Source organism: Pseudomonas sp. GD03875 (genome assembly GCF_029840585.1).
GTDB classification, from domain to species: Bacteria; Pseudomonadota; Gammaproteobacteria; order Pseudomonadales; family Pseudomonadaceae; genus Aquipseudomonas; species Aquipseudomonas paralcaligenes.
In genome coordinates, this window is sequence record NZ_JAOCCV010000004.1 from 1 (window position 1) to 54,467 (window position 54,467).

A 54,467-nucleotide genomic window follows, 5' to 3' on the forward strand; every position below is an offset into this window, starting at 1 on the left:
ACCAGGGTGCTTCATAGTCTTGCCCCTCCGCCGCCCCCATTCGTAGCTCCGCCAGCGGCTGTGCCATTAATATGCGCGAAACGCATAAGGGAGCGACGCTGTGAACCCATTCGGACGTGCGAGCCTGCTGGCGCTGTTGGCGGGCGGCCTGGCCTGGTCTTTCTGGAGCAGCGCCGGCTGGTTGCAGCTGTGCGCCGGCTTGGCCCTGTTCTTGTTCGGCATGCAGTGCCTGGAGGAGGGCCTGCGCCAGCTGGCGGGCGGCAAGCTGGAACAGCTGCTCGGTCGCAGCACGGCCACCTCGGGCAAGGCCATGCTGTTCGGCGTCGGCGGCACCATGCTGCTGCAGTCGAGCACCCTGGTATCGCTGCTGACCATCGCCTTCATCAGTACCGGCCTGATCCAGCTGGCCGGCGGCATCGCCATCCTGTTCGGCGCCAACCTCGGCGCCACCAGCGGCATCTGGCTGCTGGCGCTGGCCGGGCAGGACCTCAGCCTCAGCCCGCTGGCTCTGCCGCTGCTGGTGTTCGGCGTGCTGGCCGGTTTCAACGGGGCGAAGAGCAAGGCGGCCGGGCGCATCGTGCTGGGCATCGCCTTCATCTTCCTCGGCATCGACCAGATCAAGGACGGCTTCTCCAGCTTCGGCGGCGACATGGACCTGGCCATCTACCGGGCGGAGGGGCTGTCCGGGCAACTGCTGTTCACCCTGATCGGCCTGGTGGCGACGGTGGTGCTGCAGTCCAGCCATGCCACGCTGATGCTGACCCTGGCGGCGCTGGCCAGCGGCCAGCTGGAACTGGGCCAGAGCCTGGCCATCGCCATCGGCTCCAACGTCGGCAGTAGCGTCAGCACTGCGATCGTCGGCTCCCTCGGCGGCAACCGTAGCGGCCAGCGCCTGGCGCTGGCCCATGTGCTGTTCAACGTGGTCACCGCGCTGCTCGCCTTCCTCCTGCTCACCCCGCTCACCTGGCTGGTGCAGTGGCTCACTGGGCTGGTCGGGCTGGGCAACAACAGCCTGATCCAGCTGGCCCTGTTCCACAGCCTGTTCAACGCCTTCGGTGTGCTGTTGTTCTGGCCCTGGCAGGGGCAGCTCGCCCGCCTGCTGCTGCGCTGGCTGCCGGAGAAGGCCGAGCCGCAGGTGCTGATCACCGAACTGGCCACCCCGGGCCCGCAGGAATTCCCGCGCACCCGCGCGCGCTACCTAAACGACCAGGCGCTGGACTCGGTGGATGCCGCCGCCAGCGCGGTGATGCGCGAGCTACGTCACCTCAGCCGGCTCAGCCTGGAGGTGATCTGCCATGCCCTGTACCTGCCGGTGGACCAGCTGGCCCGGGTGCGCGGCGACGAGGCGCTGCTGCGCGCCGCGCCCGACTCCCACGCGCTGGAGGCCGAGGCGCTGTACCAGCGGCACATCAAGGGCGTGTACGGCGACCTGCTGAGCTTCATGGGGCGCCTGGAGCTGCCGCTGGACGAGGCGCACCGGCAGTTCTGGATGGCCGGCCAGCTCGCCGCGCTGCAGCTGGTGGATGCGGTCAAGGACGCCAAGCACCTGCAGAAGAACCTGGGCCTGTACCTGCGCCAGGAACCGTCCACCGTGCGCTCGGCGTACGTCGAGCTGCGCGGCCACCTGCTGGCGCTGCTGCACGAACTCTACGAGCTGTCCCGCCTGGATGTCAGCGACGAGGCCTGGAGCGCCCGCCTGCGCATGCTGGACGACGAGGCGGCGGAGTTCGACCGGGTCTATCGCGAGCGGCTGTTCGCCCTGGTCCGCCAGGGCCAGCTGGACGGCCTGCAGACCAGTTCGCTGATGAACGACCTGGGCTACGTCGGGCGCATCTTCCAGAGCCTGCGCAACGTCCTGTTGCTGGCCGAGGAGCAGGGGCCGCTGCACGGCCTGCGCCAGGTCGAGCCGGAGAGCGGCCCGCTGATCGTCCTCGAATAGCTCAGTCCGCCTGCTTCAGCAGCGCGGCGCGGCCCACGCCCCGTGGGTCGCTGGCCGCTTCCACCTGGCCGCTGCGCTTGTGCCACAGCAGCACCTGCTGGTTGCCGAAGCCGCGCTCGACCCGCTTGAGACGATGGCCGCGCATCTCCAGACCGCTCAACTGGCCGGGGCCGAAGGCGTCCGGCTCGTACTCGATCACGTCCGGCAGGTACTGGTGGTGGTAGCGCGGGGTGGCCGTCCACTGTTGCACTGGCTTGCCGTCCAGGTAGTCGAGCACCGCCAGCAGCACCATGCTGGGGATGCGGCTGCCGCCTGGCGTGCCGAACGAGGCCAGTTCCTGCTCGCTCTCGATGAAGGTCGGGCTCATGCTCGACAGCGGCCGCTTGCCCGGGGCGACGGCGTTGGCCTGGCTACCGGCCAGGCCGTAGACGTTGCTGCCCTTGGGGTCGGCGGCGAAGTCGTCCATCTCGTTGTTCAGCACCACGCCGGTGCCGGGCGCGGTGAAGGCGGCGCCGAACGGCAGGTTGATCGACAGGGTGGCGGCCACCGCGTTGCCCTCGCCGTCGAGCACGGTGAAATGGGTGGTGTGGTCGCCCTCGCGCCAGGCCGGCGCTGGCGGCAGGCTGGCACTGGGTGTGGCGTGCTGCAGGGCGATGCCCTTGGCCAGGCTCTTCAGGTAGTCGGGGGCGAGCAGCTGCGGCAGCGGGTTGCGCACGTGGTCCGGGTCGCCCAGCAGGCTGCGGTCGCGGTAGGCGCGGCGCAGGGTCTCGACCACGTAGTGGCTGCGCTGCACGGCGCCGGCCTTCTGCCAGGGCAGCTGCTGCAGCATCAGCAGGCTCTGGGCCAGGGCCACGCCGCCGGCCGAGGGCGGCGGTGCACCGATCAGTTCGCGCCCACCGTCCAGGCCGATGCGCAGCGGCTGGCGCTCGACCACCCGGTAGTCGCGCAGGTCGCGGGCGCTCCACACGCCGCCGCCGGCCGTCACGCCCTCCAGCAGCAGGCGCGCCGTCTCGCCCTGGTAGAAGCCGGCGTGCCCGTCCCGGGCCAGGCGCTCCAGGGTGCGCGCCAGCGCCGGTTGGCGCAGCAGGCCGTGCAGCGGCGGCACGCGGTTCTGGTCGAGGAAGATGGCGGCGCTGGTCGGGTCCTGCTGCAGGGCCTGCAGGCGCCATTCGGCGCGCTCGCGGTAGATGCGGTCGATGCCGACGCCATCGCGGGCCAGGCGGATGGCGGGCGTCAGCGAGTCGCTCAGCGGCAGCGTGCCGTAGTGCCGGGCCAGGTGGTCCAGCGCCGCCGGCAGGCCGGGAATGGCGGCGGCCAGCGGGCCGTTCAGCGACAGCTCGCGCTGCACCGTACCGTTGCGCCGGTAGAGGTCGGGGCCGGCCGCCGCCGGGGCGCGCTCGCGGGCGTCGATGAAGCGGTAGGTCGGCGGCTCTCCAGCCTGGCGCAGCAGGAAGAAACCACCACCGCCGAGGCCCGAGCCATAGGGTTCGGCCACCGCCAGGGCAGCGGCGATGGCGATTGCGGCGTCGAAGGCGTTGCCGCCGTGGGCCAGGGTTTCCAGGCCGGCCACCGTGGCGGCGGGGTGGGCACTGGCGACGGCGGCCTGCTCGGGACGCGGCGCGGACTGGGCGGCGAGGGCGCCGCTCAGCAGCAGGCAGGCGAGAAGGGGTTTGAACGGCATGGGATCGATCCGGGCTTGGCAGGCTTGAAGCCTAGCGGAGATCGACCCGCGATGGGGCGTGGGGGTGTTTCAGGCCTTGCCGGTGATGCGCTTGTACTTGTCCATCAGCTGCTCCTTGCTCTCGACGTTGGCGTCGTCGAGGGGGATGCAGTCCACCGGGCAGACCTGTTGGCACTGCGGCTCGTCGTAGTGGCCCACGCATTCGGTGCACAGGTTGGGGTCGATCACGTAGATCTCTTCCCCCTGGGAGATGGCGGCGTTCGGGCACTCGGGTTCGCAGACGTCGCAGTTGATGCAGTCGTCGGTGATCTTCAGGGACATCGGGGCAACTCCTGCCAGGCCCGACGGGCATGGCACTTTCAGGCATTCAGTGGGCGAATTGTGCCGGATCGGCCGGCTTCGCGCCATGCGCGGGCGACGGAGCCGCCCGCTCGCAGCCCGGGGATTACCGTTTGAAGCGCTCGGCCAGGGCGTCGGCCACCGCCGGATGGACGAACTTGCTGATGTCGCCGCCCAGCGCGGCGATCTCGCGCACCAGGGTGGAGGAGATGAAGGAATACTTCTCCGACGGGGTGAGGAACATGCTCTCCACGTCCGGTGCCAGCTGGCGGTTCATGTTGGCCAGCTGGAACTCGTACTCGAAGTCCGATACCGCTCGCAGGCCACGGAGGAACACGTTGGCCTGCTGCTCCTTGACGAAGTGCGCCAGCAGGGTGGAGAAACCCACCACCTCGACGTTGGGCAGGTGCTTGGTGACTTCCCTGGCCAGTTCGACCCGTTGCTCAAGCGGGAACAGCGGGTTCTTCTTCGGGCTGGCGGCTACCGCGATGATCACCGTGTCGAACAGGCGCGAGGCACGCTCGATAAGGTCGCCGTGGCCCTTGGTGATGGGGTCGAAGGTGCCTGGGTACAACACTCGATTCATCGCATCGTCCTGTTCGGAAGGCGGGAAGAGTCGCGGATGGTAGCGCAGCGCTTCGCTCGGGGCCAAGCATGGCGCGCAGTGGCGGGGTGATCGGGGGATGGGGCTGTGTGGACGAGGCGGTAGATTCCGTCATTCCCGCGCAGGCGGGAATCCAGGCGCAGGCCGGGATAGCACGTCGCTGGGTCCCCGCCTGCGCGGGGACGACGGGGTGTGCAGCTGCAGTTCCGCCCACGTGCCTAGGTGGCGCAGGGAGGGCAAGCGGGTGGAGCCTTGGATGGACAAGGTAGAACACTCCGTCATTCCCGCGAAGGCGGGAATCCAGGTGGGGGCCGGGATGGCGCGTCTCTGGGTCCCCGCCTTCGCGGGGACGACGGGGGCGCAGCACCGCTCCACCGATCATCCCGCACTCAGGCCTTCAGGCGCTCGGCCAGCAGGGTCGAGAGCTTGGCGGTGAGGCCGTAGATCGACAGCTGCGGGTTGGCGCCGATGCTGGTGGGGAACAGCGAGCCGTCGTGGATCGACAGGTTCTCCAGCTGGTGGTGGCGTCCCAGGCTGTCGGTGACCGCCTGCCTCGGGTCCTCGCCCATGGCGCAGCCGCCCATCACGTGGGCGCTGCCCAGGCGGGTCTGGTAAAGGCGCAGGTCGAGGCGGTCGATCAGCGCCCGGGCCTCGGCCAGGGTCTTCGCGTAGTCGGCCTGGGCGTGCACCGGCAGCACCGCCTTGGCACCGGCGGCGAACTGGATCTCGGCCATGCTGTGGAAGGCCCGGCGGATACCGTCCCAGGTGTAGTCGGTCATGCGGTAGTCGAGCACCGGCGTGCCGTCGCCGCGCAGCTCCACGGTGCCCTCGGCGCTGTCCGGGTGGAAGCCGTCGCGCATCAGCGCCAGCATCACGTTGGTGTGCGGCAGCTGTTCCATGCGCAGGGCGTTGTCGACGCCGAAGCGGCCGAGCAGGGTGGCCGCCAGGGCCGGGTGCAGCGGCGGCACCTCCAGCTTGTAGGACATCTGCCCGGTGGTGCCGTCGTTCCACTGGAAGTGGTCGGAATAGACCGACTGCGGCGCGCCGTAGAAGGGGGCGATCATCTGCTCGAACTGCGCCGCGGAGAAGTTCACCACGTGCAGGAAGGTGCGCTTGCCGGCCCGCTCATGCGGGTCCGGCGCCTGGGAGCGCAGCAGCAGCGCCGGCGAGTTGATGCCGCCGCCGGCCAGCACGTAGTGGCGCGCCTTGACCATGATGCGCCGGCCGTTGGGCGCCACCGCGCGTTCGTCCATGCCCAGGCATTCCAGGCCGGTGACGTGGTCGCCGTCGTGCAGCAGGCGCTCGGCGCGGGCCAGGTAGAGCAGGGCGCCGCCCTGGTCGAGGGCGGCGGGGATGGTGGTGACCAGCATCGACTGCTTGGCGTTGACCGGGCAGCCCATGCCGCAGTAGCCCAGGTTCCAGCAGCCGCGCACGTTGCGCGGGATGATGTGCCAGGCGTAGCCGAGCTTCTCGCAGCCGGCGCTGATCACCGCGTTGTTCGGGTTCGGCGGGATGGCCCAGGGCGCCACGCCCAGGCGCTGTTCCATCTTCTCGAACCAGGGCGCCATCTCGGCGGCGCCGTGGCCCTGCACGCCGTGGGCCTCGGCCCAGTGCGCCAGGGTCGGCTCCGGGGTGCGGAAGCTGGAGGTCCAGTTGACCAGGGTGGTGCCGCCCACGGCGCGGCCCTGCATGATGGTGATGGCGCCGTCCTTGCTCATCCGGCCGATGCCTTCCTGGTACAGCTGCGGGTAGGCGTCGGCCTCCTGCATCTTGAAGTCGCTGCTGGTCTTCAGCGGGCCTTCCTCGATCAGCAGCACCTTGAGCCCGGCGGCGCTGAGGATTTCCGCCGTGGTGCCGCCGCCGGCGCCGCTGCCGATGATGGCGACGTCGGCCTCCAGCAGCAGGTCCTTGTCCAGGTGCGAGCCGTCGTAGGTGGTCCAGCCGCGGGCGATGCCTTCGCGGAAGCTATCGGGTACAGGCATTTCAGGCTCTCTTTCTTGTTCTTGTCATGCTCGGAGTCGAGGCCGAGCGAGCTAGAGTCAGGCTAGGCGCAAGTGCGCGAGGACGGGGAGTTTACGAGTTGTAAATGACCTGTCCGAGTGCACTTGCAACGACGCCTGGCCGACGCGCAGCCGGCCGTCAGAACCTCGGCGGGCCGGGGTAGCCGCAATGGGCCCACGACTGCGGCCGCGCATACCAGGCCATCAGTACCAGCTGCAGCAGCGAGGCGTGGCCCATGCGCAGCAGGTCCAGCGAGCTGTGTTCCCAGCGGTCGAGGAAGCGGCGCACGTCCTCCGCGCTGGCGTTTTCCCAGCTGCCCCAGATGCCGGTCAGCGGGCCGCGGGTGACGGCCATGGCCAGCACGTCCAGCAACTGCCGGGTGAGCTTGAGCAGTTCGGGCGAGAGGTAGCCCAGGTTGCGGTCGATGCCCTGCACGGTGGCGTCCACCGCCGCCTGCATGGCGCCTGGTTCGACCGCGCCCTCCAGCATCACCGGGACGATGGCGCGCAGGCTGGGCAGGTCGCTGGTGCGCAGCACCGAGAAGCCGGCGGCCGCGCCATCACTGGAGCAGCCGCTGAGGCTGGCGGTGACCCCGGCGGTGGCGAGGAAAGCGCCGCCGAGCAGGCCGACCTTGAGCAGGCCGCGGCGCGACAGCGGCGGCGCGGCGGTGGAGAGATCGGTCATGGCGGGCCTCAGCGGATGAACAGCTTGTGGATCAGCTTCTGGATCGCGGTGCCGTACGGCGGGTAGATGAAGCGCGCGGCGTTGAAGCGCTGCTTGATCAGCACGCCCTTGGCCTTGCTGAAGGTCAGGAAGCCCTCGTGGCCATGGTAGTGGCCCATGCCGGAGGGGCCGATGCCGCCGAACGGCATGTCGTCCTGGGGCACGTGCAGCAGGGTGTCGTTGATGCAGGCGCCGCCGGAGTGGGTCTCGTGCAGCACGCGCTGCTGCTCGCCCTTGTCGTAGCCGAAGTAGTACAGCGCCAGCGGGCGCGGGCGGTCGTTGATGTAGGCGAAGGCGTCTTCCAGGCGCTTGTACGGCACCACGGGCAGCAGCGGGCCGAAGATTTCATCCTGCATCAGCTTCATTTCGTCGGAGACGTTGAGCACCAGGCTGTGGGCCAGGCGGCGGCCCTGGTCGCCGGGGAACAGCGGCACCAGCTGCGCGCCCTTGGCCTCGGCGTCGGCGATGTAGCCCTTGAGGCGCGACAGCTGGCGCTCGTTGATGATGGCGGTGTAGTCCGGGTTGTTTTCCAACTTCGGATAGAAGCGCTGCACGGTGGCGCGGTAGGCGGCGACGAAGCCCTCGACGCGCTCCTCCGGCACCAGCACGTAGTCCGGCGCCACGCAGGTCTGCCCGGCGTTCATGGTCTTGCCGAAGGCGATGCGCTCGGCGGCGTCTTCCAGCGGTACGTCGGCGGAGACGATGGCCGGCGACTTGCCGCCCAGCTCCAGGGTGACCGGCACCAGGTTCTCGGCGGCGGCGCGCATCACGTGCTTGCCGATGCTGGTGGCGCCGGTGAACAGCAGGTGATCGAGGGGCAGGCGCGAGAACGCCTGGCCGACCTCGGCCTCGCCCAGCACCACGGCCACGTGGTCCTCGGGGAAGATGCGCGCGAGCAGGTCCTTGACCAGTTGCGAGGTGGCTGGGGTCGACTCGCTCATCTTGATCATCACCCGGTTGCCGGCGCCCAGGGCGCCGATCAGCGGGCCGAAGGCCAGGTACAGCGGGTAGTTCCACGGCACGATCACGCCGACCACGCCGAGCGGCTGGTACACCACCCGCGCCGAGGCCGGCTGGAAGGCCGCGCCGACGCTGCGCCGCGACGGCTTCATCCACTTGCCCAGGCGCTTGCTGGTGTAGTCGATGCCGTGCAGGCTGGGCATGATCTCGGCCAGCAGGGTCTCGTTGGCGGCGCGGTTGCTGAAATCGCGGGACACCGCCTCGACCAGCGCCTGCTGCTCGCTCAGGATCAGCTCGCGCAGGGCCTTGAGCCAGGCGCGGCGCTGCTCGGCCGACGGCATCGGGTTGGCGCGGTAGGCGGCTCGCTGGGCGGCCAGCAGCGGCTCCAGGGCGTCTATCTGTTGTTGGTTTTGTTGGAGATAGGCAACGTCGGCGACCATGGCGGAGCGTCCTCTCGAAGGAACGGCGGATTGGTGAAGTCGATTTTTAGAGTAATTGCTCTAAACTGTCAATCACGGACCGCGCCGGTCGTCAGATCGGCCGCTTCCCTGTACTTTTGTCCCTTTTCTCGCGCCGAGCCGAACCATGGCCCCGAAGAACAAGACCCGCGACCGCATCGTCGAAGCCAGCCTGGAGCTGTTCAACGCCCAGGGCGAGCGCAGCGTCACCACCAATCACATCGCCGCGCACCTGGGCATCTCGCCGGGCAACCTGTACTACCACTTCCGCAACAAGCAGGCGATCATCGCCGAGCTGTTCGCCGAGTACGAAAGCCGGGTCGACACCTTCCTGCGCCTGCCCGAGGGCCGCGCGCTGACGGTGGAGGACAAGACCTTCTACCTGGAGGCGCTGCTGGCGGCCATGTGGCACTACCGCTTCCTGCACCGCGACCTGGAGCACCTGCTGGAAAGCGACCTGGAGCTGGCCGAGCGCTACCGCGCCTTCGCCCACCGCTGCCTGCGGGCGGCCTCGGACATCTACCAGGGCTTCGTCGCCGCCGACATCCTGGCCATGGACGAGCAGCAGATCGAGGCGCTGACCCTCAACAGCTGGATCATCCTGACCTCCTGGGTGCGCTTCCTGTGCACCATCCGCAGCAACCCCGGCGACCTCAGCGAAGAGCTGATGCGTCGCGGCATCTACCAGATCCTGGCGCTGGAGAGCGGCCACGTCACCGAGTCGGCGCGCGACGCCGTGCAGGCGCTGCTGGCGCGCCTGCACGTGCCGATGGCGGCGGTGCTGTCGGGGTGAGGTGCTAGGCGGCTAGTGCCGCCGTCTTTCTTCCAGACGCTTGCGCAGCCGCGCCTGGTGCTGCTCCAGGCGCGCCTTGGCGACCGGGTCATGCACCCGCTCGATGAGCGCCGACAGCGCTTCCAGGGTGCGTCGGGAAAGATCGCGTATACGCGCGTTCCTCTCACTCGTTTCCTTGTCCATGTGCGTCTTCCTCCTGTGCCGCCGAGCCCGGAACTTGGTTCGGCGAAAGCCTTCAGTAAAACTGAACCAACTATTTAATAGAAGATTAAATTGAAAGTTAAGTTCGTCGTGAAAGCGAATTTAGTTTTGCTTCCATGAACGAGAAAGCCGAATTCGCCGAACGCCTGCGCAATGCCATGACCGCTGCGGGCTATCCCGCGCGCCCCGCCGTGCTGGAACGCGAGTTCAACTCCCGCTACCGGGGCCGTTCGGTCACCTTCCAGGCGGTGTCGCGCTGGCTGCGCGGACAATCCATTCCCTCTCAGGAAAAGCTGCTGGTGCTGGCCGAATGGCTGCGGATCGAGCCGCAGGCCCTGCGCTACGGCGACAAGGCGGTCCGCCACATCCGCGAACAGCGGGCGCGCTGGGAAGACGCCGGTCTGTATCAGGAGCGCGCCACCTTCGAGGCCTACCTGTCGCTGCCACCGGCGCAGCGCAAGATCGTCCGCGAAGTGATCATGGCCTTCGCCCAGGCCGTGCGCAGCGAGACGCCCAAGGGCGACTAGACCTTCGCGCCCGCCAGCCAGGCGGGGATGCGCCTTTCCAGATAGAACTGCGGCCGGCGGGGCGTACCGCCGATGAAACCGACGTGGCCGCCGTGGGCGTGCAGCTCCAGGCGGGTGCTGCGGGACAGTTCGTGGGCGCGCGGCACGCTGTGGGGGAAGACGAAGGGGTCGTCGCCGGCCTGGATCAGCAGGGTGCGGGTGCGGATGTCCCCCAGGTAGTAGCCGCTGGAGGCGCGCCGGTAGTAGTCGGCGGCGTCCGCGTAGCCGTGCAGCGGCGCGGTGAAGCGGCCGTCGAAGTCCCAGAAGGTGCGCATGCCGTCCAGCGTGCCCAGTTCGCGCAGCGCCGCCAGCCGCTCGTGGTGGCCCTCGTCGGTGAAGCGCTGCTGCTTGTCACGCACGTAGGCCACCAGGGCGCGCATGAAGTGCGCCTGGTAGACCTTGGAGAAGCCACGGTCGATGCGCTCGGCGCAGTGGTCCAGGCGGAACGGCACGGACACCGCCACCGCTGCCTGCAGGCCGGAGTCCGCGCCGGTCTCGCCCAGGTACTTGAGCAGCACGTTGCCGCCCAGCGAGTAGCCCACCGCGTGCAGCGGCGCCAGCGGCCGCCGGGCCTGCAGGTGGCGGACCACGCTGAGCACGTCCTCGCTGACCCCGGAGTGGTAGCCGCGCGGCAGCAGGTTGGGCTCGCCGGAGCAGCCGCGCCAGTTCAGCGCCACGCTGGACCAGCCCTGGGCCGCCAATTGCTGCTGCAGGCCGAGCACGTAGTGCGAGCTGGAGGAGCCGGTCAGCCCGTGCAGCACCAGCACCAGTGGCGCCGTGGCTTCGTGGGGTCCGTGCCAGTCGAGGTCGAGGAAGTCGCCATCCTCCAGCCACAGCCGTTCGCGCTGCCGGTCGAGGCGCGGCGGCGTGCGGCACAGCGAGCCCCAGAGGGTCTGCAGGTGCGGGCCGGGCAGCCACCAGGCGGGTTGGAAGGTGTCGTTCATGGGCAGGTGGTTCGGGCGCAAAGCGTCAGGCTAGAGCGCGACGGCGCAAAGCGGAAGCACCATCGGCCGGCTGAATGACAGCCGTGGGGTGTGTCCACACGCTGTTGTGGGAGCGGCCTTGGCCGCGAATTGCTGAGTAAAAGCTTCGCGGCCAAGGCCGCTCCCACAGGCGTTTCGGTAGGGCGGGTGGAACCCGCGAAAAGGGGGGCGCGCACACGCGGGTTTCACCCGCCCTGCGTGCGTTCCCACAGCGAGTAGTACACCTGGCCGGCCTTCTTCTCGCGGTGCAGGCGCCAGTTGCCGGGCAGGCCGAGGGCGGACGGGGCGGTCTCGCTCTCGCAGTAGACCCAGGCGCGCGGCGCCAGCCAGCCGCGCTCTTCGAGCAGGGCGCAGGCCGGGGCCAGCAGGTTCTGGTGGAAGGGCGGGTCGAGGAACACCAGGTCGAACGGCGTCGCTGGCTGGCTTTCCAGGTGGCGCAGGGCATCGACCTGCTGCACTTGACCGGTTGTGCAGTCCAGAGTCGTCAGGTGGCCGCGCAGGGCCGCCACCGACTGCGGGTTGAGGTCCAGGCCGAGGGCGCTGGCGGCGCCCCGGGACAGGGACTCCAGCAGCATCGCCCCGCTGCCGGCGAAGCAGTCGAGCACGCGGGCGCCCTCGATGTGCGGCGCCAGCCAGTTGAACAGCGTCTCGCGCACCCGGTCCGGGGTCGGCCGCAGGCCCGGTCCGTCGGGGAAGGCGAAGCGCCGCGAGCGCCACTGGCCGGCGATGATGCGCAGTTGGCCGCCACCGCCGTGGGTGGGTGGTTTGCCGGAGGACTTGCGCATCAGTGCTCCGGCGGGCCGGCCGGCCGTTCGGCGGGCTTGTCGGTGGGTGGTGGCAGCGGCTTCTGCTCGACCGTCGGCCCGGCGCTGACGATGACCAGCTTGTCCACGGCCAGGTGCCTGGCCATGGCGGCCTTTACCTGTTCCACGGTCAGGCCCTGCACTTCGCTCATGAAGTCGTCGAGGTAGGTCAGCGGCAGGTCGTAGAAGCCCATGGCGCCGAGCTGGCCGACGATGTCGGCGTTGCTCGCGGTGGTCAGCGGGAAGCTGCCGACCATCTCGCGCTTGGCGTCGTCCAGTTCCTTCTGGGTCGGGCCGTTGGCCAGGTAGTCGGCGAGGATGTCCTGCACCAGCTTGAGGGTGCCTTCGCTCTGGTCGGCGCGGGTCTGCAGGTTGATCATGAACGGGCCGCGGGCCTGCATGGCGCTGAAGCCGGAGTAGATGCCGTAGGTCAGGCCGCGCTTCTCGCGCACTTCCTCCATCAGCCGGGTGCCGAAGCCGCCGCCGCCGAGAATCTGGTTGCCCAGTGTCAGCGCGGCGTGGTCCGGGTCGCGGCGGTCGACGCCGAGCTGGGCCAGCATCAGGTGGGTCTGGTTGGACGGGAACTCGATGTGGCTGGGGCCGGCCTTGGGCTCCTCGGGCTGGGCGATGCGCGGCAGCGCCGGGCCCTGGGGCAGGGCGGCGGAGACCTGCGCGGCGATGGCCTCGGCTTCGGCGCGGGAGAGGTCGCCGACCAGGGCGATCACCACGTTGCCGGCGGCGTAGGCCTTGCGGTGGAAGGCCTGCAGCTGCGCCACCGAAATGGCGGGGATGGACTGCTCGCTGCCCTCGCTCGGGTGGGCGTAGGGGTGGTCGCCGTAGAGCCGCTCGAACAGTTGCAGGCCGGCCAGCTTGCCGGGGTTCTGCTTCTGGTACTCGAAGCCGGCCAGCAGCTGGTTCTTGATCCGCGCCAGGGCGTCGGCCGGGAAGGTCGGCTGGCCGATCACCTGCTCGAACAGGGCCAGGGCCGGCTCGCGCTGCTCGGCGGCGCTGAGGCTGCGCAGGCTGGCGATGGCCATGTCGCGGTAGGCGCCGTTGCCGAACTCGGCGCCCAGGCTCTCGAAGCCCTCGGCGATGGCGGTGACGTCCTTGCCGGGCACGCCCTCGTTGAGCATGGCGTTGGTCAGGGTGGCCAGGCCGGGCACGCCGTCGTCCTGGCTGCTGCCGGCGGCGAAGGTCAGGCGCAGGTCGAACATCGGCAGCTGGCGCGCCTCGACGAACAGCACCCGGGCGCCTTCGGCGGTCTGCCAGCGCTGGATGTCCAGGGTGCGCTTGCTCGGCGCCTTGCCTTCGAGCAGGGCCAGTGATTCCAGGGGCGCCGGCGTGTCGGGCGCGCCGGCCAGGGTGGGCGCCTGGGCCGGGCGGCTGGCGATGTACACCAGCAGGCCGGCCAGCAGGATCAGGGCGAGGCCGAGCAGGCCGTAGCGGATGCCGTTGCGCTCGCTCATGGCTGGGCTCCTTCTGTGGTGTTCTCGGGCAGGATGTGGGCGACCGACAGGCGCGACGGGGTGAAGTAGGTGCGCGCGGCCTTCTGGATGTCGGCGGGGGTGACGGCTTCGAGGGCGGCCAGGTCCTGGTCCATCAGTTGCCAGGACAGGCCGACGGTTTCCAGCGAGCCGATGGTGCTGGCCTGGCTGGTGATCGAGTCACGCTCGTAGACCAGCCCGGCGATCACCTGGGCACGTACCCGGGCCAGTTCCTCGGCGCTGGGCGGGGTCTGCTTGAGCGCGTCGAGCTGGGCCCACAGGCCCGCCTCGACCTGCGCCAGGGTCTTGCCCTTCTGCACGTTGGGCGTGGCGGAGAGCAGGAACAGGCTGTCGCCGCGCTTGAACGCGTCGTAGCTGGCCGAGGCGCCGGACACCAGTTCCTCGCCGCGCTCCAGGCGGGCCGGCAGGCGCGCGCTGTAGCCGCCGTCGAGCAGCGCGCCGATCAGGCGCAGGGCGTGGATTTCGCGGGCGTCGGCGCTGGTCGCTAGGCCGGGCACGTTGAAGCCCATCAGCAGGCTCGGCAGCTGGGTCTTCACATAGAGGGTGATGCGCCGCTCGCCGGGCTCGGCCAGTTCGCGGGGAATCTTCGCCGGCGGCACGTCGCGGCGCGGGATGGCGCCGAAGTATTTCTCGGCCAGGCCGCGCACCTCGTCCTTGGTGACGTCGCCGACCACCACCAAGGTGGCGTTGTTCGGCGCGTACCAGGCCTGGTACCAGTGGCGCAGCTCCTCGACCGTCATGCGGTCGAGGTCGGCCATCCAGCCGATGGTCGGGGTGTGGTAGCCGCTGGCCGGGTAGGCCATGGCCTTGAAGCGCTCGTAGGCCAGCGAGGTGGGCTTGTCGTCGGTGCGCAGGCGGCGCTCCTCCTTGATCACCTCGATCTCGCGGGCGAACTCGTCGGCCGGCAGCTTGAGGCTGGCCAGGCGGTCCGCCTCCAGCTCGAAGGCCACGGCCAGGCGGTCGCGCGACAGCACCTGGTAGTAGGCGGTGTAGTCGTCGCTGGTGAAGGCGTTCTCCTCGGCGCCGAGGTCGCGCAGGATGCGCGAGGCCTCGCCGGGGCCGAGCTTGCGGCTGCCCTTGAACATCATGTGTTCGAGGGCGTGGGACAGGCCGGTCTGACCGGGCGTCTCGTAGCTGGAGCCGACCTTGTACCAGAGCTGGGAGACCACCACGGGCGCGCGGTGGTCCTCGCGGACGATGACCTTGAGGCCGTTGTCCAGCTGGAATTCGTGGGTCGGTTGCGGTTCCGCGGCGATGGCCGCAAGAGGGGCGATGAGGGTGGCGAGGAGCAGGCCGGCGCAGCGGCGGGCGAGTCTTGTCATAGGGAATCTGGACCTGTCGGACAGCCCGGGCGGTCGTACCGCCGGCGGGCGAAGAGGTGCTAGGATACCGCATCCTTTTCCGGGGCGGCGCGGCGATCCGTGCGGCTCCCCTGAGATCAAGCGACCCATGTTTGGTTCCCAAGACGACAAGCCATCGCCGGAGCAGCCCGGCGAGAAGAAATCCCTGTTCGGCTGGCTGCGCAAGAAACCGCAGGACGCCCAGGAAACACCCCCGCCAGCGCAGCCCGAGCCCGCGGCCAAGCCGGCCCCGGTAGCCGAGGCCCCGCAGCCTGCACCCGAGGTCCCCGCGAGCCCGGTGCCACTGGCCGAGTCGCCTGCCGCGCCCGCGCCGGCCGAGGCGCCCGTCGAGATTCCCGCCGCTGTCGAGCCCGCTGCCGCCGTCGAGCCGCCTGCGCCCGTGCCCGAAGCCGCCGCCGAGCCGGCCCCGGTGGTGGTGCAGCCGCCGGTCGAGCACCTGCCGGTGGTCGAGGCGGTGCCGGCGGCCGAGGAGCCGCGTCCGGCCTTCTCCCGCTTCCGCATCAACGCCGGCAGCGAAGTCACCCACCCGGTGCACGAGCAGCCCGCGCCGGTCGAGGCTCCGCCGGAGCCGCAGCCGGTGGCCGAGGTTGCCCCGGTCCAGGTCGAGCAGAGCAAGCCCGGCGACAACCAGGGCGGCTGGTTCGCCCGCCTCAAGCAGAGCCTGTCGAAGACCAGCGCCAGCCTGGGCGAGGGCATGGCCAGCCTGTTCCTCGGCAAGAAGGCCATCGACGACGACCTGCTCGAAGAACTGGAAACCCGCCTGCTGATGGCCGACGTCGGCGTCGAGGCCACCGGCGCCATCATCGGCAGCCTGACCAAGCGCGTGGCGCGCAAGGAACTGGCCGACAGCGGCGCGCTGTACAAGGCCCTGCAGGAAGAGCTGGGCGCCCTGCTCAAGCCGGTCGAGCAGCCGCTGGCGATCGGCGCCGAGAAACAGCCCTACGTGATCCTGGTGGTCGGCGTGAACGGCGTCGGCAAGACCACCACCATCGGCAAGCTGGCCAAGAAGCTGCAGGGCGAGGGCAAGAAGGTCATGCTCGCCGCTGGCGACACCTTCCGTGCCGCCGCCGTCGAGCAGCTGCAGGTGTGGGGCGAGCGCAACAATATCGCGGTGATCGCCCAACACACCGGCGCCGACTCCGCCTCGGTGATCTTCGATGCGGTGCAGGCCGCCAAGGCCCGTGGCGTCGACGTGTTGATCGCCGACACCGCCGGCCGCCTGCACACCAAGGACAACCTGATGGAGGAACTGAAGAAGGTCCGTCGGGTCATTGGCAAGCTGGACGAGACCGCGCCCCACGAGGTGCTGCTGGTGCTGGACGCCGGCACCGGGCAGAACGCGATCAACCAGACCAAGCAGTTCAACCAGGCCGTGGCCCTCACCGGGCTGGCCCTGACCAAGCTGGACGGCACCGCCAAGGGCGGGGTGATCTTCGCCCTGGCCAAGCAGTTCGGCCTGCCGATCCGCTACATCGGCGTCGGCGAAGGCATCGACGATCTGCGCACCTTCGTCGCCGACGATTTCGTTCAGGCACTGTTTGCCGAGAAGGAGCGGGGATGATTCGATTCGAGCAGGTCGGCAAGCGGTATCCCAATGGCCATGTCGGGTTGCACGAACTGAGTTTCCGCGTGCGCCGGGGCGAGTTCCTCTTCGTCACTGGCCACTCCGGCGCCGGCAAGTCCACCCTGCTGCGCCTGCTGCTGGCGATGGAGCGGCCGACCACCGGCAAGCTGCTGCTGGCGGGCCAGGACCTGTCGCAGATCACCACCGCGCAGATTCCCTTCCTGCGCCGGCAGATCGGCGTGGTGTTCCAGAACCACCAGCTGCTGTTCGACCGCAGCGTGTTCGACAACGTCGCCCTGCCGCTGCAGATCCTCGGCCTGTCCAAGCCGGACATCGCCAAGCGGGTCGGCGCGGCGCTGGAGCGCGTGTCCCTGTCGGACAAGGCCGAGCAGTTCCCGGCCGACCTGTCCACCGGCCAGCAGCAGCGCGTCGGCATCGCCCGCGCCGTGGTCCACCGCCCGGCCCTGCTGCTGGCGGACGAACCCACCGGCAACCTCGACCCGCGCCTGGCCGCCGAGATCATGGGCGTGTTCGAGGACATCAACCGCCTCGGCACCACGGTGCTGATCGCCAGCCACGACCTGGCGCTGATCGCACGCATGCGCCACCGCATGCTCACCCTGCAACGCGGCCGACTGATCGGCGACGGGGAGGCCGGCTGATGAGCGACAACCAGCGCAACATCAAGGCTGCCGAGCGGGTCGGCTCGGTGCAGTCCAAGGCCGACAAGCCGATCAAGCAGGGGCCGGACTTCTCCACCCTGTTCGCCGCCTGGGTCGAGAGCCACCGCGCCAGCCTGGTGGACAGCCTCGGCCGGCTGGTGCGCCAGCCGATCAGCAGCTTCTTCACCTGCCTGGTGATGGCCGTGGCGCTGTCCCTGCCCATGGGCCTGGCCCTGCTGCTGGACAACGTCGAGCGGCTCGGCGGCTCCTGGCAGAAGGCCGCGCAGATTTCCCTCTACCTCAAGCAGGAGGCCGGCGACGACGCGGGCCTGCAGCTGCGCGACGAGATCGCGGCGATGCCCAACGTGGCCGAGGCCGAGTTCATTGGCAGCGAGGCCGGCCTGGCCGCCTTCGAGGAGCAGTCCGGCCTCGGCCAGGCGCTGCGCGAGCTGCCGGAAAACCCGCTGCCCGCCGTGGTGGTGGTGACCCCGGAAGAGATCGACAAGGCCGCCCTGGACGCACTACGCCAGCGCCTGGCCGAGTTGCCCGGCGTCGACCAGGCCCAGCTCGACCTGCAGTGGGTCGAACGGCTGACCGCCATCCTCGGCCTGGGCGACCGCTTCGTCTTCGGCCTGACCCTGCTGCTGGTGATGGCCCTGCTGCTGGTGATCGGCAACACCATCCGCCTGCACATCGAGAACCGCCGCAGCGAGATCGAGGTGATCAAGCTGGTCGGTGGCACCGACGGCTACGTGCGCCGTCCCTTCCTTTATATGGGGGCATTCTACGGCCTGGGTGCCGGCCTGCTGGCCTGGGGCCTGCTCGCCTTCGGCCTGGACTGGCTGAACGACGCGGTGGTGCGCCTGGCCGGGCTCTACGGCAGCGATTTCGCCCTGGGCGGCGTGCCGGCGGCCGATGGTCTGTCGCTGCTTCTAGGGGCGGTTCTGCTCGGCTATATTGGCGCCTGGCTGGCCGTGGCGCGGCACCTGAGCGAGCTTGCGCCACGGTAACAGTTTCGTTTTCCTATCGATCCATGGCTATCTGTATGGGAACTTTCCCGCGGGTTGCCCGTCAGAGGATCGACGGTGCTAGACTGCGCCGATCCCGTAATACCGGAGGTTTTTGATGACCAATTCCCTGCAACCTGTCCATGCCCTAGTCCCAGGCGCCAACCTGGAGGCCTACGTGCATGCGGTGAACAGCATCCCGCTGCTCTCCGTCGAGCAGGAGCGCGAGCTGGCCGAGAGTCTCTACTACCAGCAGGACCTGGAAGCCGCGCGCCAGATGGTGCTGGCCCACCTGCGCTTCGTCGTCCATATCGCCCGCAGCTACGCCGGCTACGGCCTGGCCCAGGCCGACCTGATCCAGGAAGGCAACGTCGGCCTGATGAAGGCCGTCAAGCGCTTCAACCCGGAGATGGGCGTGCGCCTGGTGTCCTTCGCCGTGCACTGGATCAAGGCGGAGATCCACGAATTCATCCTGCGCAACTGGCGCATCGTCAAGGTCGCCACCACCAAGGCCCAGCGCAAGCTGTTCTTCAACCTGCGCAGCCAGAAGAAGCGCCTGGCCTGGCTGAGCAACGATGAAGTGCACGCCGTGGCCGAGAGCCTGGGCGTGGAGCCGCGTGAAGTGCGCGAGATGGAGAGCCGCCTGTCCGGCCAGGACATGGCCTTCGACCCGGCGGCCGACGCCGATGACGACAGCGCCTACCAGTCCCCGGCCCACTATCTGGAAGACCATCGCTACGATCCGGCCCTGCAGCTCGAGGACGCCGACTGGAGCGACAGTTCCAGCGCCAGCCTGCACGAGGCGCTGGAAGGCCTGGACGAGCGCAGCCGCGACATCCTCAACCAGCGCTGGCTGGCCGAGGAGAAGGCGACCCTGCACGACCTGGCCGCCAAGTACAACGTCTCCGCCGAGCGAATCCGCCAGCTGGAGAAGAACGCGATGAACAAGTTGAAAGGCTCCATTCAGGCCTGACCGACCCGCACCCCACCGAAAGCCGCACCCAGGTGCGGCTTTTTTCTGCCCGGAGATCGCCTTGACCCGTCGTCCGCCCGCCCTGTTGTTCACCGTCGTGGCGCTGGCCAGTTGCCTGCTCGGTTACTGGCTGCTGATGCCGCGTGAGGAAAAGGCCGCGCCGCTGCCCTGGCTGGGCGCCTGGCAGGTCGAGGTGCTGCAGCCGCTGGCCGAGGATCGCCTGAACCTGGGCCAACTCGCGGCGCGCCTGCCGGAGGCCGAGTTGTGGCTGCAGCCGAGCCTGGACGGCCCGCGCCTGCTGCTGCGCGACGAGCCGGCGCTGGGCGAGGGCAACTGGATGCTGGAAGCCGAGTTGGCGCTCAGCCAGGCCCAGCGCGACAGCCTGGCCCAGGCCAGCGGCACCAAGCCCGGCGACCCGGAACAGCCCCAGTCGGAAGCCATGCGCGAGCAACTGGCCGAGCGTCCCATCGAGGCGCTCAACCTGCGCCCGCGGCAGGCCACTGCCGTCTCCGCGGAGAACCTGAGCGCCAGCCTGGGTGCGCCGCGCCTGCGCCTGCAACTGCCGGAAGGCGAGGCCTGGGTCTATCCGCAGCTGGGCCTGACCGCCCACCTCGAGAATGACCACCTGCAGCTGCTGCGCGTGGTGCCCCGGCGCCTGCTCAGCCACTGATCAGGGTTTCGGCAGCCACTCCGGCCACCACTGCGGCACTGCCATCGGCTTTTGCGCCAGCTGGTTGAGGTAGTGGCTGCCGCCCAGCTGCTGGCTCTGCCGGCGAATCCAGTTGGCCCGGCGTTGCACGTGGGTGTTGGGCCGGCTGGCGCTCCAGCCGCGCGGGTTGGGCAGCACGGCGGCCAGCAGGCTGGCCTGCTGGGCCGACAGGTAGGGCGCGCCGATCTTGAAGTGGTGGCGCGCGGCGGCCTCGGCGCCGAACACCCCGTCGCTCCATTCCACGCTGTTGAGGTAGACCTCGAGGATGCGCTGCTTCGGCCAGAGCAGCTCGATCAGCCCGGTGAACCAGGCTTCCAGCGCCTTGCGCGGCCAGCTGCGGCCGGACCAGAGGAACAGGTTCTTGGCCACCTGCTGGCTGATGGTGCTGGCGCCGCGCAGGTTGCCGCCGCCCGCGTTGTGGGCCATGGCCTGGCGGATGGCGGCGACGTCGAAGCCCCAGTGCTCGGCGAACTTCTGGTCCTCGGCGGCGATCACCGCGATCTTCAGGTCGTCCGGCAGCTCCCGCCACGGCCGCCAGCTGCGCTGCAGGTCGATCGGCTGGCCGTCGAGCCACGACTGGACCTTGCGTTCGGCCATCAGCGCCGTGCCGGGCGGGTCGATCCAGCGCAGCGCCAGTACCACCAGCAGCGAACCGGCGACGAACCACAGCAGCAGTTTGGTCAGGCGGCGAAACAGGTTGCGCAGCATGGCTTGGCCCGATCAGGGAGAGCGGGCCATTATAGCGGCCGCATCGAGTCTGTCCGGGAGTGGGATCATGTTACGAGTCTTTCTGGCGCTGGCGGCCCTGGCCGGCTTTTCCGGCGTGGCGCTGGGCGCCTTCGCCGCCCACGGCCTCAAGGGCCAGCTGAGCACGGAGTACCTGGCGGTGTTCCAGACCGGCGTGCAGTACCAACTGTTCCACGCCCTGGCCCTGTTCGGCGTGGCGCTGCTCGCCGACCGCCTCCCCGGGCGTCTGGTGACGGCCGCCGGCAGCCTGTTCGTCGCCGGCATCCTGCTGTTTTCCGGCAGCCTCTACCTGCTGACGCTCAGCGGCCTGGGCAAGCTCGGCATGATCACTCCGCTGGGCGGCGTGTGTTTCCTCGCCGGCTGGCTGTGCCTGGGGCTGGCGGCGCTGCGCTCCGGGCGGGCCTGACGGAACGGCGCAGCCCGGCGGACTTATGGACGAGGTATCAGGAAAACCCGTCATTCCCGCGCAGGCGGGAATCCATAGGACTGCCTCGCTAGGTCCCCGCCTTCGCGGGGATGGCGGGGCAGAGCGGCTGCTGGCCCGGTTGCCCGGGTATCGGACGCACATGCCTTGGTCAGTGCCGCCGATAGAGCTAGAATGCCGACCCTTTCATGATCTGACCGCCCAGCCATGCACATCCAGTTGAACGGCCAACCCTTCGAGCTGCCCGCCGGCGCCACCGTCGCCGACCTGCTCGTGCGCCTGGACGCAACCGGCAAGCGCGTGGCGGTCGAGCTCAACCTGGACATCGTGCCGCGCAGCCAGCACGGTACGACCGTCCTGCACGACGGCGACCAGCTGGAAGTCGTCCACGCCATCGGCGGCGGCTAGTCGCCCGAGGAACTGCCATGAGCGCCATCATCGACAAGCCCTTCACCCTGGCCGGCCGCACCTACGAGTCGCGCCTGCTGGTGGGCACCGGCAAGTACAAGGACCTCGAGGAGACCCGCCTGGCCATCGAGGCCAGCGGTGCCGAGATCGTCACCGTGGCCGTGCGCCGGACCAACATCGGGCAGAACCCGGGCGAGCCGAACCTGCTGGATGTGATCTCGCCGGACAAGTACACCATCCTCCCCAACACCGCCGGCTGCTTCAACGCCGAGGAAGCGGTGCGCACCTGCCGCCTGGCCCGCGAACTGCTGGACGGCCGCGCGCTGGTCAAGCTGGAAGTGCTGGCCGATCAGAAGACCCTGTTCCCCAACGTGATCGAGACCCTCAAGGCCGCCGAAGTGCTGGTCAAGGAAGGCTTCGACGTGATGGTGTACACCAGCGACGACCCGATCATCGCCCGCCAGCTGGCCGAGATGGGCTGCATCGCGGTGATGCCGCTGGCCGGCCTGATCGGCACCGGGCTGGGCATCTGTAACCCGTACAACCTGCGCATCATCCTCGAAGAGGCGACAGTGCCGGTGCTGGTCGACGCCGGCGTGGGCACCGCCTCCGACGCCACCATCGCCATGGAGCTGGGCTGCGAGGCGGTGCTGATGAACAGCGCCATCGCCCATGCCCAGGACCCGGTGCTGATGGGCGCGGCCATGAAGCACGCGATCATCGCCGGGCGCATGGCCTACCTGGCCGGACGCATGCCGAAGAAGCTCTATGCCAGCGCGTCGTCGCCGCTGGATGGCCTGATCAAGTAGGAGCCTGTTCAAACACTCGCGAGAGCTTAGGCGCAGTTGTAGGAGCGGCCTTGGCCGCGAACCGAGAGGGCACCGTAAAAGCTTCGCGGCCAAGGCCGCTCCCACGGCATGTTTTCCCGCATGCGACAGAGATTCTGAACAGGTTCCAAGAGCATTCCATGAGCGACATCATCGAGTCGGCGGGCGAAGGCGCCGCCGAACGCCCGCTGCGCGGCATCAAGAGTTTCGTCATGCGTTCCGGGCGCATGACCGAGGGCCAGCAGCGCGGTCTGGACCAGGGCTGGCCGAAGTTCGGCCTGGAGCTGGCCGACGGCCCGCGCGATTTCGACCAGGTGTTCGGCCGCAGCGCGCCGCGCACCTTCGAGATCGGCTTCGGCATGGGCCACGCCACCCTGGAGATGGCCGCCGCCGCGCCGGAGCAGGATTTCATCGGCGTGGAAGTGCACAAGCCGGGCGTCGGCGCCCTGCTCAACGGCATGCTGACTCAGGACCTGAGCAACATCCGCGTGTACAGCTGCGATGCCCTGGAAGTGCTGCGCGACTGCGTGGCCGACGCCAGCCTCGACCGCGTGCTGCTGTTCTTCCCCGACCCCTGGCACAAGGCCCGCCACCACAAGCGGCGCATCGTCCAGCCGGCCTTCGCCGAACTGGTGCGACGCAAGCTCAAGGTCGGCGGCATCCTGCACATGGCCACCGATTGGCAGGCATACGCGGAGCATATGCTGGAGGTAATGTCGCTGGCACCGGGCTACCATAATCTGGCGGGCGCTTCCGGTTACGTGGAGCGCCCCAGCGAGCGCCCGGTGACCAAGTTCGAGAAGCGTGGAGAGCGCCTCGGCCACGGAGTCTGGGATCTCAAGTTCCAGCGCTGCGAATAAGCATTCAGGGCTCCGCCGGACGCGGAGCCGATACGACCGGGACCACCCGGCGCCAGGATGGCCACCTCACCCAACGGCAATCTGCGAGCGCGACCTACACTGGTCGTACGTATAAGAGCAGCGACGCCTGAGCGCGTCGCGAGGAGAACGCTGTGCTGAGAACTATTGCAGTCCTGTCTATGGCAGTGGCTTTCGCCCTGCCGGCCCATGCGCGTGTCGATGCTGCCCAGGCCGCTCGTCTCGGGCAAGACCTGACGCCCCTGGGGGGGGAGCGCGCCGGCAACGCGGCCGGCACCATTCCGTCGTGGGAGGGCGGAGTCAAGCCGCCGGCCAGCTACCAGTCCGGCATGCACCATCCGGACCCCTTCGCCGCCGATGCCGAGCTGTATCGCGTCGACAAGAACAACCTGGCCCAGTACAAGGCGCTGCTGACGCCCGGCTACCAGAAGCTGCTGGAGCGCAGCCCCGACTACTACCTGCGGGTGTTCCCGAGCCGTCGCAGCGCCGCCGTGCCGGAGCGCATCTACGACGCTACCCGCTCCAACGCCACCAACGCCTCGCTGATCGCCGGCGGCAACGGCATCGAGGGCGCCGCGGCGGGGATTCCCTTCCCGATCCCGCAGAACGGCCAGGAAGCGATCTGGAACCACATCACCCGCTACCGCGGCGAGCAGACCCGCATGACCACCAACCATGCCGCCGTGCTGGCGAGTGGTGACTACACCCTGGTCAAGCGCGAGCGCGACCTGATGTTCGTCTATGGACGCGAGGGCATGACCCCGGCCGACCTGGACAACACCCTGTTCTACTACAAGTACGTGGTCACCGCGCCGAGCAAGCTGGCCGGCTCCGCCCTGGTGGTGCAGGAGACCCTCGACCAGGTGCTGGCGATCCGCAAGGCCTGGCGCTTCAGCCGGGGCGAGCGCCGGGTGCGCCGCCTGCCGATGCTGGCCTACGAGGCGATGCAGCCGGATACCAGCGGCATGGCCACCGCCGACGTGGTGGACGCCTACAACGGCGCGCCGGATCGCTACGACTGGACGCTGGAGGGCAAGCGCGAAATGCTGGTGCCCTACAACAGCTACGCCGTGCACCAGAAAGGCATCGCCTACGAGAAGATCCTGCAGAAGAAACACGTCAATCCCGAGCTGCTGCGCCATGAGCTGCACCGCGTGTGGGTGGTCGACGCCAAGCTGCGCAAGGGCCACAGCCATCCCTACGCCGAGCGCCGCTTCTACATCGACGAGGACAGCTGGCAGATCCTCGCCGTCGACCTGTACGACAAGAACGGCGAGCTGGTCGGTCTGCAGGAGGCGCATCCGATCAACTACTACGACGTGCCGATGTTCCTCAGCACCCTGGAGACCATCTACGACTTCAAGGGCGGTCGCTACTTCGTCGATGGCCTGGACAACAACGAGCCGATGTACAACTTCGACGTACAGTTGAAGAAGAACGACTTCAACGCCGCCGCGCTGCGTCGCGAGGGTATCTGACGTTCACTGGTCCCGCGCCCGATCAAGGCCCGCCTCGGCGGGCCTTTTCGTGTCCGGCGTTCAGGCCGTCAGCGACAGCTGGGCGCCGAGCTGGCGGTAGTCCTCGACCGCGGCGAATTCCTCGGTGTCCCGGGCCTGGCCGCGGCTGTCGGGCTGGCGCACCGCCAGCAGGTGGGCGACGCCGTAGCGTCCGGCGGCGCGCAGGATCGGCAGGCTGTCGTCGATGAACAGGCTGCGCGCCGGCTCGAAGGGGAAGTCCTGCTGCAGGGCGAACCAGAACTGTTGGTCTTCCTTGGGGAAGCCGTAGTCGTGGGAGCTGATCAGGCGGTCGAAATAGGGCGCCAGCTCGACCTTCTCCAGCTTCAGCGACAGCGAGTCGCGGTGCGCGTTGGTGATCAGCACCACGCGCTTGCCGGCGTCGCGCAGGGCGCTGAGGAACAGGTCGGCGTCCGGGCGCAGGGCGATCAGGTGGGCCACCTCGCGCTTGAGGTCGCGCACCGACAGGTTCAGCTCGCGGCTCCAGAAGTCCGTGCAGTACCAGGGCAGGGTGCCGGCGTGGCTGCGGAACAGCGGCAGCAGCTCGGCGTCGGCCGCCTCGCGGGTGATGCCGTGCAGTTCGGCGTAGCGCAGCGGCAGATGTTCCAGCCAGAAGTGGTTGTCGAAGTGCAGGTCGAGCAGGGTGCCGTCCATGTCGAGCAGGACGGTATCGATGTAGGCCCAGGGCAGCTGAGGCATGGCAAAGTCCGGAAACAGACGGAGAGCGAATATCCCGCACGGACATTCCGGGGGAGCGGGGTATGATACCCGTTCGAATCAAGGAGCGAATGATGCGTGAGAAACCCCAGGTGCTGGCCCGCGAGATCGTCGCCAGCAGCCGCCTGTTCCGCGTCGAAGAGCTGCAGCTGCGCTTCGCCAATGGCGTCGAGCGCACCTACGAGCGGCTGGTGGGCAAGGGCTCGGGCTACGGCGCGGTGATGGTGGTGGCGCTGCTCGACGCCGAGCACGCCGTGCTGGTCGAGGAGTACTGCGCCGGCACCGATGACTACCAGCTGTCGCTGCCCAAGGGGCTGATCGAGCCCGGCGAGGACGTGCTGGTGGCCGCCGACCGTGAACTCAAGGAGGAGGCCGGCTTCGGTGCCGAGCGCCTGGAGCTGCTCGCCGAGCTGAGCCTGTCGCCCGGCTACATGAGCCAGAAGATCCAGGTGGTGCTGGCCCGCGGTCTCTACGAAGAGCGCCTGCCGGGCGATGAGCCCGAGCCGATGCGGGTGGACAAGGTCAGCCTGCGTGAACTCAGCGATCTGATCCGCCATCCGCAGTTCACCGAAGGCCGCGCCCTGGCCGCCCTCTATCTGGTCCGCGACCTGCTGACCCAACGTGGAGAATTCAAGCCGTGAGCCATCCCTATCTGCCCGCGGTGATCGCCCTGGTGCAACGCGCCGGCCAGGCCACCCTGCCGCACTGGCGCAACGACGTGGCGGTGATCGAGAAGGCCGACGCCTCGCCCGTTACCGCCGCCGACCTGGCCGCCCATGAAATCCTCGCCGCCGGCCTGCGCCAGCTGGCGCCGGACGTGCCGGTGCTGTCCGAGGAGGATGCCGGCATCCCCTTCGCCGAGCGTGCCGAGTGGCAGCGCTGGTGGCTGGTGGACCCGCTGGACGGCACCAAGGAGTTCATCTCCGGCAGCGAGGAATTCACCGTCAACGTCGCCCTGATCGAACGCGGCCGCGTGGTGTTCGGCGTGGTCGGCGTGCCGGCCAATGGCCGCTGCTACTTCGGCGGCGCCGGCCTGGGTGCCTGGCGTCAGGCGCCGGACGGCGAGCCCGAGGCCATCGCCGTGCGCCTGGCGCCGGCCGAGGCCTTCACCCTGGTGGCCAGCAAGCGCCACTCCAGCCCTGCCCAGGAACGCCTGCTGGCCGGCCTGAGCGAGCGCTTCGGCGATCTGCAGCTGGCCAACATCGGCAGCTCACTGAAGTTCTGCCTGCTGGCCGAGGGCAACGCCGACTGCTATCCGCGCCTGGCGCCCACTTCGCAGTGGGACACCGCCGCGGCCCAGGGCGTGCTGGAAGGCGCCGGCGGCGAAGTGCTCGACCTCAAGGGCGAGGCGCTGACCTACGAGGCGCGCGAGAGCTACCTCAACCCGTCCTTCCTCGGCCTGCCCCAGGCCGCCGAATGGCGCGCCGAGCTGATCCAGTTGGCCCGCGCGCTGGACTGAGTCCGCGCAGGGGCTGCTGCGCGTCGGCCTGGCTGTGTTAAAAGTGGGTTCGGCAAGCAGCTTGCTGCTAACGCGCTTTAGCGCGGCCCGAAGGGTGAGCGGAGCGAGTCATGCTCATTTACTACAAGTAAACTCCGCTTCCTCACCCACTTTTGCCTCGCCAGGCTCTAGCTCGCGAGCCCCTGCACCGACTCAGAATATGAATGATGATCGCGCCTACCTGGAGCAGCTGCTGCACCAGGATATCCCGCTGACCCAGGCCCTCGGCCTGGGTGTGCTGGGCTGGCGCGAGGGCGAGCTGCGCCTGGGCCTGCCGCTGGCGGCCAACCTCAACCACAAGAGCAGCATGTTCGGTGGCAGCCTGTACTGCGGTGCGGTGCGGTGCGGTGCGGTGCGGTGCGGTGCTGGCCGGCTGGGGCTGGCTGCACCTGAGCCTGCGCGAGGCGGGGATCACCGATGGCCATATTGTCATCCAGCAGGGCCAGATCGACTATGCCGAGCCGGTCCTGAGCGATGCCGTGGCGGCCTGCGCGGCACCGCCACTGGTCGAGTGGGAGAAATTCCTGGCCTTGTACCGGCGCCGCGGCATGGCGCGGATCAGGCTGCACAGCCGCATCCTCGTCGGCGACGCCAAGGCGGTGCGTTTCAACGGGCAGTACGTGCTGCACCGCTGAGGCCGCCGCGTAGGGTGCGCCGTGCGCACCGGGGGCTCGCACGGACTTGCTGGTGCGCATGGCGCACCCTACAGCCCGCTTACAGCATGTCGCTGTAGCGCTCGTCCTTCCTGTACAGCAGCGGCTGGGCGAAGCCCGGCACCTGGATGCCCTCGGCGCTGAACCGCAGCTGCTGGTCGTCGATCAGGTCGCGGCCGAAGTTGTAGAGAATGTCGTACTGCCCGCGCAGCGCCTGCTGGTCGTACGCCTCGGCGGCGGCGCGGGTGGTTTCGCGCCTGGCCTGCCAGGCGGCGAAGGCGGCTTCGCCGTGGCGCTTGCGCAGCATGCGTTCGGCCACCTGCGGCGCCAGCACAACGCCGGTGGCGTTGTTGCCGCCGAAGCCCTTGGAGTTGACGAAGCAGACTTCCATGTCGGCCTGGCGGTCGTGGGTCTCCAGTCTCAGGTGCTCGCGGTGCACGTCGTCGGCCACCTTGTCGATGGTCTTCAGGCCCGGCAGCAGGCCGTGGCGGAAGGTGCCGAGGGCGGCGATCACCTGGTCGCCGCTGGCGGTGGCCAGGGAGTGGCCGAGGAAGGCCTTCACCGCGGTGATCGGCCATTGCTCGATGCCGAAGGCGGCGGCGACCCGGTCCAGCAGTTCGGATTCGGTGACCCGGTTGGCCGGGGTGCTGGAGCCGTGGGCGTGGACGAAGCTGCGCTGGCGCACGCCGTCCATGCCCACCAGCTGGGCGGCGCTGGCCACGGCCTTGGCCAGGGTCAGGTAGTTGCCCGGGCCGGGGGCGGAGATGGATTTCTTGAAGCCGTCGGCGTTGATGAACACGTCCGGCACCGCGCCGTGGATGTCGGCGCCCAGCTCCAGGGCCAGAGCGTCGTCCATCAGCACCAGGAACTGGCAGGACTCGGAGAGGGTGAAGCCGCAGTTGTCGCCGAACGGCCGGCTGGCGCGCTGGAAGTCGACCTCGTCCCGGCCCTCGATCCGGCGCAGGCCGTCCTCGGTGGCCAGGGCGCCCATGGCGCCGTAGCCGTCGATGATCTCGGCGGTGACCGGCGCCTCGGCGTTGCCGACCAGGGCCACCCGGGCCTGGCCGCTGGCGATCTGTTCGATGGCCTTCTGCAGGTTGTAGAGGAAGGTGGCGCAGGCGCCGGTGACGCTGCCGGTGGTGCCGACGCTGCCCAGCACGTAGGCGTTGATGAAGTCGGCCGGCATGCTGTTGAGGCCCAGCGGGCACTGCTTGGCGGTGACCCGGCCGCCCTTGAGGCGCGACTGCAGCATACCGCCGAAGCCGTATTCGTCGAGTTGGCTCATGATGCTGCCGGCGAACACCGCCACTTCGTCCGGCTGCACGTGGTCCTGGATGGTGCGCCAGTCCAGGCCGGTGGAGCGCAGGGCATCGGTGGCGCCGGTCACCGCCAGTTGCAAGCCGCGCGGGTGGAAGTGGGAGTGGTACAGCTCGCCCGGCTCGAAGCCGGAAGGCAGCTGGCCGGCGGATTTCACCGGCAGGGCGCGGTAGCTGTCGACCTTGAATTCGCAGCTCTCCGCCAGGGTCACGCGCACCTGCTGGTCGCCCACGTCTTCTACCTGCCAGCTGGCCGGCAGTGGCTCGGGCAGTTGCTTGCGCAGGGTGGTGAACTGGGCACCGGCGACGGCGAGGTTCTTCTGCCAGTGCACCGCGTCCACGTCCAGGTGGCGCTTCTCGATGCGCCGTACCAGGGTGCCGGCGAGGATTTCGGCGCCATGCCGCGCCTCGATCTCGGCCGGGGTCAGGGGCTGGCCGTCGAGGCTCTGGAAGCGGCCGTCGACCACCTGCACCCGCTTCATCATCACGGCCAGGCCGGCCAGGGTCTCCTGGCGGGTGGTGGCGTCCAGGGATTCCTGGACGATGCGGCGGAAGCCATGGTGGAACGAGCTTCTGCCCGCGGCGTTATAGCCGCCGAAGCCGACGATGACGGGAAGACGAGACATCACGCAAAACTCCTTCGATCGCCCCGGCAGGCGTTGTCGTTGGCAATGGCCGGTCCGGCCAGGCGGTGATTACCGGTGGCGACTCAAAATGAATCGGGATGTCAGGATGACGCAGGTCGTGACTGTCAGGTCACGACCTGCCTGCGCGGTGGTGGGGAAACGGGGCTGCACGCCCGTCGTTTCAGCGGTAGCTGAGGCCGGGTTCGGCGGTGCTGATGCGGGTGCCGGAGGTGCCCTGGACGATGGCTTCGATGTTGCCCAGCGAGCCGATCACCGCGACCTGCCCGGTGTTGCGGGCGAACTCGCAGGCGGCCTGCACCTTGGGCCCCATGGAGCCGGCGGCGAAGCCGAGGCGTTCCAGTTCGTCCGGGTGGGCCTGGGCGATGGCCTTCTGGGTCGGCTTGCCCCAGTCGATGTAGGCCGCGTCCACGTCGGTGGCGATCACCAGCAGGTCGCTGGACAGCTGTTCGGCCAGCAGGGCCGAGCACAGGTCCTTGTCGATCACCGCCTCCACGCCGCGCAGCTTCTGGCCGTCATACATGGTGGGGATGCCGCCGCCGCCGGCGCAGACCACTACCGTGCCTTTTTCCAGCAGCCACTTGATCGGGCGGATCTCGAAGATGCGCTGCGGCCTCGGGCTGGCCACCACGCGGCGGAACTTGTCGCCGTCCGGGGCGATGCTCCAGCCCTTCTCGGCGGCCAGGCGCTCGGCCTCTTCCTTGGCGTAGACCGGGCCGATGGGCTTGGTCGGGTTGCGGAAGGCCGGGTCGCCGCCGTCCACCTCGACCTGGGTGAGGATGGTGGCGAAGGGCACTTCGAACGGCAGCAGGTTGCCCAGCTCCTGTTCGATCATGTAGCCGATCATGCCTTCGGTCTCGGCGCCGAGCACGTCGAGCGGGTAGGGGTTGGCCGGGTCGTAGGCGTTGCCCTGCAGGGCCAGCAGGCCGACCTGGGGGCCGTTGCCGTGGGCGATCACCAGTTCGTTGCCCGGCGCCACCTTGGCGATCTGCTCGCAGGCGATGCGCACGTTCTCGCGCTGGTTGTCCGCGGTCATGGCCTCGCCACGCCGCAGCAGGGCGTTGCCGCCCAAGGCGATGACTAGTCGCATTTGCTTCTCCTTGTTCGTTTTCCCTCTCCCTCTGGGAGAGGGGACGGGGGCGAGGGACTGTTCGGCAGCACCGAGTGGCCTGCGACGCCCTCACCCTGACCCTCTCCCGGAGGGAGAGGGGATTGTCCGTGCACGCCTGTCAGATGTCGGCCAGGGTCGAGACCAGGATCGCCTTGATGGTGTGCATGCGGTTCTCCGCCTGTTCGAAGGCGATGCACCAGGGCGACTCGAACACGTCCTCGGTGACTTCGATGCCGTTCTTCAGGTTCGGGTACTGCTCGGCGATCTGCTTGCCGACCTTGGTCTCGCTGTTGTGGAACGCCGGCAGGCAGTGCATGAACTTGACCCGCGGGTTGCCGGCGGCCTTCATCAGTTCGGCGTTGACCTGGTACGGCAGCAGTTGCTGGATGCGTTCGCCCCAGGCTTCCACCGGTTCGCCCATGGACACCCAGACGTCGGTGTGGACGAAGTCGACGCCCTTGACCGCTTCCTTCGGGTCTTCGGTGAGGGTGATGCGTGCGCCGCTCTCTTCGGCGAACTTCTGGCACGCGGCGACGTGTTCGTCGGTCGGCCATAGGGCCTTGGGCGCGGCGATGCGCACGTCCATGCCGAGCTTGGCGCCGATCAGCAGCAGCGAGTTGCCCATGTTGTTGCGGGCGTCGCCCAGGTAGGCGTAGCTGATGTCGTGCAGCGGCTTGTCGCTGTGCTCGCGCATGGTCAGCACGTCGGCCAGCATCTGGGTCGGGTGGTATTCGTCGGTGAGGCCGTTGAACACCGGCACGCCGGCGTACTGGGCCAGGTCTTCGACGATCTCCTGCTTGAAGCCGCGGTACTCGATGGCGTCGTACATGCGGCCGAGCACCCGGGCGGTGTCCTTCATGCTTTCCTTGTGGCCGATCTGCGAGGAATTCGGGTCGATGTAGGTGACGTTGGCGCCCTGGTCGTAGGCGGCCACCTCGAAGGCACAGCGGGTGCGGGTGGAGGTCTTCTCGAAGATCAGCGCGATGTTCTTGCGTTGCAGGTGCTGCTGTTCGGTGCCGGTGTACTTGGCGCGCTTGAGGTCGCGGGAGAGGTCCAGCAGGTAGCGCAACTCGCGGGTGCTGTGGTGCATCAGGCTGAGCAGGTTGCGGTTGTGCATGTTGAAAGCCATGGTTCTTGCTCCTTGTGGGTGTGGGAAACCACCGCCCGGCGGCGGGTGGGCCGCCGGGTGGTTTGGCGTTTAGTAGTCGATGGGGTCGCGGACGATCGGGCAGGTCATGCAGTGGCCGCCGCCGCGGCCGCGGCCCAGTTCGCTGGCGCTGATGGTGATGACCTCGACGCCGGCCTTGCGCAGCAGGGTGTTGGTGTAGGTGTTGCGGTCGTAGCCGATGACCACGCCGGGCTCCAGGCAGACCACGTTGTTGCCGTCGTCCCACTGTTCGCGCTCGGCCTCGTAGCTGTCGCCGCCGGTCTCCACCACGCGCAGTTGCTTGAGGTTGAGGGATTCGGCGACCACGTCGAGGAACGACTTGTCCTCGCGGCGCACGTCGATGCCGCCGGGCTTGCTCTCGTCGGGGCGCAGCACGAACGGCACGATGGAGTTGGCCACTTCGGGGAAGATGGTCACCAGGTCGCGGTCGCAGAAGCTGAACACGGTGTCCAGGTGCATGGCGGCGCGCGACCTGCCGAGGCCGGCTACCACGACTCTCTCCGCGGCGCCCTTGGCGAACAGAGCCTGGGCCACCTGGCCGATGGCCTGGTGCGAGCTACGCTCGCCCATGCCGATCAGCACGGTGCCGTTGCCGATCGGCATCACGTCGCCGCCCTCCAGGGTCGCCGCGCCGTGGTCGACGTCGGGGTCGCCGTACCAGATCTGGAAGTCGGCGTTGGCGAAGTCCGGGTGGAACTTGTAGATCGCGCTGGCGAGCAGGGTCTCCTGGCGTCGCGCCGGCCAGTACATCGGGTTGAGGGTGACGCCGCCGTAGATCCAGCAGGTGGTGTCGCGGGTGAACTGGGTGTTGGGCAGCGGCGGGAAGATGAAGCTGGACTCGCCCAGGTAGGCGTTGAACATCTTCGCCACGTCCGAGCCCTTGTGCTTGGCCAGGTCGGCGCCGGACACGCCGCCGATCAGGTATTCGGCGATGCGGCGTGGCTCCAGCCCCTCGATGAAGGAGCGCACTTCGTTCTGCAGGCCGAGGCCGACGCTGTTGGGGGTGATCTTGCGGTCGAGGATCCAGGCCAGCGCGTCCTTGTTCTGGACGGTCTCCTCCAGCAGGTTGTGCATCTCCAGCACCTCGATGCCGCGTTCGCGCATCTTGGTCATGAAGTCGAAGTGGTCGCGCTTGGCCTGGCTGACCCAGATCACGTCGTCGAACAGCAGTTCGTCGCAGTTGGCGGGGGTCAGGCGCAGGTGGGCGAGGCCGGGCGAACAGACCATCACCTTGTGCAGCTTGCCGGCTTCGGAATGGACGCCGAGGGCTTTCTTGGACATATCGAACTCCTTCTCTTACAGACTGAGGAAACCGTCATAGAGGCCGTAGGCGGCGATGGCGGCACCGATCAGGACGGCGGCGAAGATCAGCTTCTCGACACCGGTGAAGATGGGTTGACCCAGCTCGCGCTTGGCCTTGGCGAAGAGGATGACGCCAGGGGCGTAGAGCAGGGCGGAGAGCAGCAGGTACTGGATGCCGGCGGCGTACACCAGCCAGACCGCGTACAGGGTGGAGATGGCGGCGATCAGCAGGTCCTTGTTGCGCTCGCCGGCGGCGTTCTCGTAGGTCTCGCCACGGAAGGCCAGGAGCACCGCGTAGGCGCTGGACCAGAAGTAGGGCACCAGGATCATCGAGGTGGCCAGGTACAGCAGGCTGAGGTAGGTGGAGCTGTTGAACAGGGTGATGACCAGGAACAGCTGGATCAGCCCGTTGGACAGCCACAGCGCGTTGGCCGGGACGTGGTTGACGTTCTCCTTGCGCAGGAACTCCGGCATGGTGTGGTCGCGGGCGCTGGCGAACAGGATCTCGGCGCAGAGCAGGGTCCAGGACAGCAGGGCCCCGGCCAGCGAGACGATCAGGCCGATGGAGATCAGCTGCGCGCCCCAGGGGCCGACCACGTGTTCCAGCACGCCGGCCATGGACGGGTTCTTCAGGCCCGACAGCTCGGCCTGGGTCAGGATGCCCTGGGACAGCACGTTGACCAGCACCAGCAGCAGGAGCACACCGACGAAGCCGATCACCGTGGCCTTGCCGACGTCGCTGCGCTTCTCGGCGCGGGCGGAGAAGATGCTGGCGCCCTCGATGCCGATGAACACCCACACGGTGACCAGCATCATGTTGCGCACCTGGTCCATCACGCTGCCCAGCTCGGTGTTGCCGTTGCCCCAGAAGTCGGTGGTGAACACGTCCATCTTGAAGGCGATGGCGGCGATCACGATGAACAGCGCCAGCGGCACCATCTTGGCGATGGTGGTGACGGTGTTGATGAAGGCCGCTTCCTTGATGCCGCGCAGCACCAGGAAGTGCAGCAGCCAGAGCAGCACCGAGGCGCAGATCACCGCCGGCAGGGTGTTGCCCTCGCCGAACACCGGGAAGAAGTAGCCGAGGGTGGAGAACAGCAGGACCATGTAGCTGACGTTGCCGATCCAGGCGCTGATCCAGTAGCCCCAGGCCGAGGAGAAGCCCATGTAGTCGCCGAAGCCCGCCTTGGCGTAGGCGTAGACCCCGCCGTCCAGCGCGGGCTTGCGGTTGGCCAGGGTCTGGAACACGAAGGCGAGGGTCAGCATGCCCACGCCGGTGATCAGCCAGCCGATCAGCGTCGCACCGGCGCTGGCGCTGGCCGCGATGTTCTGCGGCAGCGAGAAGATGCCGCCGCCGACCATCGAACCCACCACCAGGGCGATGAGCGCCCCCAATCGAAGTTTCTGCGCTGAAGAGGACATCGAACACCTCCAATCCGGAGAGAAGTTATGTCTTATTTAGCGCGCCATTGAGGGGGGTGATATTGACCTCGATCAATAGCGAGCTATCCATTTTTCCAGGCTTTCCCTGCGGGCTCCCGATTGATCCGAGTGGCCTGGCGTGGGGCGAGGAGACTCGCCGCCAAGGTGGTTCCGCTCGTCGATTAGGCGTGGTGGGGGTTTACGTTAGACGAGGTTCTGCTGGGTGCAAGTTTCGCCGCGCGAGGGAGCGGCGCCCGCTCTGCGGCGGGCTGATGGATTGACCGCGTGGTCAGCAAACGGGGTGGGCGCTTGCGCCGGGTTGTACCGTTCGTCGGATGCTTTGGACGGCTCCGTCGCGGTGCCGCCCGGTCCGGGGAAACGGTCAGTTGCGGTCGGCCAGGACGCCGATCAGGAAGAACACCAGCAGCAGGACCGGCGACAGGGTGTAGTTGTTGAAGTAGCCCAGGCCCTTGGCCAGCCAGGGGGTCAGGAAGACCATCGCCAGGCCGTAGCCGACGGCGCAGACCAGCACGAAGATCAGCGTGCGCAGGATGAAGTTGAGGCCGCCGATGGAGCGCTGCACCCAGGCGTTGATGGCCGGGCCGAACAGCACCAGCAGGGTGGCCATGATCGCCAGGGCGATCTCGTACAGGTGCCCGCGGCACCAGCGGGACAGGGTGGCGATCAGGTCGAGTAGCAGGTCCATCTGGAGTCCTCGTGTCGGTCGAAGGGGTCAGCCCTGCTGCACCTGGTTGCGCCCGGCGCGCTTGGCCCGGTACAGCGCGGCGTCGGCGCGCTGCAGCAGCTGTTCCAGGGTCTCGCCCGGCGCGGCGGTGGCGCAGCCGATGCTCAGGGTGATGCTGCGGGCCTCGCCAGCGCGGGTGAATGGTGTATCGGCGACCCGCTGGCGCAGGCGCTCGGCCACCACTATGGCCTGTTCGGCGCTGGCGTCGCGCAGCAGCAGGATGAATTCCTCGCCGCCGTAGCGGCCCAGCGGCTCGTCCGGGCGCAGGGCGGTGCCGAGGGTGGCGACGATGTGCTGCAGCACCGCGTCGCCGGTCTGGTGGCCCAGGGTGTCGTTGACGTGCTTGAAGTGGTCGACGTCGAGCAGCAGCAGGGAGACCGGGCGGCGGCCGCCGGCCAGGGCGCGCTCGGCCATCTCGATGACGATGGTGCGGGTGTAGGCGTTGGTCAGCGCGTCGTGGCTGAGCTGGTGCTCGAGCATCGCGTGCAGACGCTCGTTGAGCATCAGGATGAAGCCGACCGAGATGCAGATCGCCAGCAGGCTGTGGGTGGAGAAATACAGCACGTTGATCGGTGTGGGGGCGAAGAAGTTCTCGCTGCCGGTGTGCGGGGCGAGCACCGCGTTGACGATGCGCAGGCCGGACACCAGCACGTCGAAGAACACCGTGATCGAGGTGAACAGGTAGGGGAAGCGCGCGCTGCCGGGGTGGCGCGGGCGCCGCCGCGAGGTGTCGAGGCCGAACAGGAACAGCAAGCCGCCGGAGACCAGCGAGAAGACAACGACGCGCACCGAGAACAGGTCCTGCACATAGGTGCAGACGACCATCACCAGGCAGGCGACGACCACCGTGGCGGCCAGCAGGCCGTTGCGTGGCGCCAGGCCGAAGAAGGCGCGGCCGCCGGAGTAGATCATCGCCACCGAGGCCAGGCTGGCGGCGTTGGCCACCGTCACCGACAGCAGGTCCGGGACGATGTCGCGCAGGCCGAACAGCGCCGAGCCGCCGGCCAGCACCAGCATCGCCAGGCTCCAGTGGCGCGCGCCGCCGAGGCGCTGGCGGATCGACGTGGGCATCGCGAACAGCACCACGGCCATCAGCAGGCTGAGGGCCGCCAGGATGAAGACGATGCTGCGCGGGTCGAGCACTCGGAGCGCCTGCGGTGGTGGGCTGGGCGCATAGACTACCGGATCGGCATCGCCGCTGTCAGGGCAGGAAGTGCTGGAGCAGATCGTTGAGGAACAGCTGGCCTTCGCGGGTGGCGACCAGGCGCGCGGGATCGGCGGTCAGCAGCTTGCGTGTCTCGGCTTCGCGCCGCGCGGTGGCGAGGCTGGCCAGGGGCAGGCCGGTGCGCCGCTCGAACAGCTCGGCCGGCACGCCGTCGGTCAGGCGCAGCACGTTCATCAGGAACTCGAACGGCAGTTCCTCGGCGTCGAGCGCGCGCTCGCCAGCCTGGAAGGGCTTGGCCGGGTCGAGGTAGTCCTTGGGCAGGCGGGTCTTCCAGGTGCGCACGATGCGCCCGTCCGGCGCGCTCAGCTTGGCGTGGGCGCCGGCGCCGATGCCGAGGAAGTCGCCGAAGGTCCAGTAGTTGAGGTTGTGCCGCGCCGCGCGGCCAGCCTGAGCGTAGGCGGACACCTCGTACTGCGCGTAGCCCTCGGCGGCGAGCAGGGCCTGGCCGGCTTCCTGGATGTCCCACAGCAGGTCGTCTTCGGGCAGCTCGGGCGGCTGGCTCCAGAACACCGTGTTCGGCTCCATGGTCAGCTGGTACCAGGACAGGTGCGTGGGCGCCTGGTCGATGGCGGTGCGCAGGTCGGAGAGGGCGTCCTCGACGCTCTGCCCGGGCAGGCCGTGCATGAGGTCCAGGTTGAAGTTGTCGAAGCCGGCGGCGCGCGCCATGTCCGCCGCGCGCACGGCCTCGTCGCCGTCGTGGATGCGGCCGAGAGCCACGAGTTTGTCGCCCTGGAAGCTCTGCACGCCGATCGACAGGCGGTTGATGCCGAGCGCGCGGTAGTCCCTGAACTTGGCCTGCTCGAAGGTGCCCGGGTTGGCCTCTAGGGTAATCTCGATGTCGTCGGCGAAGCCGACGAGCCGCTCCACGCCCTCCAGCAGCCGGCCGAGGGCGCGGGCGGAGAACAGGCTAGGGGTGCCGCCACCGAAGAAGATCGAGGTCAGCCGGCGGCCGTGGACGTGCCCGGCGTCGGTGTCGAGGTCGGCCAGCAGGGCGTCGACGTAGGCCTCTTCCGGCAGCTCGGGGCCGGCGGCGTGGGAGTTGAAGTCGCAGTACGGGCATTTGCGCACGCACCACGGGATATGAATGTAGGCCGCCAGAGGCGGCAGTTCGAAGCTGCAAGCCCCAAGCTGCAAGCCGCTTTTACTTGAAGCTTGCGGCTTGTGGCTTGCAGCTTTCATAGCCCCAGGCGCTGCTTGAGCAGGGCCATGGCGCGGGCGCGGTGGCTGATGCGGTTCTTCTCGTCGCTGGCCAGCTCGGCGCTGGAGCACTCGCGCTCCGGCACCCAGAACAGCGGGTCGTAGCCGAAGCCCTCGGCGCCACGGGCCTGGTGCAGGATGCGGCCGTGCCACAGGCCCTCGCAGAGGATCGGCAGCGGGTCGTCGGCGTGTCGCACCAGGGCCAGGGCGCAGACGAACTGGGCGCCGCGCTCGGCGTCCGGCACGTCCTTCAGAACCTCCAGCAGCTTGGCGTTGTTGGCCGCGTCGCCCTGGCCATCGGCGTAGCGCGCCGAGTAGATGCCCGGCGCGCCGCCGAGGGCGTCCACCGCCAGGCCGGAGTCGTCGGCCAGCGCCGGCAGGCCGGACACGCGGGCGGCGTTGCGCGCCTTGAGGATGGCGTTCTCGACGAAGGAGAGGCCGGTTTCCTCGGGCTCGATGCTGGAGAATTCGCCCACCGAGCGCACCCGAACGTGCTCGCCCAGCATGGCCTGGAGTTCCTTGAGCTTGCCGGCGTTGTGGCTGGCCAGCACCAGTTCTGTGAAGGGCATGGTCATTCGTCCGGGAACACTTCCTGGTTGAAGGTGAGGGTGTGCGGCGCGCCGCTGCCGACCTGCACGACGATGCTGAAGGTCAGCATCTCGCGCTGGCGCAGCGGGAACTCGGCGAGGTAGTACACCGCGCCGCTTTCCAGCACCTGGCGGAACTCCAGCGCTGTGCTCTGGCCCATCAGGTTCTTCAGCGTACCGCTGACCTGGGCGGGCTGGCCCTTGCCGTCCTTCAGGGCGGCCACGTTGAGCACGCCGACGGTCTTGCTGCGGGTCAGGCCGGCGGCCGCGGCGATGTCGGGCTGCAGGAAGCTGGAGTTGAACACGCTGTAGTGCACGTCCAGTTCGCCGAAGGTCTGTTTGCGTTCGGCGACGGCCGGCAGGGCGAGAAGCAGGCAGAACAATAGGGATGCGAAACGGCGCATGAGTGGTCCTCCGAAGCGTGGCGGGTTAGACGGCTACGCGGTGATCGGCCAGGCCGGACCCGCTGACGCGATAGATGCCGATCTCACCCAACAGGTTAGGCCATAGGCGGCTGCCCAGGTTGTGCCGGTGGGCGTGGTCGACGGCCAGGCGTTCTTCCACTCTGGCGCCCTGCTCCAGGCACAGGCGCTCGAAGTCCTCGAAGGTGCAGAAGTGGATGTTCGGCGTGTTGTACCAGGTGTAGGGCAGGAACTCGGACACCGGCATGCGGCCCTTGGTGGTCAGGTACCAGCGGCAGCGCCAGTGGCCGAAGTTGGGGAAGGTGATGATGCAGGTCTTGCCGACCCGCAGCATTTCCGCCATGACCTTGTCCGGGTAGTGCAGGGCCTGCAGCGACTGGGTCATCACCACCACGTCGAAGCTGTTGTCGGCGAAGTTGCCCAGGCCCTCGTCGAGGTTCTGCTCGATCACGTTGACGCCGCCGGCGATGCACTTGGCGATCTTCTCGGGGTCGATCTCCAGGCCGTAGCCGCTGACGTTCTTGTTGGCGTACAGCCAGGCCAGCAGTTCGCCGTCGCCGCAGCCGAGGTCGAGCACCCGGCTGCCGGCCGGAATCCATTCCTGGATGATCTCCAGATCCGCGCGCATGCTCATACCTCGATCCGTTTCATGTAGGCGCCGAAGGCCTGCAGGTAGCGCGGGATCGGCATCAGGAAGGCGTCGTGGCCCTGCGGTGCGTCGATCTCCAGGTAACTGACGTTCTTCTTCGCCGCCAGCAGGGCGTCGACGATCTCCCGCGAGCGCGCCGGCGAGAAGCGCCAGTCGGTGGTGAAGGACATCACGCAGAAGTCCGCCTTGGCCGCGGCCAGGGTGGCGGCCAGGTCGCCGCCGTGGGCGGCGGCCGGGTCGAAGTAATCGAGCGCCTTGGTCATCAGCAGGTAGGTGTTGGCGTCGAAGCGCCCGGAGAACTCCTCGCCCTGGTAGCGCAGGTAGCTCTCGACCTGGAATTCGACGCTGTGGAAGTCGTAGTTGAGCTTGTCGGTCTTCAGCTCGCGGCCGAATTTCTCGCCCATGGCATCATCGGACAAGTAGGTGATGTGGCCGACCATGCGCGCCAGCATCAGGCCGCGCTTGGGCACCACGCCCTGCTCCTGGAAGTGGCCGCCGTGGAACTCCGGGTCGGTCAGGATCGCCTGACGCGCCACCTCGTTGAAGGCGATGTTCTGCGCCGAGAGCTTGGGCGCCGAGGCGATGGCCAGGCAGTGGCGGACCCGTTCCGGGTGGCTGATGGTCCACTGCAGGGCCTGCATGCCGCCGAGGCTGCCGCCGATCACCGCGGCCCACTGGCGCACGCCGAGCAGGTCGGCCAGGCGTGCCTGGCTGTGCACCCAGTCCTCCACCGTCATCACCGGGAAGTCGGCGCCATAGGGCTTGCCGCTGGCCGAGTTGAGGCTGGAGGGGCCGGTGGAGCCGTTGCAGCCGCCGAGGTTGTTCAGGCTGACGACGAAGAAGCGGTCGGTGTCGATCGGCTTGCCCGGGCCGATGCAGCTGTCCCACCAGCCCGGCTTGCGGTCTTCCACGCTGTGGAAGCCGGCGGCGTGGTGGTGGCCGGACAGCGCGTGGCAGATCAGCACGGCGTTGCTGGCCGAGGCGTTGAGGGTGCCGTAGGTCTCGTAGACCAGCTGGTAGTCGGCCAGGCTGCGGCCGCAGACCAGCGCCAGCGGTTCGCTGAAGCGGGCGACCTGCGGGGTCACCAGGCCTACGGAATCGGCGGGGAAAACGGTCGGCATCGAGCCAGCTCTCGCTGCAGGAAAGTGCAGCAGTCTAAAGAGCACGGCCCCCGGCAGCAAGCGCGGGGGCCGTGGCTAAGCCGCTGATTTGGCTGGCCTCACGCCGGGTCGGCGGCGCTCTGCTGGCGGGCGACGCCGGGCAGGGTGACGACCTTGCCCTGGCGCTGGATCGGTGCCGGCTTGCGCAGGGCGCGGAGCATCTCGCCGGCCTGGGCCAGCTGGTTCTCCAGCTGGGTGCAGTAGCCGGCCAGCTGCTGGCCGCGCTGGCGTGCCTGCTGGGTTTCCTGGGCCAGGGACTTGAGGCGCAGCATGTGGCTCTCGAGCATCTGCTTGTGTTCGAGGGTGTTCTGCATCAGCGGCATCAGGGCGTCGCTGGCCCACTGTTCCGCTTCGCTGCGCAGGCGCCGGTGCAGGCCGACGACCTCCTGCACCAGGGTGGAGAAGAAGCGCCGGGTCAGGCTGCGCTGCTCCGTCATCAGTGTCTTCAGGTGCAGGCGGAACTGGTCGGCCTTGCCGCGCAGCTGCTGCAGCTCGCGCTGGTAGCCGCGGCTGTTGAACTTCGGCGCATCGACGCCGTGCAGCGGGTTTTCCTCGTTGTGCCGGCGGTAGATGGCCGCGACCATCTTGTTGGCCATCTCGGCCTCGTGCGCCAGGTTGCCGAGGTCGTGCTCCACGTTGCGGAAGAACTCGACGATGGCCTGGTTGATGCCGAGGGTGGTCCAGCTGCCGCTCAGGCCCTGGCGGACCTGGGCCAGGTGGTCTTCCAGGCGCTCCGGGCGCACCGCGGCGCGGAGCAGGTCGCCCTGGCGGTGGAGCAGGCGCTGGTTGGTCTTCAGGCCGAGCAGGCGCTTGTGGTGCTGGCTGTGGTCTTCCTTGGTCTTGGCGGTCAGGTCGAACAGCAGCTGGCCGTTGTCGTGCTGGTGCGCCTGGAGCAACGACTGCTGCTCGCGCACCTTTTCCAGGCGCAGGTTCAGCACGTGCTGGCTGTTGTTGAGCAGGGCCAGCACCTGGTTGACCACGCGGTCCTCGAGCAGCCGCTCCTTCTGCGCGACGATGCGTTCGCACAGCAGGTTCTCCAGGTCGGCCAGCTGGCTGCGGGCGAGCAGCGGCTCGTCCTTGCGTACCTTGGCCAGCAGGGCCTGCTTGGCCGACAGCGGCAGCACGCTGGCGGTGGAGATGCCGAGCTGGCGGGCGGTGGCGTCCTGCATCTGGGCGATGGCCCTGGCGACGCTTTCCTCGCCGGCCAGGTCGTCCCACAGCACGTCGACCTTGTTGAGCACGGCGAACAGGCTGGCCTGGGCGTCGCCATCGAGCTGGCGGATGTGCTCGTTCCAGATCGCCATGTCGCTGGAGGTGACGCCGGTGTCGGCGGCCAGCAGGAACAGGATCGCCTGGGCATTGGGCAGCATCGACAGGGTCAGTTCGGGCTCGCTGCCGAGGGCGTTGAGGCCGGGCGTGTCGAGGATGCGCAGGCCCTGGCGCAGCAGCGGATGGTCGAAGTTGACCATGGCGTGGCGCCAGGCCGGCACCAGCACCTGGCCGGGCTTGCCGGTCGCCTCCAGCATGTCCGGCAGGAAGCCGAGCTGGATCGCCTGCTCCACCGGCATCGGCTTGGTCTTGGCCACCTGGGCGAAGGCCAGGGCCATGTTGTCCGGGTCGCTCGGATCGAGCGGGATGTTCACCCAGTGCCGCGGGATGCGCTTGAACTGCGACACGCTGGCGTCGGCCATGCGCGTCTCGATCGGTAGCAGGCGGATGTAGGGGCGCTCGGAGCGGGGGTCGAAGAACAGTTCGGTGGGGCACATGGTGGTGCGTCCGGCGTGGGACGGCAACATGCGCTGGCCGTACTCGGAGAAGAACAGGGCGTTGATCAGCTCGGTCTTGCCGCGGGAGAACTCGCCGACGAAGGCCAGGGTGATGTGGTCGGTGCGCAGCAGCTTGAGGGAGCGCTCCAGGCGGGCGTCCATCGCTTCCGAGCCGAGGCGGTGCTGCGCCAGCCAGCTGCGGTAGCGGGTGATCTCGCGCATCAGCTCGCGCTTCCAGGCGACGTAGGCATCTACCTGCTGGCTGAGACGTTCCATGCTCATCCCGACACTCCTCCGAGGGGTGGTTCGTGGCTCGACAAGGGCGCAACGATCCGGGACGGTTCACCGGAGATGTCCGCATTATGCGACGGCCATGGCTGCCGTCAATCGAGGCGTGACGGAACTGTGGCTGGGTGGTTGTTCAGGTGGGGCGGACGGTCAGCCCGGGCAGGTCGGGGAGGGTGCGCGGGGCGCGCACGCGCACCCGCTTCTGCCGGTTCAGCTCGCCACTCTCCAGGCTCACCTGGCTCTTGGCGACGCCGAAGGCGGCGGCCAGGAAGGCCATCAGGTGGGCGTTGGCCTTGCCCTCCACCGGCGGCGCGGTGAGGCGGATCTTCATCCGCTCGCCATGCAGCCCGGCGAATTCGTCCTTGCTCGCCCGGGGCTGCAGGTGGCAGTCGAGGATCAGGTCCTCGCCATCCCAGCGGAACCAGCTCACATCAGCAGGCCCAGCACCGACGGCATGTGGGTGGCGGCGGCGAGGTTCTTCACCACCAGCATGTCGAGCAGGTTGATCGCGATGAAGGCGAAGATCGGCGAGATGTCCAGGCCGCCGAGGCTCGGCAGCAGCTTGCGGATCGGCGCCAGCAGCGGCTCGCAGATCTGGTTCACCAGCTGGGCGCCCGGGTTGTAGCTGCCCGGGGCGACCCAGGACAGGATCACGCTGATGATCAGGGCGAAGAAGAAGATCTTGAGGAACAGCGAGGTCACCCCGATCAGCGCCCAGATCAGCAGCTGCAGCGGATTGCCGGTAGTGCCGTAGGCCAGCAGCAGGGTGATGGCCATGATCACCATCTGCAGCAGGATGGCCAGCAGCAGCGAGGCCAGGTCGAGGCCGCCAAAGCCCGGGATCAGCCGGCGCAGCGGGCGCAGCAGCGGCTGGGTGGCCTTGACCGCGAACTGGCTGAGCGGGTTGTAGAAGTCGGCGCGAACCAGTTGCAGGACGAAGCGCAGCAGGACGATCAGCAGGTAGAGGCTGCCCAGCGTCTGCAGGATGTAGATGGCGGCGGTATCCAGTCCGTTCATCGATGCGGATTCCTTATTGACCCAGTTGTTCGGCGAGTTCGGCGGAGCGCCGGGCGGCGGCATCCAGGGCCTGTTGCACCAGGGCCTCGAAGCCGCCGGCCTGGAAGGTCTTGATCGCCGCTTCGGTGGTGCCGTTGGGGGAGGTGACCCGGCGGCGTAGCTCGGTGGCGTCGACGTCGCTTTCGGTGGCCATGCGCGCGGCGCCGAGGGCGGTCTGCAGGGTCAGCTGCGCGGCGGTTTCGCGGGGCAGGCCGAGCTGCTCGCCGGCGGCGGTCATCGCCTCGATCAGCAGGAAGAAGTAGGCCGGGCCGCTGCCGGAGACGGCGGTCACGGCGTCGATCAGGAGTTCCTCGTCCAGCCACACGGCCAGGCCGACGGCGCCCAGCAGCTGCTCTGCCTGCTGGCGCTGTTCGGTGGACGCCCGCGGGTTGGCGTACAGGCCGCTGACGCCCTGGCGCAGCAGCGCGGGGGTGTTGGGCATGCAGCGCACCAGTGCCACCTCGCCGAGCCAGGCGGTGAGGCTGGCGCAGGTGATGCCGGCGGCGATGGAGACGACCAGCTGGCCCGCCTGCAGGCTCGGCGCCAGGGCCTGGCACACGCCTTTGAGCACCTGCGGCTTGGTCGCCAGCACCACGATGTCGGCGCCGGCGATGGCTTCAGCGTTGCTTTCGAACAGTTCGATGCCATGTTCGGCGGCGACCCTGGCGCGCTGCTCTGCACCCGGGTCGCTGGCGCGGATGTGGCTGGTCGGCAGACCTTGGGCGAGCAGCCCGCCGATCAGGCTGGCGGCCATGTTGCCGGCGCCGATGAAGGCGATGCGGGGGTGACTCATCGTGTGCTTCCTTTATTAGTGGGGCTGACCGCGGTCGGGCTGGTTGTAGTCCCGGGCGCCGAACAATGCGGTGCCGATGCGCACCCAGGTGGCGCCCTCGGCGATGGCGGCTTCCAGATCCTGGCTCATGCCCATGGACAGGGTGTCGAGGTCGGCGTTCAGCGAGTCGCGCAATTGGCGCAGTCTGGCCAGGGGCTCGCGCTGGGCCTGCGGGTCGTCGCTGGGTTCGGGGATTGTCATCAATCCGCGCAGACGCAGTCGCGGCAGTTGTGTAACCGCCTGTGCCAGCGCGGGCAGCTCCTCCGGCGCACAGCCGGACTTGCTGGTTTCACCGCTGACGTTGACCTGCAGGCAGACGTTCAGCGGCGGCAGGTGATCGGGGCGCTGCTCGGACAGGCGCTGGGCGATCTTCAGGCGGTCCACCGAATGTACCCAGTGGAAGTGCTCGGCGATCGCCTTGGTCTTGTTCGACTGGATCGGACCGATGAAATGCCAGGCCAGGTCCAGGTCGGCCAGCTCGAGCTGCTTGGCCAGGGCTTCCTGCAGGTAGTTCTCGCCGAAGTCGACCTGGCCGCTGGCGTTGGCCTCGCGCACCGCCTGCGCAGGGTGGGTCTTGCTCACGGCGAGCAGGCGGACCGAGTCCGGATTGCGCTGCGAGGCTTGCGCCGCCTCACGGATACGCTCGCGAACCTTTGCAATATTCTCTGCTATCGTGGACATTACTTGCGCTCTATAGCCCGCCCGTCAGGGGTCTGCGGCATTCTACCTGCTTGCATTCGATTGGGGAGTCCCATGGATATTACCGAGCTGCTCGCCTTCAGCGCCAAGCAAGGCGCGTCGGACCTGCACCTCTCGGCGGGCCTGCCGCCGATGATTCGCGTCGATGGCGATGTGCGCCGGATCAACCTGCCGCCGATGGACCACAAGCAGGTCCACGCGCTGATCTACGACATCATGAACGACAAGCAGCGCAAGGATTACGAGGAATTCCTCGAGACCGACTTCTCCTTCGAAGTGCCCGGCGTGGCGCGCTTCCGGGTCAACGCCTTCAACCAGAACCGCGGTGCCGGCGCCGTGTTCCGGACCATTCCCTCGAAAGTGCTGACCATGGAAGAGCTGGGCATGGGCGAGGTGTTCCGCAAGATCACCGACGTGCCGCGCGGCCTGGTGCTGGTGACCGGGCCGACCGGCTCGGGCAAGTCGACCACCCTGGCGGCCATGCTCGACTACCTGAACAACAACAAGTACCACCACATCCTCACCATCGAGGACCCGATCGAATTCGTCCACGAATCGAAGAAGTGCCTGGTCAACCAGCGCGAGGTGCACCGCGACACCCATGGCTTCTCCGAGGCCCTGCGCTCGGCGCTGCGGGAAGACCCGGACATCATCCTGGTGGGCGAGATGCGTGACCTGGAGACCATCCGCCTGGCGCTGACCGCCGCGGAAACCGGCCACCTGGTGTTCGGCACCCTGCACACCACCTCCGCCGCCAAGACCATCGACCGGGTGGTGGACGTGTTCCCCGCCGAGGAAAAGTCCATGGTCCGCTCCATGCTCTCCGAGTCGCTGCAGGCGGTGATCTCGCAGACGCTGCTGAAGAAGATCGGCGGCGGTCGGGTGGCGGCCCACGAGATCATGATCGGCACGCCGGCGATCCGTAACCTGATCCGCGAGGACAAGGTCGCGCAGATGTACTCGGCGATCCAGACCGGCGGTTCGCTGGGCATGCAGACCCTCGACAACTGCCTCAAGGGCCTGGTGGCGAAGGGCCTGGTCAGCCGCGACGCGGCGCGCGAGAAGGCCAAGACGCCGGAAAACTTCTAATAATGACGTGGCCGCCGTGTCGGCCATGCACGAGACACATGGGCGGGAAAAATGGAATTTGAGAAACTGTTGCGCTTGATGGTGGAAAAGGGCGGGTCGGACCTGTTCATCACGGCCGGCGTGCCACCCTCGATGAAGGTCAATGGCAAGATCATGCCGGTGACCAAGACCTCCATGTCTCCGGAGCAGACCCGCGAGACGGTGCACTCGGTGATGAACGAGCAGCAGCGTCGCGAGTTCGCCGAGAACCACGAGTGCAACTTCGCCATCAGCGCCCGCGGCATCGGCCGTTTCCGGGTCAGCGCCTTCTACCAGCGCAACCTGGCGGGCATGGTGCTGCGCCGCATCGAGACCAACATCCCGACCCTCGACGACCTCAAGCTGCCCGAGGTGCTGAAGAAGCTGGCGCTGACCAAGCGCGGCCTGGTGCTGTTCGTCGGCGCCACCGGTACCGGCAAGTCCACCTCGCTGGCGGCGATGATCGGCTACCGCAACAAGAACACCAGCGGCCACATCATCTCCATCGAAGACCCGATCGAATACATCCACCAGCACCAGAGCTGCATCGTCACCCAGCGCGAGGTCGGCATCGATACCGAGTCGTTCGAGGTGGCGCTGAAGAACACTCTGCGCCAGGCGCCAGACGTGATCCTGATCGGCGAGATCCGTACCCGGGAAACCATGGACTACGGCGTGGCGTTCGCCGAGACCGGCCACCTGTGCCTGGCCACCCTGCACGCCAACAACGCCAACCAGGCGCTGGACCGGATCATCAACTTCTTCCCGCCTGACCGGCACAACCAGGTGTGGATGGACCTGTCGCTCAACCTCAAGGCCATCGTCGCCCAGCAGCTGGTGCCGACGCCGGACGGCAAGGGCCGCCGCGCGGTGATCGAGGTACTGATCAACACCCCGCTGGCCGCCGACCTGATCCGCAAGGGCGAGGTGCACGAACTCAAGGGCCTGATGAAGCGCTCCACCGAGCTGGGCATGCAGACCTTCGACCAGGCGCTGTACAACCTCTACACTCAGGGCGAGATCACCTACGAGGACGCCCTGCTCTACGCCGACTCGGCGAACGACCTGCGCCTGATGATCAAGCTGGGTTCGGAGACCGACGGCGATCACCTGACCAGCATCGCCCAGGGCCTGAGCCTGGAGGTCAGCGACGAAGATCCGGGGCGGCGCTTCCGCTGACCGCCTCCGCCGCCAGCTGGCGCGCCTGCTCCAGGGCCGCGACCAGCTCGGCGAACCGCCGCTCGCCCTCTTCCCCCGCCCGCAGCACCGCTGCCGGGTGGGGTGCCACCACGATCCATCGCTCCCCCTGCCTGAACGGCGCGCCGGCGAAGTCCGCCAGGCGCAGGCGCTGCGGCTCGAAGGTTTCCAGCAGCGCGGCCAGGGCTGTCTTGCCGAGCGCCACCACCACCTCGGGCGCGACCCGCGCCAGCTCCTCGTCGAGCCAGCGGCGACAGGCCTCGATCTCGCCCGGCTTGGGCGTGGCGTGCTTGCGGGTGGCGGCGCGGCTGTTCGGGCCGCCCCGGGGAGTCCACTTGAAGTGCTTCACCGCGTTGGTCAGGTACAGCGCCTCGCGGCGCAGCCCCGCCCGCGCCAGCGCGCGGTTCAGCACCTGCCCGGCGGGCCCGACGAAGGGGCGGCCGGCGAGGTCTTCCTGATCGCCCGGTTGTTCCCCGACCAGCATGATCGGCGCCTGCTCCGGCCCTTCCCCCGGCACCGCGCAGGTCGCGCCGCGCCAGATATCGCAGTCGCGGCATTCGCCCAGCGAGGTGCTCGGTGCCCGCCGTGGCTGGGCCTTGTCGCTGGCGATCAGCACCTCCTTGCCCTCCCGTTCGCCGACGCTGGCGGCCTGCGCCAGGCGCTGCTGGCCGGCGCGGGCCTGGCTCATCAGCTGCGGGATCAGCGGGCCTTCCGGTAGGTGTTTCCAGAAGCGCACCGGCATGTTGCTTTCCAGCACGTCGCGGTTGAGCCGCGCCGGATTGAAGGTGCTGCCGTAGTAGGCCAGCCAGAGTTCGGCGCCGGGGTCGTCGGCGGCGCGCGCCAGTTCGCGCAGCTCCGCCGGGCAGGGCCGCAGGAAGCGCAGCTGGGCGCCGTCCCAGAGTGCCGCCGCGTCCGGCGTAGCGATCAGCCAACTGCTCCGCCCCAGCCGCTCGGCGAAATGACCGGCGGCCATCTCCAGAATGTCGTGGGCCGGCTCGTGCCAAGCGACGAAGGCCGGCGGCCCCGCCTCGGTGGGGCGCTGCCGGAAGCGCAGGAACGCGTGCATGTGGTGGGCCTCGCGGCGCACGCCCTTGATCCGTCGCTGCAGCACGCTGCCGTCGCCGTCTCCGGCAAGCATGGCCGCGCGGTCGCCGTGGGCCACGCGCCAGAGCACCCGGTAGAGCAGGGCCCAGCGGTCGTCGGCGCGATAGCGCGAAGCGCTCTCCAGCAGTTCGGGCAGCTCCCGGGGGATGCGCGGGGCGGGAGCGGACGTGGGTGCCGGGACCGTGGCCGACAAACCGGCGAACAACTGGCCGCCGTCGTCGCCCGTCCGCCAGTTCACCGCCTGGGCTTCGACGCCGGCCCGCAGCAGGCGGCGGGCCTCGCGGCGCCAGTCGGCGAAGCTGCCGTCGAAGCGCGCGTCGTGCATCACCACAGGGCCATCTGCGCCGGCGTGTCGCTGAGCTGGCGGCGCAGGGCGGCGGACTCCAGCGTGGCCTGCCGGGGGCGGTAGTCCTGGGTGACGATGAAGGGCCTGACCTTGTCCATTGCGCAGCGCAGGCGCACCACGTCGGCGTAGCGAATCCGCCGCTGGCGGCGCAGCTCGACCAGGCGCTTGGCGCTGAGCACGCCGATGCCCGGCACGCGGGCGATCATCGCCGGTTCCGCGCGGTTCAGGTCGAGGGGGAAGTGGGCGCGGTTGGCCAGCGCCCAGGCCAGCTTGGGGTCGATGTCGAGGGCCAGGTTGCCGGGCGTGGCGATCAGCTCGCGGACGTCGAAGCCGTAGCCGCGCAGGAGGAAGTCGGCCTGGTACAGGCGGTGCTCGCGCAGCAGCGGCGGCGCCTCGAACGGTACGCTCTTCGGGCTGTGCGGGATGGGGCTGAAGGCCGAGTAGTAGACCCGCTTGAGCTTGTAGGCGCCGTACAGGGTCTGCGCGGTGTGGAGGATGGTGCGGTCGTCGGTGTCGTCGGCGCCGACGATCATCTGGGTGCTCTGCCCGGCGGGTGCGAAGGCCGGCCCGCGCCTTTCCTCGCTGGCCTGGTCCACGCCCAGGCGGATCGATCCCATCGCCTGCTTGATGGTGCCGACGCTCTTTTCCGGCGCCAGGCGGATCAGGCTGGCCTCGCTGGGCAGCTCGATGTTGACGCTGAGGCGGTCGGCGTAGCGGCCGGCCTCGGCGATCAGCTCGGGCGAGGCGTCGGGGATGGTCTTGAGGTGGATGTAGCCGCGGAACTCGTGTTCCTCGCGCAGCAGCCGGGCGACGCGCACCAGCTGTTCCATGGTGTAGTCGGCCGAGCGGATGATCCCCGAGCTGAGGAACAGGCCGCTGATACAGTTGCGCCGGTAGAAGTCCAGCGTCAGGCGCACCACTTCCTCGGGGCTGAAGCGGGCGCGCGGCACGTCGCTGGAGCGGCGGTTGACGCAGTACTGGCAGTCGTACAGGCAGAAGTTGGTCAGCAGGATCTTCAGCAGGGCCACGCAGCGCCCGTCCGGCGTGAAGCTGTGGCAGATGCCCATGCCGTTGGTCGCGCCCAGGCCGGACTTGCCCCGCGAGTCGCGCTTCGGCGCGCCGCTGCTGGCGCAGGACACGTCGTACTTGGCCGCGTCGGCCAATACGGTTAGCTTGTCGATGAGTTCCATGCGTCGGTCGATATACTGTTTTTATATACAGTATTTTGTGATCAACTAACGCGCAAGGTCTCGTTCCGGCCGGTCGTCGGCCCGTCATTCAGGGAGTTCACATGCAACGACAGGACACGCACAGCAAGGTCATCGGCTATCTGCTGTGGATCTTCGGTTTCCTCGGCTCGCACCGCTTCTACTACGGCAAGCCGGTGACCGGGACCATCTGGTTCTTCACCTTCGGCCTGCTGTTCATCGGCTGGATCATCGACCTGTTCCTGATCCCCTCCATGGATCGCGAGGCCGACCTGCGCTTCACCGCCGGCGACGTCGACTACAACGTCGCCTGGATTCTACTGACCTTCCTCGGCGTGTTCGGCGTGCACCGCATGTACCAGGGCAAGTGGATCACCGGGATCATCTACCTGTGCACCGGCGGCCTGTTCCTGATCGGCGTGCTGTACGACTTCTGGACGCTGAACACGCAGATTTCCGTGCGCAACGCCTCCCGCGCCTGACCCTCAGAACAGCCGCAGCGGCTCTTCGTCGAGGGCCGCGATCTGCTCGCGCAGCATCAGCACCTGGTCGCCCCAGTAGCGCTCGTTGGCGAACCAGGGGAAGGCCAGGGGGAACGCGGGGTCGTCCCAGCGGCGGGCGATCCAGGCGCTGTGGTGGAGCAGGCGCAGGGCGCGCAGGCCCTCGATCAGCGGCAGCTCGCGCGGGTCGAAATCGTGGAATTCCTGGTAGCCGTCGATCAGCTCGGCGAGCTGGCCCAGGCGTTCCTGGCGCTCGCCGGCGAGCATCATCCACAGGTCCTGCACGGCGGGGCCCATGCGGCAGTCGTCGAGGTCGACCACGTTGAAGGTCTCGTCGCGGTACAGCAGGTTGCCCGGGTGGCAGTCTCCGTGCAGGCGGATGGCGCTGTAGCGCACCCGGCCGAACAGCGCGTCGAGGCGGCCCAGCAGGTCCTGCGCCACCGAGCGGTAGGCCGGCAGCAGGCCGCTCGGAATGAAGCCGCCCTGCAGCAGGGTGTCCAGGGAGGCATGGCCGAAGTTGTCCACCGCCAGGGTCTCGCGCTCGGCGAAGGGGCGGGTCGCCCCTACCGCGTGCAGGCGGCCGAGCAACTGGCCGAGCCGGTACAGCTGGTCCAGGTTGCCCGGCTCCGGCGCCCGGCCGCCGCGGCGGGGGAACAGGGCGAAGCGGAAGCCGGCGTGTTCGAACAGGCTCTCGCCGTCGCGCTCCAGCGGCGCCACCACCGGTACCTCGTGCTCGACCAGTTCCCGACTGAATGTGTGTTCCTCGCGGATCGCCGCGTCGCTCCAGCGATCCGGCCGGTAGAACTTGGCGATGAGCGGCTCGCTCTCCTCAATGCCGACCTGATAGACCCGGTTCTCGTAGCTGTTCAGCGCCAGCACCCGGGCGTCGCTCAGGTAGCCGAGGCTTTCCACGGCATCGAGAACGAGATCGGGGGTGAGGGTGGAGAAGGGATGGCTCATGGCGTGCTCCGGTCGGGGGCGCCCAGTGTACCCCCGGCAGGGCCGCTTTACCGGTTCAGTCGCCGGGCCGCGGCGTGCGGGCCAGGCAATAGACGTCCACCCGGGCGGCGCCGCGCCCGCGCAGCAGCCGCGCCAGTGCGCCGGCCGTCGCGCCGGTGGTGAGCACGTCGTCGACCAGGGCCACGGCCAGGCCGTCCGGCTGTGCATGATCGGCAAGGGCGAAGGCATGGCGCAGGTTGCGCCGGCGCGCGGCGGCGTCCAGCTCCTGCTGGTTCGCGCCCTCCCGCGGGCGCAGCAGCCAGTCGTCGCGCACGGGTATCCCCAGTGCCGCCCCCAGCCAGTCGGCCAGCATCCCGGCCTGGTTGAAGCCCCGGCGGCGCAGGCGCTTGCGCCCCAGCGGCACGGGCAGGAGCAGGGCGGGCCGGGGCAGTCCCTCGGCGAAGGCGTGCAGCAGGTGATGTGACAACTGCTCCGCCAGCAGGCGTCCCAGAGGCCATCTTGCCTGGTGCTTGAAGCGGGTGATCAGGCTGTCCACCGGAAAGGCGTAGCGCCAGGCCGCCTCCACCCGGTCGAAGGCCGGTGGCCGTTTCTGGCAGGCGCCGCAGATCAGCCCACTGGCCGGCAGTGGTACTGCGCAGATGCGGCAGTGACCGCCGAGCCAGGGCAGCTCGTCCTGGCAGGCGCCGCACAGGGGCTGGCCGGTGTCCGCCGTCTCGTCGCAGAGCAGGCAGTGTTGTTTGTTTTTTGTCCAGATGTAAACCTGGTCGTCCGTGAATGGTTGACAGCGCATGGTCCTTCCTTCGACTATGCCTCGCAGCCGTGTAACACAGCCTAGAACAAGGAATATCCCCATGAGCGCCAGCATCGCTTCCGCCACCCGTCACGATTGGTCCCTCGCCGAGGTGAAGGCGCTGTTCGAGCAGCCGTTCAACGACCTGCTGTTCCAGGCCCAGATCGTCCACCGCGCGCACTTCGACCCGAACCGGGTGCAGGTCTCCACCCTGCTGTCGATCAAGACCGGCGCATGCCCGGAAGACTGCAAGTACTGCCCGCAATCCGGCCACTACAACACCGGCCTGGACAAGCAGAAGCTGATGGAGGTGCAGAAGGTGCTGGAGGCCGCCGCCGAGGCCAAGGCCATCGGCTCCACCCGCTTCTGCATGGGCGCGGCGTGGAAGCACCCGTCGGCCAAGGACATGCCCTACGTGCTGAAGATGGTCGAGGGCGTGAAGAAGCTGGGCCTGGAGACCTGCATGACCCTCGGCAGGCTCGATCAGGAGCAGACCCGCGCCCTGGCCGAAGCCGGCCTCGACTACTACAACCACAACCTCGACACCTCGCCGGAGTTCTACGGCAACATCATCACCACCCGCACCTACTCCGAGCGCCTGCAGACCCTGGCCTACGTGCGCGACGCCGGGATGAAGATCTGCTCCGGCGGCATCCTCGGCATGGGCGAGTCCCTCGACGACCGCGCGGGCCTGCTGATCCAGCTGGCCAACCTGCCGGAGCACCCGGAATCGGTGCCGATCAACATGCTGGTCAAGGTCGAGGGCACGCCGCTGGCCCACGAGGAAGACGTCGACCCGTTCGACTTCATCCGCATGCTGGCCGTGGCGCGGATCATGATGCCCAAGTCCCACGTGCGCCTGTCCGCCGGCCGCGAGCAGATGAACGAGCAGATGCAGGCCCTGGCCTTCATGGCCGGCGCCAACTCGATCTTCTACGGCGAGAAGCTGCTGACCACCGCCAACCCCCAGGCCGACAAGGACATGCAGCTGTTCAAGCGCCTCGGCATCAAGCCCGAGGCGCGCGAGGAGCATTCGGACGAAGTGCACCAGGCGGCCATCGAGCAGGCCCTGGTCGAGCAGCGCGATTCGCAGCTGTTCTACGACGCCGCGGTCTGAGACCCGTTTTTTCCGTGGGAGCGGCTTCAGCCGCAATTGATTGCACGGACAATCGCGGCTGAAGCCGCTCCCACGGCCATCAAGGTTGCCCATGTCTTTCGATCTCGCTGCCCGCCTCGCCGAACGCCAGGCCGCCCAGCTGTTCCGCCAGCGCCCGCTGTTGCAGGGGCCGCAGGGGCCGGACGTGCTGGTCGACGGCCAGCGCCTGCTGGCCTTCTGCTCCAACGACTACCTGGGCCTGGCCAACCATCCCGAGGTGATCGCGGCCCTGCGCGCCGGCGCGGAGCGCTGGGGCGTGGGCGGCGGCGCCTCGCATCTGGTGATCGGCCACAGCGGCCCGCACCACGAACTGGAAGAGGCGCTGGCCGCCTTCACCGGCCGGCCCCGCGCGCTGCTGTTCTCCACCGGCTACATGGCCAACCTGGCGGCCGTCACCGCGCTGGTGGGGCAGGGCGACACAGTGCTGGAGGACCGCCTCAACCACGCCTCCCTGCTGGACGCCGGCCTGCTGTCAGGCGCGCGCTTCTCGCGCTACCTGCACAACGACGCGGTGAGCCTCAGCAAGCGCCTGGACCGGGCCGAGGGCAATACCCTGGTGGTGAGCGACGGCGTGTTCAGCATGGACGGCGACCTCGCCGACCTGCCCGAACTCTGCGCCGAGGCCCGCAGCCGCGGCGCCTGGGTGATGGTCGACGACGCCCACGGCTTCGGTCCGCTGGGCGCCACGGGTGGCGGCATCGTCGAACACTTCGGCCTGGGCCTGGACGACGTGCCGGTGCTGGTCGGCACCCTGGGCAAGGCGTTCGGCACGGCCGGCGCCTTCGTCGCGGGCAGCGCGGACATGATCGAGACGCTGATCCAGTTCGCCCGGCCCTACATCTACACCACCAGCCAGCCGCCGGCGGTGGCCTGCGCCACCCTGAAGAGCCTGGAGCTGCTGAGCACCGAGCACTGGCGCCGCGAGCACCTGAACCGGCTGATCGCCCGCTTCCGCGCCGGTGCCGCCGAAATCGGCCTGAGCCTGATGGCCAGCCCCACGCCGATCCAGCCG

The 54,467-nt window shown here is 68.5% G+C and carries 53 protein-coding genes and 2 pseudogenes (1 of these 55 running past the window's edge); 21 read left to right on the plus strand and 34 right to left on the minus strand.

Features of this window, described 5'->3' with window-relative positions:
* Positions 1 to 100 precede the first annotated feature (100 nt).
* Positions 101 to 1,939: a Na/Pi symporter gene (locus tag N5D30_RS04305; protein ID WP_279907834.1), complete on the plus strand. Its 1,839-nt coding sequence runs from the start codon at positions 101 to 103 to the stop codon at positions 1,937 to 1,939.
* Position 1,940: 1 nt separating this feature from the next.
* Here the strand turns inward: N5D30_RS04305 and ggt are convergent, their stop codons facing one another.
* From ggt to N5D30_RS04335, 6 genes are all read right to left on the minus strand, one after another.
* Positions 1,941 to 3,620, minus strand: coding sequence for a gamma-glutamyltransferase (gene ggt, locus N5D30_RS04310; RefSeq protein WP_279907835.1), 1,680 nt, complete (start codon positions 3,618 to 3,620; stop codon positions 1,941 to 1,943).
* A gap of 69 nt (positions 3,621 to 3,689) precedes the next feature.
* Complete coding sequence (locus N5D30_RS04315) at positions 3,690 to 3,941, minus strand: YfhL family 4Fe-4S dicluster ferredoxin (protein ID WP_220812448.1); 252 nt, start codon at positions 3,939 to 3,941, stop codon at positions 3,690 to 3,692.
* 124 nt (positions 3,942 to 4,065) lie between these two features.
* On the minus strand, positions 4,066 to 4,545 hold the full coding sequence (gene coaD / locus N5D30_RS04320) for a pantetheine-phosphate adenylyltransferase (RefSeq protein WP_220812447.1): 480 nt from the start codon (positions 4,543 to 4,545) through the stop codon (positions 4,066 to 4,068).
* Positions 4,546 to 4,952: 407 nt separating this feature from the next.
* On the minus strand, positions 4,953 to 6,545 hold the full coding sequence (locus tag N5D30_RS04325) for a GMC family oxidoreductase (protein WP_279907836.1): 1,593 nt from the start codon (positions 6,543 to 6,545) through the stop codon (positions 4,953 to 4,955).
* 157 nt (positions 6,546 to 6,702) lie between these two features.
* A complete protein-coding gene (locus N5D30_RS04330) occupies positions 6,703 to 7,248 on the minus strand; it encodes a twin-arginine translocation pathway signal protein (RefSeq protein ID WP_279907837.1) in 546 nt (181 codons plus the stop codon).
* An 8-nt stretch (positions 7,249 to 7,256) separates the two neighbouring features.
* Positions 7,257 to 8,687 carry a coniferyl aldehyde dehydrogenase gene (locus N5D30_RS04335; RefSeq protein WP_279907838.1) on the minus strand — a complete coding sequence of 477 codons (1,431 nt, stop codon included), beginning with the start codon at positions 8,685 to 8,687 and terminating at the stop codon, positions 7,257 to 7,259.
* Between the two features lie 145 nt (positions 8,688 to 8,832).
* Here N5D30_RS04335 and N5D30_RS04340 point away from each other — a divergent pair, with 145 nt between their 5' ends.
* Positions 8,833 to 9,498, plus strand: a complete 666-nt coding sequence (locus tag N5D30_RS04340) for a TetR/AcrR family transcriptional regulator (RefSeq protein WP_220812443.1) — start codon at positions 8,833 to 8,835, stop codon at positions 9,496 to 9,498.
* 12 nt (positions 9,499 to 9,510) lie between these two features.
* On the opposite strand, the gene N5D30_RS04345 is transcribed toward N5D30_RS04340, so the two are convergent.
* Positions 9,511 to 9,681: a hypothetical protein gene (locus N5D30_RS04345; RefSeq protein ID WP_279902826.1), complete on the minus strand. Its 171-nt coding sequence runs from the start codon at positions 9,679 to 9,681 to the stop codon at positions 9,511 to 9,513.
* A 134-nt stretch (positions 9,682 to 9,815) separates the two neighbouring features.
* On the opposite strand from N5D30_RS04345, the gene N5D30_RS04350 reads away from it, so the two are divergent.
* A complete protein-coding gene (locus N5D30_RS04350) occupies positions 9,816 to 10,226 on the plus strand; it encodes a transcriptional regulator (protein WP_279907839.1) in 411 nt (136 codons plus the stop codon).
* Here N5D30_RS04350 and N5D30_RS04355 read toward each other — a convergent pair.
* The 4 genes and pseudogenes from N5D30_RS04355 to N5D30_RS04370 all read right to left on the minus strand — a co-directional run.
* On the minus strand, positions 10,223 to 11,209 hold the full coding sequence (locus N5D30_RS04355) for a hydrolase (RefSeq protein WP_279907840.1): 987 nt from the start codon (positions 11,207 to 11,209) through the stop codon (positions 10,223 to 10,225). The genes N5D30_RS04350 and N5D30_RS04355 overlap by 4 nt on opposite strands.
* Before the next feature lie 224 nt (positions 11,210 to 11,433).
* On the minus strand, positions 11,434 to 12,033 hold the full coding sequence (gene rsmD, locus N5D30_RS04360) for a 16S rRNA (guanine(966)-N(2))-methyltransferase RsmD (RefSeq protein WP_279908065.1): 600 nt from the start codon (positions 12,031 to 12,033) through the stop codon (positions 11,434 to 11,436).
* Positions 12,033 to 13,517 (minus strand): pitrilysin family protein, encoded by a 1,485-nt coding sequence (locus N5D30_RS04365; protein WP_279907841.1) that lies wholly within the window; start codon positions 13,515 to 13,517, stop codon positions 12,033 to 12,035. Before N5D30_RS04365 ends, rsmD begins: the two co-directional genes overlap by 1 nt.
* A pseudogene (locus tag N5D30_RS04370) lies at positions 13,513 to 14,878 on the minus strand (pitrilysin family protein); the annotation flags it as partial. The gene N5D30_RS04365 and the pseudogene N5D30_RS04370, both read right to left, overlap by 5 nt.
* A gap of 127 nt (positions 14,879 to 15,005) precedes the next feature.
* Between N5D30_RS04370 and ftsY the strand changes: the two are divergent.
* The 5 genes from ftsY to N5D30_RS04395 all read left to right on the plus strand — a co-directional run bounded on the left by ftsY (position 15,006) and on the right by N5D30_RS04395 (position 19,793).
* On the plus strand, positions 15,006 to 16,478 hold the full coding sequence (gene ftsY, locus N5D30_RS04375; protein WP_279907842.1) for a signal recognition particle-docking protein FtsY: 1,473 nt from the start codon (positions 15,006 to 15,008) through the stop codon (positions 16,476 to 16,478).
* Positions 16,475 to 17,143, plus strand: coding sequence for a cell division ATP-binding protein FtsE (ftsE, locus tag N5D30_RS04380; protein ID WP_220812434.1), 669 nt, complete (start codon positions 16,475 to 16,477; stop codon positions 17,141 to 17,143). Before ftsY ends, ftsE begins: the two co-directional genes overlap by 4 nt.
* Positions 17,143 to 18,153, plus strand: coding sequence for a permease-like cell division protein FtsX (gene ftsX / locus N5D30_RS04385; RefSeq protein WP_279907843.1), 1,011 nt, complete (start codon positions 17,143 to 17,145; stop codon positions 18,151 to 18,153). Before ftsE ends, ftsX begins: the two co-directional genes overlap by 1 nt.
* 115 nt (positions 18,154 to 18,268) lie before the next feature.
* Positions 18,269 to 19,123, plus strand: coding sequence for an RNA polymerase sigma factor RpoH (gene rpoH / locus N5D30_RS04390; protein ID WP_220812432.1), 855 nt, complete (start codon positions 18,269 to 18,271; stop codon positions 19,121 to 19,123).
* Between the two features lie 61 nt (positions 19,124 to 19,184).
* Positions 19,185 to 19,793, plus strand: coding sequence for a hypothetical protein (locus N5D30_RS04395; RefSeq protein WP_279907844.1), 609 nt, complete (start codon positions 19,185 to 19,187; stop codon positions 19,791 to 19,793).
* Here the strand turns inward: N5D30_RS04395 and mtgA are convergent, their stop codons facing one another.
* Positions 19,794 to 20,540 (minus strand): monofunctional biosynthetic peptidoglycan transglycosylase, encoded by a 747-nt coding sequence (mtgA, locus tag N5D30_RS04400; protein ID WP_279907845.1) that lies wholly within the window; start codon positions 20,538 to 20,540, stop codon positions 19,794 to 19,796.
* Between the two features lie 67 nt (positions 20,541 to 20,607).
* Here mtgA and N5D30_RS04405 point away from each other — a divergent pair, with 67 nt between their 5' ends.
* The 5 genes from N5D30_RS04405 to N5D30_RS04425 all read left to right on the plus strand — a co-directional run bounded on the left by N5D30_RS04405 (position 20,608) and on the right by N5D30_RS04425 (position 24,594).
* On the plus strand, positions 20,608 to 20,985 hold the full coding sequence (locus N5D30_RS04405) for a DUF423 domain-containing protein (RefSeq protein ID WP_279907846.1): 378 nt from the start codon (positions 20,608 to 20,610) through the stop codon (positions 20,983 to 20,985).
* 225 nt (positions 20,986 to 21,210) lie between these two features.
* The gene (gene thiS / locus N5D30_RS04410; protein WP_220812428.1) at positions 21,211 to 21,411 is read left to right on the plus strand and encodes a sulfur carrier protein ThiS; all 201 of its coding nucleotides are present in this window, start codon (positions 21,211 to 21,213) and stop codon (positions 21,409 to 21,411) included.
* Between the two features lie 17 nt (positions 21,412 to 21,428).
* Positions 21,429 to 22,220, plus strand: coding sequence for a thiazole synthase (locus N5D30_RS04415; protein WP_279907847.1), 792 nt, complete (start codon positions 21,429 to 21,431; stop codon positions 22,218 to 22,220).
* A gap of 206 nt (positions 22,221 to 22,426) precedes the next feature.
* Positions 22,427 to 23,098: a tRNA (guanosine(46)-N7)-methyltransferase TrmB gene (trmB, locus tag N5D30_RS04420; protein WP_279908066.1), complete on the plus strand. Its 672-nt coding sequence runs from the start codon at positions 22,427 to 22,429 to the stop codon at positions 23,096 to 23,098.
* A 179-nt stretch (positions 23,099 to 23,277) separates the two neighbouring features.
* Positions 23,278 to 24,594, plus strand: coding sequence for a DUF1329 domain-containing protein (locus N5D30_RS04425; protein WP_220812426.1), 1,317 nt, complete (start codon positions 23,278 to 23,280; stop codon positions 24,592 to 24,594).
* Positions 24,595 to 24,654: 60 nt separating this feature from the next.
* Here the strand turns inward: N5D30_RS04425 and yrfG are convergent, their stop codons facing one another.
* Positions 24,655 to 25,329: a GMP/IMP nucleotidase gene (gene yrfG / locus N5D30_RS04430; protein WP_279907848.1), complete on the minus strand. Its 675-nt coding sequence runs from the start codon at positions 25,327 to 25,329 to the stop codon at positions 24,655 to 24,657.
* A gap of 92 nt (positions 25,330 to 25,421) precedes the next feature.
* Here yrfG and nudE point away from each other — a divergent pair, with 92 nt between their 5' ends.
* From nudE to N5D30_RS04445, 3 genes and pseudogenes are all read left to right on the plus strand, one after another.
* Positions 25,422 to 25,988 (plus strand): ADP compounds hydrolase NudE, encoded by a 567-nt coding sequence (nudE, locus tag N5D30_RS04435; RefSeq protein WP_220812424.1) that lies wholly within the window; start codon positions 25,422 to 25,424, stop codon positions 25,986 to 25,988.
* Positions 25,985 to 26,806, plus strand: coding sequence for a 3'(2'),5'-bisphosphate nucleotidase CysQ (cysQ, locus tag N5D30_RS04440; protein WP_220812423.1), 822 nt, complete (start codon positions 25,985 to 25,987; stop codon positions 26,804 to 26,806). The genes nudE and cysQ overlap by 4 nt, the downstream gene beginning before the upstream one ends.
* A 199-nt stretch (positions 26,807 to 27,005) precedes the next feature.
* Positions 27,006 to 27,480 (plus strand): annotated as a pseudogene (locus N5D30_RS04445) (YiiD C-terminal domain-containing protein).
* Between the two features lie 79 nt (positions 27,481 to 27,559).
* On the opposite strand, the gene N5D30_RS04450 reads toward N5D30_RS04445, so the two are convergent.
* The 17 genes from N5D30_RS04450 to N5D30_RS04530 form a co-directional block, all read right to left on the minus strand.
* Positions 27,560 to 29,440 (minus strand): beta-ketoacyl synthase, encoded by a 1,881-nt coding sequence (locus N5D30_RS04450; RefSeq protein ID WP_279907849.1) that lies wholly within the window; start codon positions 29,438 to 29,440, stop codon positions 27,560 to 27,562.
* A 181-nt stretch (positions 29,441 to 29,621) separates the two neighbouring features.
* Positions 29,622 to 30,548 carry a carbamate kinase gene (gene arcC, locus N5D30_RS04455; protein WP_220812420.1) on the minus strand — a complete coding sequence of 309 codons (927 nt, stop codon included), beginning with the start codon at positions 30,546 to 30,548 and terminating at the stop codon, positions 29,622 to 29,624.
* A gap of 139 nt (positions 30,549 to 30,687) precedes the next feature.
* Entirely contained in the window at positions 30,688 to 31,698 is a 1,011-nt protein-coding gene (locus N5D30_RS04460) for an ornithine carbamoyltransferase (RefSeq protein ID WP_279907850.1), read from the minus strand.
* Between the two features lie 69 nt (positions 31,699 to 31,767).
* Positions 31,768 to 33,018, minus strand: a complete 1,251-nt coding sequence (gene arcA / locus N5D30_RS04465; protein WP_279907851.1) for an arginine deiminase — start codon at positions 33,016 to 33,018, stop codon at positions 31,768 to 31,770.
* A 15-nt stretch (positions 33,019 to 33,033) separates the two neighbouring features.
* Entirely contained in the window at positions 33,034 to 34,461 is a 1,428-nt protein-coding gene (gene arcD / locus N5D30_RS04470) for an arginine-ornithine antiporter (protein ID WP_279904643.1), read from the minus strand.
* Positions 34,462 to 34,843: 382 nt separating this feature from the next.
* Positions 34,844 to 35,167: a DUF3392 domain-containing protein gene (locus N5D30_RS04475; protein ID WP_220812416.1), complete on the minus strand. Its 324-nt coding sequence runs from the start codon at positions 35,165 to 35,167 to the stop codon at positions 34,844 to 34,846.
* A 27-nt stretch (positions 35,168 to 35,194) separates the two neighbouring features.
* Positions 35,195 to 36,349 carry a GGDEF domain-containing protein gene (locus N5D30_RS04480; protein WP_279907853.1) on the minus strand — a complete coding sequence of 385 codons (1,155 nt, stop codon included), beginning with the start codon at positions 36,347 to 36,349 and terminating at the stop codon, positions 35,195 to 35,197.
* Positions 36,350 to 36,407: 58 nt separating this feature from the next.
* Positions 36,408 to 37,610, minus strand: coding sequence for a radical SAM family heme chaperone HemW (gene hemW / locus N5D30_RS04485; protein ID WP_279907854.1), 1,203 nt, complete (start codon positions 37,608 to 37,610; stop codon positions 36,408 to 36,410).
* Entirely contained in the window at positions 37,607 to 38,197 is a 591-nt protein-coding gene (gene rdgB / locus N5D30_RS04490) for an RdgB/HAM1 family non-canonical purine NTP pyrophosphatase (RefSeq protein WP_279907855.1), read from the minus strand. The genes hemW and rdgB overlap by 4 nt, the downstream gene beginning before the upstream one ends.
* Positions 38,198 to 38,199: 2 nt before the next feature.
* Positions 38,200 to 38,619, minus strand: coding sequence for a DUF4426 domain-containing protein (locus N5D30_RS04495; RefSeq protein ID WP_279907856.1), 420 nt, complete (start codon positions 38,617 to 38,619; stop codon positions 38,200 to 38,202).
* 25 nt (positions 38,620 to 38,644) lie between these two features.
* Positions 38,645 to 39,265, minus strand: coding sequence for a methionine biosynthesis protein MetW (gene metW / locus N5D30_RS04500; protein ID WP_279904656.1), 621 nt, complete (start codon positions 39,263 to 39,265; stop codon positions 38,645 to 38,647).
* A gap of 2 nt (positions 39,266 to 39,267) precedes the next feature.
* The gene (locus tag N5D30_RS04505) at positions 39,268 to 40,407 is read right to left on the minus strand and encodes a homoserine O-acetyltransferase (protein WP_279907857.1); all 1,140 of its coding nucleotides are present in this window, start codon (positions 40,405 to 40,407) and stop codon (positions 39,268 to 39,270) included.
* 98 nt (positions 40,408 to 40,505) lie between these two features.
* Entirely contained in the window at positions 40,506 to 42,494 is a 1,989-nt protein-coding gene (locus tag N5D30_RS04510; protein ID WP_279904636.1) for a dynamin-like GTPase family protein, read from the minus strand.
* A 139-nt stretch (positions 42,495 to 42,633) separates the two neighbouring features.
* A complete protein-coding gene (locus N5D30_RS04515) occupies positions 42,634 to 42,930 on the minus strand; it encodes a DUF167 domain-containing protein (protein ID WP_279907858.1) in 297 nt (98 codons plus the stop codon).
* Positions 42,927 to 43,517, minus strand: coding sequence for a YggT family protein (locus N5D30_RS04520; protein ID WP_220812408.1), 591 nt, complete (start codon positions 43,515 to 43,517; stop codon positions 42,927 to 42,929). Before N5D30_RS04520 ends, N5D30_RS04515 begins: the two co-directional genes overlap by 4 nt.
* A gap of 13 nt (positions 43,518 to 43,530) precedes the next feature.
* Positions 43,531 to 44,349, minus strand: a complete 819-nt coding sequence (proC, locus tag N5D30_RS04525; RefSeq protein WP_279907859.1) for a pyrroline-5-carboxylate reductase — start codon at positions 44,347 to 44,349, stop codon at positions 43,531 to 43,533.
* 15 nt (positions 44,350 to 44,364) lie between these two features.
* The gene (locus N5D30_RS04530) at positions 44,365 to 45,069 is read right to left on the minus strand and encodes a YggS family pyridoxal phosphate-dependent enzyme (RefSeq protein ID WP_279907860.1); all 705 of its coding nucleotides are present in this window, start codon (positions 45,067 to 45,069) and stop codon (positions 44,365 to 44,367) included.
* Positions 45,070 to 45,141: 72 nt separating this feature from the next.
* On the opposite strand from N5D30_RS04530, the gene pilT reads away from it, so the two are divergent.
* Positions 45,142 to 46,176 (plus strand): type IV pilus twitching motility protein PilT, encoded by a 1,035-nt coding sequence (pilT, locus tag N5D30_RS04535; protein ID WP_279907861.1) that lies wholly within the window; start codon positions 45,142 to 45,144, stop codon positions 46,174 to 46,176.
* A 51-nt stretch (positions 46,177 to 46,227) separates the two neighbouring features.
* Complete coding sequence (locus N5D30_RS04540) at positions 46,228 to 47,373, plus strand: PilT/PilU family type 4a pilus ATPase (protein ID WP_279904632.1); 1,146 nt, start codon at positions 46,228 to 46,230, stop codon at positions 47,371 to 47,373.
* On the opposite strand, the gene N5D30_RS04545 is transcribed toward N5D30_RS04540, so the two are convergent.
* Positions 47,339 to 48,820 carry a UdgX family uracil-DNA binding protein gene (locus N5D30_RS04545; RefSeq protein ID WP_279907863.1) on the minus strand — a complete coding sequence of 494 codons (1,482 nt, stop codon included), beginning with the start codon at positions 48,818 to 48,820 and terminating at the stop codon, positions 47,339 to 47,341. The genes N5D30_RS04540 and N5D30_RS04545 overlap by 35 nt on opposite strands.
* Positions 48,820 to 50,031, minus strand: a complete 1,212-nt coding sequence (locus N5D30_RS04550) for a putative DNA modification/repair radical SAM protein (protein ID WP_279907864.1) — start codon at positions 50,029 to 50,031, stop codon at positions 48,820 to 48,822. Before N5D30_RS04550 ends, N5D30_RS04545 begins: the two co-directional genes overlap by 1 nt.
* Before the next feature lie 101 nt (positions 50,032 to 50,132).
* Between N5D30_RS04550 and N5D30_RS04555 the strand changes: the two genes are divergently transcribed.
* The gene (locus tag N5D30_RS04555) at positions 50,133 to 50,531 is read left to right on the plus strand and encodes a TM2 domain-containing protein (protein WP_220812401.1); all 399 of its coding nucleotides are present in this window, start codon (positions 50,133 to 50,135) and stop codon (positions 50,529 to 50,531) included.
* 3 nt (positions 50,532 to 50,534) lie between these two features.
* Here N5D30_RS04555 and N5D30_RS04560 read toward each other — a convergent pair whose 3' ends face one another.
* Both N5D30_RS04560 and N5D30_RS04565 read right to left on the minus strand, forming a co-directional pair.
* Entirely contained in the window at positions 50,535 to 51,509 is a 975-nt protein-coding gene (locus N5D30_RS04560) for a serine/threonine protein kinase (protein ID WP_279907865.1), read from the minus strand.
* Positions 51,510 to 51,564: 55 nt separating this feature from the next.
* On the minus strand, positions 51,565 to 52,299 hold the full coding sequence (locus N5D30_RS04565) for a ComF family protein (protein WP_279907866.1): 735 nt from the start codon (positions 52,297 to 52,299) through the stop codon (positions 51,565 to 51,567).
* A 61-nt stretch (positions 52,300 to 52,360) separates the two neighbouring features.
* On the opposite strand from N5D30_RS04565, the gene bioB reads away from it, so the two are divergent.
* Together bioB and bioF are read left to right on the plus strand one after the other, a co-directional pair.
* Entirely contained in the window at positions 52,361 to 53,416 is a 1,056-nt protein-coding gene (gene bioB / locus N5D30_RS04570; RefSeq protein ID WP_220812398.1) for a biotin synthase BioB, read from the plus strand.
* A 91-nt stretch (positions 53,417 to 53,507) separates the two neighbouring features.
* A protein-coding gene (gene bioF / locus N5D30_RS04575) for an 8-amino-7-oxononanoate synthase (RefSeq protein WP_279907868.1) crosses the window boundary here: on the plus strand, positions 53,508 to 54,467 show its 5' portion. The gene runs 210 nt beyond the window's last position; only the first 960 of its 1,170 coding nucleotides appear in the window; it begins with the start codon at positions 53,508 to 53,510; its stop codon lies beyond the right edge, outside the window.

What these genes read in the sequence shown, in the direction of transcription:
- N5D30_RS04520 (WP_220812408.1), bottom strand. Translation starts at nt 43,517, where the DNA reads ATGAACGGACTGGATACCGCCGCCATCTACATCCTGCAGACGCTGGGC.
- metW (WP_279904656.1), bottom strand. Translation starts at nt 39,265, where the DNA reads ATGCGCGCGGATCTGGAGATCATCCAGGAATGGATTCCGGCCGGCAGC.
- N5D30_RS04545 (WP_279907863.1), bottom strand. Translation starts at nt 48,820, where the DNA reads ATGCACGACGCGCGCTTCGACGGCAGCTTCGCCGACTGGCGCCGCGAG.
- N5D30_RS04355 (WP_279907840.1), bottom strand. Translation starts at nt 11,209, where the DNA reads ATGAACGACACCTTCCAACCCGCCTGGTGGCTGCCCGGCCCGCACCTG.
- N5D30_RS04555 (WP_220812401.1), top strand. Translation starts at nt 50,133, where the DNA reads ATGCAACGACAGGACACGCACAGCAAGGTCATCGGCTATCTGCTGTGG.
- proC (WP_279907859.1), bottom strand. Translation starts at nt 44,349, where the DNA reads ATGAGTCACCCCCGCATCGCCTTCATCGGCGCCGGCAACATGGCCGCC.
- N5D30_RS04365 (WP_279907841.1), bottom strand. Translation starts at nt 13,517, where the DNA reads ATGAGCGAGCGCAACGGCATCCGCTACGGCCTGCTCGGCCTCGCCCTG.
- ftsE (WP_220812434.1), top strand. Translation starts at nt 16,475, where the DNA reads ATGATTCGATTCGAGCAGGTCGGCAAGCGGTATCCCAATGGCCATGTC.
- nudE (WP_220812424.1), top strand. Translation starts at nt 25,422, where the DNA reads ATGCGTGAGAAACCCCAGGTGCTGGCCCGCGAGATCGTCGCCAGCAGC.
- yrfG (WP_279907848.1), bottom strand. Translation starts at nt 25,329, where the DNA reads ATGCCTCAGCTGCCCTGGGCCTACATCGATACCGTCCTGCTCGACATG.
- rsmD (WP_279908065.1), bottom strand. Translation starts at nt 12,033, where the DNA reads ATGCGCAAGTCCTCCGGCAAACCACCCACCCACGGCGGTGGCGGCCAA.
- hemW (WP_279907854.1), bottom strand. Translation starts at nt 37,610, where the DNA reads ATGAAAGCTGCAAGCCACAAGCCGCAAGCTTCAAGTAAAAGCGGCTTG.
- coaD (WP_220812447.1), bottom strand. Translation starts at nt 4,545, where the DNA reads ATGAATCGAGTGTTGTACCCAGGCACCTTCGACCCCATCACCAAGGGC.
- N5D30_RS04325 (WP_279907836.1), bottom strand. Translation starts at nt 6,545, where the DNA reads ATGCCTGTACCCGATAGCTTCCGCGAAGGCATCGCCCGCGGCTGGACC.
- N5D30_RS04560 (WP_279907865.1), bottom strand. Translation starts at nt 51,509, where the DNA reads ATGAGCCATCCCTTCTCCACCCTCACCCCCGATCTCGTTCTCGATGCC.
- N5D30_RS04530 (WP_279907860.1), bottom strand. Translation starts at nt 45,069, where the DNA reads ATGTCCACGATAGCAGAGAATATTGCAAAGGTTCGCGAGCGTATCCGT.
- N5D30_RS04345 (WP_279902826.1), bottom strand. Translation starts at nt 9,681, where the DNA reads ATGGACAAGGAAACGAGTGAGAGGAACGCGCGTATACGCGATCTTTCC.
- N5D30_RS04335 (WP_279907838.1), bottom strand. Translation starts at nt 8,687, where the DNA reads ATGGTCGCCGACGTTGCCTATCTCCAACAAAACCAACAACAGATAGAC.
- N5D30_RS04450 (WP_279907849.1), bottom strand. Translation starts at nt 29,440, where the DNA reads ATGTCTCGTCTTCCCGTCATCGTCGGCTTCGGCGGCTATAACGCCGCG.
- ftsY (WP_279907842.1), top strand. Translation starts at nt 15,006, where the DNA reads ATGTTTGGTTCCCAAGACGACAAGCCATCGCCGGAGCAGCCCGGCGAG.
- N5D30_RS04405 (WP_279907846.1), top strand. Translation starts at nt 20,608, where the DNA reads ATGTTACGAGTCTTTCTGGCGCTGGCGGCCCTGGCCGGCTTTTCCGGC.
- arcD (WP_279904643.1), bottom strand. Translation starts at nt 34,461, where the DNA reads ATGTCCTCTTCAGCGCAGAAACTTCGATTGGGGGCGCTCATCGCCCTG.
- arcA (WP_279907851.1), bottom strand. Translation starts at nt 33,018, where the DNA reads ATGTCCAAGAAAGCCCTCGGCGTCCATTCCGAAGCCGGCAAGCTGCAC.
- thiS (WP_220812428.1), top strand. Translation starts at nt 21,211, where the DNA reads ATGCACATCCAGTTGAACGGCCAACCCTTCGAGCTGCCCGCCGGCGCC.
- mtgA (WP_279907845.1), bottom strand. Translation starts at nt 20,540, where the DNA reads ATGCTGCGCAACCTGTTTCGCCGCCTGACCAAACTGCTGCTGTGGTTC.
- N5D30_RS04505 (WP_279907857.1), bottom strand. Translation starts at nt 40,407, where the DNA reads ATGCCGACCGTTTTCCCCGCCGATTCCGTAGGCCTGGTGACCCCGCAG.
- rdgB (WP_279907855.1), bottom strand. Translation starts at nt 38,197, where the DNA reads ATGCCCTTCACAGAACTGGTGCTGGCCAGCCACAACGCCGGCAAGCTC.
- N5D30_RS04550 (WP_279907864.1), bottom strand. Translation starts at nt 50,031, where the DNA reads ATGGAACTCATCGACAAGCTAACCGTATTGGCCGACGCGGCCAAGTAC.
- N5D30_RS04330 (WP_279907837.1), bottom strand. Translation starts at nt 7,248, where the DNA reads ATGACCGATCTCTCCACCGCCGCGCCGCCGCTGTCGCGCCGCGGCCTG.
- bioB (WP_220812398.1), top strand. Translation starts at nt 52,361, where the DNA reads ATGAGCGCCAGCATCGCTTCCGCCACCCGTCACGATTGGTCCCTCGCC.
- N5D30_RS04495 (WP_279907856.1), bottom strand. Translation starts at nt 38,619, where the DNA reads ATGCGCCGTTTCGCATCCCTATTGTTCTGCCTGCTTCTCGCCCTGCCG.
- N5D30_RS04315 (WP_220812448.1), bottom strand. Translation starts at nt 3,941, where the DNA reads ATGTCCCTGAAGATCACCGACGACTGCATCAACTGCGACGTCTGCGAA.
- N5D30_RS04510 (WP_279904636.1), bottom strand. Translation starts at nt 42,494, where the DNA reads ATGAGCATGGAACGTCTCAGCCAGCAGGTAGATGCCTACGTCGCCTGG.
- N5D30_RS04475 (WP_220812416.1), bottom strand. Translation starts at nt 35,167, where the DNA reads ATGGACCTGCTACTCGACCTGATCGCCACCCTGTCCCGCTGGTGCCGC.
- rpoH (WP_220812432.1), top strand. Translation starts at nt 18,269, where the DNA reads ATGACCAATTCCCTGCAACCTGTCCATGCCCTAGTCCCAGGCGCCAAC.
- N5D30_RS04565 (WP_279907866.1), bottom strand. Translation starts at nt 52,299, where the DNA reads ATGCGCTGTCAACCATTCACGGACGACCAGGTTTACATCTGGACAAAA.
- N5D30_RS04340 (WP_220812443.1), top strand. Translation starts at nt 8,833, where the DNA reads ATGGCCCCGAAGAACAAGACCCGCGACCGCATCGTCGAAGCCAGCCTG.
- N5D30_RS04460 (WP_279907850.1), bottom strand. Translation starts at nt 31,698, where the DNA reads ATGGCTTTCAACATGCACAACCGCAACCTGCTCAGCCTGATGCACCAC.
- N5D30_RS04415 (WP_279907847.1), top strand. Translation starts at nt 21,429, where the DNA reads ATGAGCGCCATCATCGACAAGCCCTTCACCCTGGCCGGCCGCACCTAC.
- arcC (WP_220812420.1), bottom strand. Translation starts at nt 30,548, where the DNA reads ATGCGACTAGTCATCGCCTTGGGCGGCAACGCCCTGCTGCGGCGTGGC.
- N5D30_RS04350 (WP_279907839.1), top strand. Translation starts at nt 9,816, where the DNA reads ATGAACGAGAAAGCCGAATTCGCCGAACGCCTGCGCAATGCCATGACC.
- N5D30_RS04425 (WP_220812426.1), top strand. Translation starts at nt 23,278, where the DNA reads ATGGCAGTGGCTTTCGCCCTGCCGGCCCATGCGCGTGTCGATGCTGCC.
- pilT (WP_279907861.1), top strand. Translation starts at nt 45,142, where the DNA reads ATGGATATTACCGAGCTGCTCGCCTTCAGCGCCAAGCAAGGCGCGTCG.
- ggt (WP_279907835.1), bottom strand. Translation starts at nt 3,620, where the DNA reads ATGCCGTTCAAACCCCTTCTCGCCTGCCTGCTGCTGAGCGGCGCCCTC.
- ftsX (WP_279907843.1), top strand. Translation starts at nt 17,143, where the DNA reads ATGAGCGACAACCAGCGCAACATCAAGGCTGCCGAGCGGGTCGGCTCG.
- N5D30_RS04540 (WP_279904632.1), top strand. Translation starts at nt 46,228, where the DNA reads ATGGAATTTGAGAAACTGTTGCGCTTGATGGTGGAAAAGGGCGGGTCG.